Genomic DNA, 56,284 nt, shown 5'->3' with positions numbered 1-56,284 from the left:
GAAAGCTCCATGGCTCACAGTGCCGGGCCAGCAGATACCGCCCCGGCAGACGCGCCGCTATGCGGGCATTCTCAAATGATTCTTCGATAGCAGCTACGCGGGCATCTTTGATGAGTCAACGCGCAGGCTGGACTGGCCCCCGCCGGGCTCTATAATCGGATAGTTACCGGGTCGCGCGCATCGGGAGGAGGGACGATGCGCATTACTGAACGAGCCCGGAACCTTGAACTCCTCAACAATGTCCTCCCTGCCCGCTTCCCTGGAAGCGCCTCTCGCTCCTGATGCTGCGCCTGCCTCCGCTGCACCTGCCTCCGCTGCACCTGCCTCCGATGCGCTGGCTCCGCCCACCGGGCGGTTCGCCAGGCTCCCGCACCTCGCAGGCCGCAGCTTTATCCCCTTGGGCCTGTTCGCCCGGCTGCCCCTGGCCATGCTTACTGTTGGCGCCCTGACACTTGTTACGTCCGTGACAGGCTCCTACGCGCTCGGTGGCACTGCCGCTGGTGCTGTGGGGATCGGGTCGGCCCTCGGCGCCCCGGTTTTTGGTGCCCTCGCAGACCGCAGGGGACAGCGGCCCGTACTCCTGGTGGCGGCGGTGCTTAACACTTTGGCTGTCCTGGCTCTGATCGTGTCGGCCTGGGCTGCGCCCGAAACCGGGTCTTTTCCCGTGGCCGTGATCGCCGCCGCATTCCTTGCTGGGGCCAGCTGCCCGCAGGTAGGGCCGCTGGCCAGGGTGCGCTGGATGGCGCTCACCTCGCGGGGCAAGGGAGGGAAGGACTGCAGGGATCTGGACACGGCACTGTCGTACGAAGGCACGGCTGATGAGCTGACGTTCGTGCTGGGACCGGCTCTGGTGGGAATCCTTGCCAGCCTGGTGGCCCCTTGGCTGCCGTTGGCCTTGGCCGCAGCCATGACCATCACGCTGGTGCCCGCCTTTGCCGTGCACTCCACACACAAGGCGGTTCCCCTGAACCGGGGCTCCGCAGCTTCGCGCAAGGCTGCGAGGATTCCCGCCGTCGTCGCACTGCCCGTCCTGGCGATGGTGGCCATGGGCACTTTCTTCGGGTCAGCCCAGACGGCTTTGAGCTCCTTCTCCGCCAGTTTCGCCACCTCGGAAATCGCCGGACTGCTGTATGCCGTCATGGGACTGAGTTCGGCCGCCGCAGCCCTGTCCGTGGCGTACTGGCCCCAACGTTTCACTCCCGCCGCCCGGTGGCTGGTCAGCGCGGCACTCATGACGGTGCTCGCGTTGCTGCTGCTGGTGCCCGGATCGCTGGGCGGCATGATTGCGGTGCTTCTGGTCCTGGGATTGCCCGTGGGCCCCGTGATGGTCACAGTCTTCTCGATCGGAGGCCTGGTGGCGCCGGTGGAAAGGCTGGGCACTGTGATGACAGCTCTGGCAAGCGGGATCGTGGCGGGTACCGCACTGGGGGCCGCCGTTGGTGGCCAGCTGGCGCAGGCCCACGGCTACCACGCCGCCTTCATTGTCCCGGTGATTGCCGCCGGCGGCCTGCTGGTGCTTGGCGCCGCGGCCGCCGTTGGTCTCCGCAAACGCCACTGATCGACGCCGGACACTGGTCACGGCCAGGCGGCGTGTGCAACGGTCAGCCCAGCTGGGCCTCAATGCGCGCGGCGCCCGCCACCAGCGCAGCGGCGATTTCTTCCGGATTCTGGGCTGCCCGGATATAGACGACGGCCAGCGCGGCCGGTCGGCCGGCAGGGACCCTGACCGGAACAGCCACGGAGGAGACTCCGGCGATGACTTCATCGTGGCTGGCGGCATAGCCCAGCTGCCGCGCGGTTCCCGCCTCGGGCCGGTAGGGGATTCCCGGGACTGCCGCCTGCCACTCAGCTTCTGAATAGGCGGACTGGATCGCAATGCCAGGGGCACCCGCGCTGATGGGATGCCGGGAGCCAGGGTGCTGGACGATGGCGGCCCCGGTATACCGCGGGTCCACGGTGACCAGAGTGACGCAGTCATCGCGGTCCCAGACGGCTACAAAGGCACTCATGGCCAGGGAGTTCGCGAGTTGCGTCAGTTCCGGCAGCGCCGCCGTCTGCAGGTTGCGGGCAACCCCCCGCGCCAGGACAGCCAGCCCGGGCCCCGGCTGGACTCTTCCCGCGTCATCGCGCATCAGCAAGGAATGGTCCTCCAGTGTCCGCAGGATCCGGTAGGCCACGGAACGGTGAACCCCCATGGCGTCGGCAAGTTCCGCAATGGTCAAGGGAGTCTCCGCGGCCGCCAGGATTTCCAGCGCACGGATTCCGCGCGACAGGGTCTGGGACGGCGAAGCCTGGGCTGCTCCGGCGGGGACTGCGGTGGGCGTCATGGGTCCCATCCTAGGCGGCTGCGCGGGCGTTGCCCGGGTGCCGTGACGGCGCTTTCCTCACTCGGACTGTGGGCGGACTGCGAAAATCTATGTGCTGATTCCGAAAAGGAAGTTCAACTATGGAATTGATCCGCGTGGAGAATCAAGAAAAATAGTGCGTTTCGTCACATCTTCGCGTAACGTCATACTAACTGACCGTTCGATCAGTAAATCGGACGGCCTAAATCCACCGTCGGCAGCCGTTATCCCAACCAGGCTGCCCCAAGCCACGGAGTTCCAATGACCGAAACTTCACGCGTCGATTCCGAGGCGGGCCCGAGCAGCAAGCACGAGGAACGCAAGGTCCTCGCAGCAACTCTGGTCGGCACCACCATCGAGTGGTACGACTTCTTCATCTTCGCGCAACTGACGGGTACCCTGCTGTCCCCGCTGTTCCTGGCTCCGCTGAATGAATCCAATCCGGGCCTGGCCCAGATCCTGTCTTTCGCGCTGATCGGCATCAGCTTCCTGTTCCGCCCGCTGGGTGCGGTGGTTGCCGGCCACCTCGGTGACCGGCTCGGACGCAAGGCCATGCTGGTCTTCACCCTCCTGATGATGGGCGCAGCCACCTCCCTGATCGGCATGCTGCCGACCTACGCGCAGATCGGCGTCTGGGCCCCCATCCTGCTGATCATCCTCCGTATTGCCCAGGGTTTCTCCGCCGGCGGTGAATGGGGCGGCGCTGCCCTGATGGCAGTGGAGCACGCCCCCAGGAGCCGGCGCGGCGTGTTCGGCGCATACCCGCAGATCGGTGTCCCGGTCGGCATGATCCTGGCCACCGGCCTGCTCTTCATACTCAACTCGAACATGTCCAAGGAAGACTTTGCATCGTGGGGCTGGCGGGTTCCGTTCCTGCTGTCCATCGTGCTGATTGTGGTGGGATACCTGATCCGGCGGGCCGTGGCCGAGAGCCCCGTCTTCCAGGAGATGGCGGCCCGAAAGGCTGAAAGCAGGGCGCCGCTCAGCGAGCTCATTCGTAGCCACAAGAGGCCGGTCCTCTACTCGACCATGATCTTCATCGCCAACAATGCCGCTGGCTACCTGTTGATCGCTTTCTTCATCTCCTACGCCACCAGGATACTGAAGATGCCGGTACCGGAAATCCTGCTCGCCACCACCCTCGCGTCCTTCGGCTGGCTGATCTTCACGCTCGCCGGCGGCTGGCTCTCAGACAGGATCGGGCGGGTCAAGACGTTCCTGATCGGGTATGCGATCATCTTCGTCTGGATGATCCCGATGTTTGCCCTGATCGACACCAGGAACATCTGGCTTTACGGTGTGGCGCTCTTCGTCCTGACCATCGGACTCGGTCTCTCCTACGGCCCGATGTCGGCGATGTACGCCGAGATGTTCCCGGCCAATGTCCGCTACTCGGGCATCTCCATCGGGTACGCGTTCGGTGCGATCCTGGGTGGTGCTTTCGCCGCAACCATTGCCGAGACGCTGCTGCTGAGCACCAAATGGACCGGATCCATCGGCATTTACATCATGATCCTGTGCGTGATTTCGGCTGTCGGGGTTTTGCTTGCCAAGGAGACGAAGGGCAACCCGCTGGGCGTCAGCAGCCACCACTAAAGTTGTACGCATCGCGGAACGGCGGGTTCGGGCCATCTGGCCTGGACCCGCCGTTTGGCTTTCCGGGCCCGGTGTTGCCGTCGGGCCTACTGGTTCAGCAGGCTGATGGCGTCCTCATCGGCCAATTGTTCGAAGTGCTGGTAGAAGCTGCCCACGGCGCGGAATTTGCCCGGCAGATGCAGGCACAGCACGGCGTCGCACACCCGCGACACGGCCGTGTAGGCCTCCATCGAACCCACCGGCGCTGCGGCGACGACGCGTGCCGCACCACCGGAACGTGCTGCCTCGGCGGCAGCGAGCATGGTGGCTCCGGTGGCCAAGCCGTCGTCGAGCAGTAGAACTGTTTGACCGGTGATGTCGTTGCTGATCCCCGGGTAAGTCGCGGCCCGGCGGAGCAGCTCGGCCCTCTCGCGTTTCTCCACTTCGTCCAGCCACTCCTGGCGGACGCCGTGGTCCAGAATGCGGGTGACCAAGGGACGGTTGAGCAGGCGCACTATCCGGCCTCGCGACCAGGCCAGCGCACCGAACGCTGTTTCGTCGTGGCCCGGGATGCCGAGTTTCCGGACCAGAACGGCGCCGAGTGGCAGGTACAGGGCCTTGGCAGCCGCGGCGGCCACAGGGATGCCGCCGCGGGCCAGCCCCAGGACGATGGTGTCGGGGCGTTCCCGGAACTGCGTGAGCACCGCAGCCAGCCGTTCACCGGCATCCGTGCGGTCTTCAAAACGCGTGCTCATTGTTCCCTCTCCGGCTGTCTCCGCCACGCTTCCAGCCTACCTTCTGCTGCCGCGCCGGGAACCGGGGATACTTCCTCCCGCAGCTGCTCAGTTACTGGAGGGTGGCGGTAACAGCCTTGGTGATTTCCTGGATCACAATAGTCCGTTCGGGGATGTCGCCCAGGTCGGCACCCTTCGTGAAAACCACCAGCACGTAGCTGCCCGAGGACACGAGAGGACGGCGGCGGCGTGGAGTTCGTTATCGAGCAGCCCGTATTTTGTGGAAGACGGTGACGCCGTCCGGAACTGCGGCCGGAATGAGGTTTTCGTAGTTGGTGTCCTGCATGTGGGACAGGAGCTGCCTAGAGCATTGCCCGGACCTGGAACTCCGAGGTGAACGCGCCCAGCGGATCATCGAGGGACGCTGAACCCTCCTCCACGAGGTGGTAATAGGGCGCAGGCGGCAGCGATCAGGACCGCGGCGAGGAAACCGGCGGCAGCCACCAGGGCGGAACGGCGGCGTAGGGCGGCGACCGTGCGGCGGGGAAGGATCGTGCATCGAACGATCCAAGCAGCGGAACCTATGCGGGAGCTATGAAATCCGTGTCAGGGATCAGTCGAGCATTGATCAGTCGCGCACTGGTCAGACCCCCAGGAAAGCGATGGCGCCTTGTTTGAAAGCCCGGCTGGTGATGGCGTTGGTGTGGTTGCGGCCAGGCAGCGTCAGTTGTTCAGCCATGGACCCTGCCCGGATTCCGAGTGCGGCAAGCTGCGGCATGGTGGCCGCACGTTCATCCTGGTCCCCGGCCACAAGGAGCATCGGCATGTGGGGTACGGCTTCGGCAGGATCGAAAGGCTCGGCCTTGATGGCATCCACCAGGGACAGCAGCGCGAAGATGTTGTTGCTCGGCAGGAGCATGGCCATCTTGAGCAGGCCGGCCGTGGACTCGTCCGCGATCGGGGTTCCGTCTGCGAGGTAGTTCTGGGCGGCGACGAGGTCAAAGGCTGCCAGCGGATCGGCGATGTTCGGTCCGCCCAGGACCAGGCGGTGGACGATCTCGGGCTGGGTGGCGCCGAATTCCCAGGCGAGCCGTGCGCCCAGGGAATAGCCCACAACGTCCACCCCGCTGGTGGGGTCACCGTCGTGCAATGGCCGCACGCCGGCGTCGAACGCTATCTGCAGCAGGTCTGCGCGGATCCGGCTGGGGGAGTAGGAGTCCATGTCCTCGGGGGCGCCGCTGCGGCCGTGTCCTGGCAGGTCCACGGTGATGACGCGGCGGCCGGCCTCTTGCAGGGCCGCCACCCAGCCGGTGTCATGCCAGTTGAGTTTGCTGGAAGAGGAGAAGCCGTGCAGCAGCAGCACGGGGCGCAGTCCGGCGTCGTTCTGGGGGTCGTGCACCTCCACAAAAAGTTGGGGGTCAGTGCCCTCAACGGTGTGGGAATGCATCTCGCCGGTGTGCCTGCCGCTCATGGTGTCAGTCCTCATCAAGTACGGCGCTCAGGCGGACCCGGCGCGTCGGTGCCTCGTCCTTCGGGACCGTGCCCACGATTCCGGCGGTGTTATCCGGCACCTCGAACACGGTCAGGGGTTCGCCGACATTGATCCTGTCGCCTGCCCCATCGAAGATACGGACCACTTTACCTGCCTGCGGACTGGGCAGCTCAACAGCGGATTTGCTGGTTCCCACCTCCACCAGCGGCTGGTTGCGCTCCACCTGATTGCCGGGCGAAACGAGCCAGTCAAGCACGGTCGCCCCTCACCCAGCTGGGTACCAGCAGATGTCGTTATGACGGCTCATAGCGACACCTGCTGCTACTTACTTGGGCTGGCGCCCGCGGGTGGTGAGCCGGGCGCCGAGCCAGCACGCCGCCGCGAGACAGGCGACCAGAATGAACGTGCTCTGCAGCTGTCCGCGGCTGCTATCCGCGCTGAAGCCGACGGCAAAGATCAGGCCCAGGATGACCAGCCCGAAGATCGTCAGGCCCGGGAATCCCTTCATCCGCAGCGCAAGTTCGGCATCTTCCCGGTCCGCCCGGCGCCGGAGGACCAGCTGCGAAACAAGGGCCGTGCCCCAGACCACCAGGCATGTGGATCCGACCAGCTGGAACAGGGCCGGCAGGATCCGGTCCGGGAACAGCAGCTCCAGAACCGTGGCGAAGAAACCGAACGCCACGGACACGCCCACCGCCACCATGGGCACGCTGGCGCCGCTGAGCCTGGCCAGGAACCGTGGAGCCTCGCCGCGTTCGGCGAGCGAGTACACCATGCGGGACGCGCCGTAGAGGTTGGCGTTCAGTGCGGAGAGAAGTGCGACGACGGCAATCAGGGTGATCGCTGTGCCGGCGCCCGGGATTCGGGCAGCGTCGAGCACGCCGGCAAATGGCGAGGCAAGTCCTTCGGAGGAGGACGGCAGGACGGCCGCGATGACAAAGACCGACCCGATGTAGAAGACCAGGATGCGCCACAGCACCGTCCGGATCGCCTTGCCCACGCTGTGCTCCGGGTCCTCCGTTTCGGCGGCGGCCACGGCCACGATCTCGGTTCCGCCGAAGGCAAAGATCACCACGAACAATGCCGTGGCGATGCCGCCAAGCCCGGCGGGGGCAAAATCAGTGGTGATGTTAGCGAGTCCTGGCGAAGCTACATCGGGCAGGAGACCCAGCAGCAGGGCGGCCCCCACGGCCAGGAACGCCACAATGGCGGCAACCTTCAGGATGGCAAACCAGAATTCGAACTCGCCGAAGTTCTTGACGCCCGTCAGGTTGATGGCCGTAAACACCACCATAAAGATGAGTGCCAGGGCCCAGACGGGGATAACCGGCCAGACGGAGAACAGCAGGCCCGCTGCGCCCAAGGCTTCCGCGGCGATGACCACCACCAGCTGGAGCCACCACAGCCAGCCCACGGTGGCGCCGGCGGTTTTTCCGAGCGCCCGCTCGGCGTATACGGAGAATGCGCCGCTGGTGGGATTCGCAGCGGCCATCTCGCCGAGTGCCCACATCACCAGGATAATGAGTGTCCCGGCGACCAGGTACGAGATCAGCACGGCGGGCCCCGCGGCCTGGATGCCGGCCCCCGAACCCAGGAACAGGCCGGCGCCGATTGCGCTGCCTAATCCCATCATGGTGAGCTGCCGGGGTTTCATGGAGTGGCCGAGGTGGGATTTCGGCCGCACTGCCGTGGACTTCAATGTCATGCCTGTGAACCTTCTTGGGGTTGGGGTGGTGCCCCCGCGGGGACCACTTGAATTTACCGTCTAAGTCGCTGGCCCGCGGGCAGGGGTTGTGGAACGGTAGTGGCACTTTGAATCTGTCCGATTTTTTACCAACACTTCGGGGCTCGATGCTGGAGGCCTTGAGGGTCCTGGGCGTCGCCCGCGCCACCGTCCAATCCGTACCTGCAGCGTGTTCTGGATGCGATGGTCGCCACCAGGACCGTGCTCCGCGCATCGTCCGTGATTGTCCTCAACACCCACTTCCAGGGCAGGACACGGAACCTGCTCGAAGCCGCAGCCGCCAGTCAGCCGGAGTAGGGTCTCCGAGGACCCGTCCAAGGGGCCTTCGTCCAGTCGCGCGGGGTGGCGAAACATTTTGAATCAGAGGGAGGTGGCCTTAGAATCAGTTCTAGTCAATTTGACTATAACTAAGTGATGGCGAGCCCAGAAGCAGAGAGCGGGTGAGTGACCGTGTACAGCACCTCAGCGAATGTCTCCGAGCGGGCCACAGCCGCTCCCTCGCTCGCGATCTCCACCGTCATCTTCGCCCTGCGACCCAGCGAATCCTCTGGCCGGCCAACGCTCTGGCTTCCCTTGGTCCGGAGGATCCGAGAGCCGTACAAAGACCTTTGGGCCTTGCCCGGCGGACCGCTGACGCATGTTGAATCCCTGCCGGATGCAGCATCCCGGAACCTCCGCGAAACCACGGGACTCACACCGAGCTACCTGGAGCAGCTCTACGCGTTCGGCGGACTGCACCGCTCACCCACCCAGCGTGTCGTGTCGATCGTGTACTGGGCGCTGGTCCAGCCCACGGAGGCTGCCCTGGCCGACGAATCGGAGAACGTGAAGTGGTTCCGGGCAGACAAGGTGGGGGACCTGGCCTTCGATCACAACGCCATTGTTGAGTATGCACTCCGGCGTCTGCGGAACAAGCTGGCCTACGGCTCGGTGGCCTACCACTTTTTGGGGGAGTACTTCACGCTGGCCCAGGTCCGGGAGGTCTACGAAGCCGTCCTGGACACCCGGCTGGACCCGGCCAACTTCCGCCGCCAGCTCAAATCCACACCGGAGATCGAAGAGACCGGCGAATACCTCCAGGGCGGCAAGCACCGCCCGCCACGTCTTTACCGCTTCACCGGCCGTCCCGGCCTTGACCCCGATAACAGGAGCACACCATGAGCAGCGTCAACACAGCCATCCAGCTGATCACGCGCGAACAAGCCGAAAGCGCGGCCCGAACCGCGGCAGCAGGCAAAACAGCATCCACCTGCAGCCCGGCGCTCGCCAAGGGCCCGTGGGAATACGACCTTGCCGAAGCCCTCGCGGGTGCCCCTGCCTACGGACCCGGCGCCTCCAGCGCGGACGTTGCCCCGGCCGCCACGCCGCGCCAGGGCCAGCTGCCGGAGGAATACAAGCTCGCCAGCGATGCCGAGCTCGATGTCCGCATCCGGGCGGCCAAGAAAAAGCTCGGGGACCGGGCAGTGATCCTGGGCCACTTCTACCAGCGCGACGAAGTCATCCAGTACGCCGACTTTGTGGGCGACTCCTTCCAGCTTGCCAACGCCGCACTCACCCGGCCCGACGCTGAAGCCATCATCTTCTGCGGCGTGCACTTCATGGCCGAGACCGCGGACATCCTCTCCACCCCGGAACAGGCCGTCATCCTGCCCAACCTCGCCGCCGGCTGCTCCATGGCGGACATGGCGGACACAGACTCCGTGGAGGAGTGCTGGGAACAGCTCGAAGAGATTTTCGGTACCGAAGCCGACGCCGAGGGGCGGGTTCCGGTCATTCCGGTCACCTACATGAATTCCTCCGCCGCCCTGAAGGCTTTCTGCGGCCGCAACGGCGGCATCGTCTGCACCTCCTCCAACGCCAAGGTGGTCCTGGAATGGGCGTTCGAACGGGGCCAGCGCGTCCTGTTCTTCCCCGACCAGCACCTGGGCCGCAACACCGCCAAGGCCATGGGCGTGCCGCTGGAACAGATGCCCATGTGGAACCCGCGCAAGGAACTGGGCGGCAATGACGAACAGGTCCTGCTCGATTCCCGCGTGATCCTCTGGCACGGCTTCTGCTCGGTCCACAAGCGTTTCAACGTGGGCCAGATCGAAAAGGCCCGCGCCGAGTTCCCCGGCGTCAACGTGATCGTGCACCCCGAGTGCCCCATGGAGGTGGTGGACGCCGCCGATTCAGCCGGGTCCACCGACTTCATCAAGAAGGCCATCGCAGCCGCCACCGAACCGACCACGTTCGCGATCGGCACGGAGGTCAACATGGTGAACCGGCTCGCCGCCGAGTACCCGCAGCACACCATCTTCTGCCTGGACCCCGTGATCTGCCCCTGCTCCACGATGTACCGCATCCACCCCGGCTACCTCGCCTGGGTCCTGGAGGAACTCGTCGAAGGCCGCATCGTCAACCGCATCAGCGTGGACGCTTCCGTCCAGGACAACGCCAAGACCGCACTCGAGCGTATGCTCGCCGCGCGCCCGCTGTAGCCCGTCCGCTGCAGTCCACCTCCTGTAACCCCGGAAACCGAAACGAGCCCCACATGAGCGCAGAGAGCCCAGCCGGTGGTCCGGCACCCCGGCGGCTGATCGTCGTCGGGAGCGGCATCGCGGGACTGTACTCCGCGTTGCTTGCCGCCGATGCCGGCGCCGAAGTGGTGCTGCTGACCAAGGGCGCGCTCGCGGACAGCAACACGTACTACGCCCAGGGCGGCATCTCCGCCGTCCTCGACGAACCGGCGCCCGGGGACACTGTTGCCGCGCACATCGCAGACACACTGAAGGCCGGGGCCGGGCACTGCGACGAGGAGGCTGTCCGCGTGCTCTGCACGGAGGCCCGCCTGGATATCGCCGGCCTGGAACGCTTCGGCGTGCGTTTCGACCTGGATGGCGACGGCGACCCCTCGCTCGGGCTCGAAGCCGCCCATTCCGCGCCGCGGATCCTGCACGCCGGCGGCGATGCAACCGGTGCCGGCGTGGCCAGGGCGCTCATCAGGGCCGTCCTGGATGCGCAGGCCGCCGGCCGGATCCAGGTCGTCGGGCACGCCCAGGCCACGTCCCTGTCGCAGAGCGAAGGCCGCGTGGCAGGCGTGAATTTCCTCCACGACGGGCGGGAACTCGGAGTCCACGGCGATGCCGTGCTCCTGGCCACCGGGGGAGCGGGCCAGCTGTTCGCCCAGACCACCAACCCCGCCGTGGCAACTGCCGACGGGCTGGCGCTCGCCTGGCGCGCCGGAGCCGCCGTGGCGGACCTGGAGTTCTTCCAGTTCCACCCCACCTGCATGGTGCTGCCGGCCGATGCCCTTGAGGCAGCCGGCAACGGCACCGAACCCCTCCTGATTTCCGAAGCCGTCCGCGGCGAAGGCGCCATCCTGCTGGACGCCAACGGCGAACGTTTTATGCCCGCCTATCACGTCGACGCGGAGCTCGCCCCGCGCGACGTCGTCGCCCGCAGCATCGCCCTGCACCTCGCGACCCTTGGGGATCCCAACGGGCACGTTTTCCTTGACGCCATGGTGGTCGAAGCCCGGTACGGCAAAGGCTTCCTGGCCAAGCGGTTCCCCACCATTACCCAACGCACCCGCGAAGCCGGCGTCGACTGGACCCGCGAACCCGTCCCCGTCGCGCCGGCCGCGCACTACTGGATGGGCGGGGTCCTTACCGATCTTTACGGGCGGACTTCGGTGCCCGGGTTGTTGGCTGCTGGCGAGGTTGCTTGCACCGGCGTCCAGGGGGCTAACCGGCTTGCCAGCAACTCCCTTCTTGAAGGCTTGGTCTTTGGGCGGCGGGCTGTTGTTGCGTTTCTGGCCGGCAGTTCCACAGATCCCTCGGCGCCTGCGCTCTCGCCTCGCACCGGCGATCGCCTCGCAAGCTCGGCGGCCGGTCCGGCCGCTCACGCAACAACGGCGCTATCGGGACCTCCGGAACTGCCGGTGATGCTTAACGACGCGTCAGCGTCCATTTCCTGGCAGTTTGAAACTGTCCCCGCACCTGGGCCCATGGAAACATCCTTTGCTGATGCGGGGACGTTTTCCCGGGTGGGTCTTCGGCGGTTGATGACTGCCAACGCCGGGGTGCTTCGTGATGGCGGGTTGCTTAGGGAAGCGGAGGCTGCGCTTGGGGCGTGGGCCTCTGCTGACGATCCGGTCAACGTCCCCGACTCCCTCGATCCTCGGGAGCATGAGGATGCCAATCTTTTGTTGGCTGCGCAGCTGCTGGTGCATGCCGCGCGGGAGCGGCGCGAATCCCTGGGGGCGCATTACCGCAGCGACAGCTTGCCCGCGGATGCCGCCGTCGAACCTTTTGACAAGCGTTACACCATGAGCCGGAAAGCGAGCCTCGTAAATGACTAGCCTGACCCTCCCCGCAGCACCTGTCAGGGACATCCTGGAGCGGGCCTTTGCCGAGGACGCGCCCAGCGGCGACATTACCTCCCAGCTGCTGATCCCGGCCGACGCCCGCGCCACGGCAGTGCTCAACGCCCGCGTGCCCGGTATCTTCAGCGGTGGAACGGTGTTCCGCGACGCCATGAGGGTCATTGATCCGGAGACGGATGTGAAGTTGTTGCTTGCGGACGGTGAAGCGTTCGTCGCCGGAACTCATCTCGCGCGGGTGAGGGGCAACGCGCGCTCCGTGCTGCTCGCCGAACGTGTCGGGCTGAACCTGGTCCAGCGTATGAGCGCCATCGCCACCAAGACCGCGGAATTCGTAGAGCTTGTCGAAGGTACCAAGGCGCGCATCACCGATACCCGCAAGACCACCCCCGGCCTGCGCGTGCTGGAGCGCTACGCGGTGCGCTGCGGCGGGGGAGCGAACCACCGCTACAGCCTCTCCGACGCCGTGCTGGCCAAGGACAACCACCTGGCCGTTATGACCGGCGGCGACCCCGCCAAGCTCACCGCCCTGCTTGTCGCGGCCAAGGCCCAGCTGGGGCACACCACGCACTTCGAGGTGGAGGTGGACAGCGCCGAGCAGATCGAACCTGTTCTCGCCGCGGGCGTGGACACCATCATGCTGGACAACTTCACCCTCGAGGAGCTCCGCGCAGGCGTCAAGCAGGTGGCCGGGCGCGCCATCGTGGAAGCCAGTGGCAACGTCAACCTCGGCACCGTGGCGGACATCGCGGCCGCGGGCGTGGACGTCATATCCATCGGCGGCCTCACTCACAGCGTGGCTGCCCTGGACCTGGGGCTGGACGTCGAACTAAGGGCCGGCTGACACCGCCATGATCTTCCTCGACGCCGCCGCCACCACGCCTGTCCGCCGCGAAGTCCTCGAGGCCATGTGGCCCTATCTGAGCGGCGAGTTCGGCAACCCGTCCAGCCACCACACGCTGGGTGAGGCCGCTGCGGCCGCGCTCGCAGGCGCCCGCGCCGCCGTGGCCAAGGTGCTCGGCTGCCGCCCGGGCGAGGTCACCTTCACCTCCGGCGGAACGGAGGCGGACAACCTCGCGGTCAAGGGCATCGCCCTCGCCCGGCAGGCCGCGGACCCGAGGCTCAACCGCGTGGTGATCAGCGCCGTCGAACACCCCGCCGTGGAGGAGTCCGCACGGTATCTGGAACGGTTCCACGGGTTCACCGTGGATGTGGTTCCGGTGGACAGCGCCGGCCGGGTGACGCCTGAGGCGCTCGCGGCTGCGCTCCGGCCGGAAACCGCCCTGGTCAGCATCATGTACGCGAACAACGAGGTGGGCACCATGCAGCCGGTTGCGGAACTGGCTGCGGCGGCCACCGCGAGGGGCATCCCGTTCCATACCGACGCCGTCCAGGCCGCCGGCTGGCTGCCCCTGGATGTCAAAGCGCTGGGTGCGGATGCCCTGAGCATTTCCGGCCACAAGCTCGGCGCGCCCAAAGGCTGCGGCGTGCTGTACGTCCGCGGCCGGACCCGCATCGAACCCCTGGTGCACGGCGGCGGGCAGGAACGCGGCCGGCGGTCGGGGACCGAAAATGTGGCAGGAGCAGTCGCGCTGGCCACCGCCCTGACACTCGCCCACGCCGAGCGGCCGGAACTGGCCGCCCGAGTGGCGGGGCTCCGCGAAGACTTCATCGCCACCATCCTGGACACGGTCCCGGGAGCCGTGCTCACCGGGCACCGGACGGAGCGGCTGCCATCAGTAGCGTCGTTCTGCTTCCCCGGCACCAGCGGCGAATCCGTGCTCTTGGAGCTGGAGCGGCAGGGTGTGGTGTGCTCAAGCGGTTCGGCGTGTGCCGCCGGCTCGGACGCGCCGTCGCCTGTGCTGACCGCGCTGGGCTACAACGCCGAAGTGGCGCAGACGGCTGTGCGGTTCAGCTTCACTTCAGCCGTGACATCCGAGGAACTGGAGCAGGCGGCGGCAGCCGTGGGCACCGCCGTCGGGAGTGTCCGGAACCTCGGCCGCTAGATATGCCGGGCGCGGCGGAAGATCCAGTGCCGCAGCATCGTGAACCGCACGGCGGTGGCCGCGAAGCCCGACAGAGTGGTGGTCCACAGCTCATCGGAAACCGTGGCGTCCGGGTGCAGCCAGTGCAGCACGCCCAGGCTGCCGCCCGTAATGACCAGCGCCACGGCGATGACGATCATGCCGTTCAGGTGGTCGCGGGCCATCCGGCGCTGCCCGGAGATCTTGAACGTCAGCCTGCGGTTCAGTGCCGTGTTCATCAAAGACGTCAGCACGAGGGCGGCCGCGTTGGCCAGCTGCGGTCCCAGCCAGGGGCGCAGCAACGCATAGAGCGCCAGGGACGTTGCCGTGCAGATGATGCCCACGCCCGTGAAACGGAGGAGTTGCCGCACCAGCGGAAACCTGAAGATTCCGCGGTAGTGTTTGGTGGCCGGCGCGCCACGGGTGGGCTGCTGCGTCAGCTGGGCGGCGGGCGCAGCAAGGGATTCCATGGGTCAAGCCTGACACATGTCAGGCGGGGGTTTCCTCCCAGGACGCCGCCTCGACCGGGTTGCTGAGCTCGCCAATGCCCTCCACGCGGCACACGACTGTGTCCCCGGGGTGGATGCGGGCACACTCGGCCGGGAATCCGGTGAGGACCAGATCGCCGGGGTGCAGGGTCATAAAGGAGCTGAGGTACACCAGGATTTCGTCCACCTTCCAGCCGAGGTCGGCGCTGCTGGCGGCCTTCAGTTCGGCGCCGTTGTGGGCGATGTTGATGGACAGGTCCGAGTCGTCGAGATCCGTCACGATCCAGGGGCCCACGGGAGTGAAGGTGTCCTGGCTCTTGGCGCTGATCCACAGCTCGTCAGACTTCTGCAGGTCCCGGGCCGAGACATCGTTGCCGATGGTGAATCCAAGGATGGCGCTGCGGGCAGTCTCCAGCGTCAGGCCACGGACGGTGCGCCCGACGACGACGGTCAGTTCCGCTTCCGGGTCCACGTGGCCCACTGTGGAGGTCAGCTCGATGGCCTCGCCGGGGCCGATCACGCTCGATGCCGCCTTGTGGAAGGCCTGCGGGGGGAGGTCCCGGCCGGCCGGACCGGTGTTGTGCGCCATGCCGAAGACGTTGAGGGGGACCGACGGCGCCAGGAACGTGAACGAGTCCTGGTCCACTGCAGTGCCGGCTTCCCAGCCGGGCCGGGCCGGGTGGTTGGCGTTGGGACGGGACGCCCCAAAAGGCGATTCAACGACTGTCCAGGACCGGCCGGCGTCGGAGCCGAAGTCCGGGGCGTCATTGGCCACGAAGAAGTGCTCGTCGGCAACAGCCGGGGACAGGGGGCGGACACGGGCAAGGCGGCGGGGAGCGCTGGCAGTCATGATGACATCCTACGTCCTCCGGCAGCCGTCTCTGGCCGGTTCAGTAAAGCTCGCCCACCGGGATCTCCACGGCCAGGCGGTTGGACGGGCCGGGCAGCGGGCAGGCCCAGGCTTCGTTGTAGGCGCAGGACGGGTTGTAGGCAAAGTTGAAGTCCAGGACAAACTCCGCGCCCGCCCCCGAGCCACGGACCCCGTGGAACGCGCCCTTGATAGTGTCCAGGAGGTACCGGCCGGCGCCGTAGGTTCCACCGGGCTGGCCGGCGGTGGCATCCCGGAACGGAACGAAAATCCCGCCGCCGTAGCCGTGCAGTTTCCATACGCCAAGCTGGCCCAGCTCGGGAAGGTCAAACGTGCCCAGTCGGACAAACCGGACCACGCCGTCGGTGGCCGTTTCCACTGTCATCTCCCGGCCGGCACCCTCAAGGGTCAACGGCACATAGAAGCGGTAGATGGGATCGTAATCGGCCGTCTTCAGGCCGGAAAACTGGGATTTGTCCTTCGCGCTGAGGGCCGAGGCCGGATGCGTTGCGAACATCCGGTCGCGTTCATGCCGCCACAGCGAATGGGCCTCCGCGGGGTCTTCCGCGGCAACCCTGCGCACCGTGTCGTAGAGGGCAAACGTCCTCAGCCGCCAGTCCGCAATGTCGATGGCAGAGATGTCTGCCAGGCTCTCAAGGTCCGCGCCGTACTGCTCATCCGCCATGTGCACCAGCCTAGTCCCTTGCGTGTGGGGAATGTCCGACGGCGACACGAGCCTCCCGCCCGTGGCCGCCGTCGTCCGCCGCTAGGCTGGCTGCATGACACAGAAGGCGACAATGTGGGGAGTCCGGACTGCAACGTTACTGATGGCCTGCGGCCTGGCGGCCGGATGCAGCGCGCCTGGTAACAGCGATTCGGCATGGACGGCGCAGCCGGAGACATCGGCCAGCTCGGGCGCCAGCACGGGCTCAACCGCCGGCGCTACCGGGTCCCCGTCGTCGGATCCTTCTGCCACGGCAGGTGCCTCGGGTTCCGCATCACCCTCAGCGGCCGCGACGGCGGCTGCCTGGAAGACCTTTACCGATCCGGCGAAGACCGTCAGCTTCGACCTGCCGGAGGAATGGATCGCCCAGTCCGTCACGCCCGCGGACGGGACTTTGCCGGGTGCCCTGAAGATCGAGGTGAAGAAACCGGACGGCACGGTGGTGGCCACGCTGCGGACAGGACTGCCGCCGTCGTCGTCCGAGTGCCCCGAGACTGCCCGGAAACCGTACGTTGTGATCAGCAGTGTGCCGGTCGATCTTCCCGGCCTGACGGGGGAAGGTACCATCGCCCCGCACGTGGTGTTCCGCGTCATCCAGGGCTACCGCTACTTCGGGTCCTACGGCATCACCAACATTGTGGGCGGCGCTGACGGCCAGGCCTGCGAACTGCGGAATGTGGTCCGTGGCCCGGCAGGAAAAGGGGACTACTCGTTCGGTGACCTCGGAGTCCTGAAGGCCTTCGCCCCGGATGAGAGAGTGGCCCCCGCGAAGGCGTTTGACACCCTGGGCCAGGCCGAAAAGTACGTGGACGAGAGCTCGGAATTCGCGAACGTCCAACGGATGCTAATGTCTCTGGAGATCAAAAACTAGTCCTGTCCTTGCCCCTCAACCCCGGGCCAGCGCGGGAAGTTCTGCCACTACCTCACACCCCGGAGATACATGGAACGCACCGTTTCAGCACGCATGGTTTTCAGGACCATCGCCGACACGAAGGCAGCCCTGGCCATCGCCGTAGCCAGGAATCCCGGCTACACTTCGTTTGATGAATCCCTGACTGCCACGGCCGACGGTCAGCCGGTTCCGTTGCAGGAACTCGCGGACCATCATGGCGGCCGCCTGCACTACATGGAGCTCACTGAACCCGCCGAGGTCACCGTTGAGTACTCAGCGACGGTGGCCGGGCAGGCCGTCCCGGAAAAAGCTACCCTGGCTGAGCTCATCCGCTACGTGCGGCCAAGCCGCTACGCGGAGTCGGACCGGCTCCTGCCCACGGCATATGCCGAATTCGGCGGCCTGCACGGTGCCGAACTGCTCCAGGCCGTGCGGAGCTGGGTCTTCGGGGAATTGCGGTACATCAGCGGGTCCTCCAGGGGAACTGACGGCGCCGTGGAAACCCTTCTGCACCGCAGGGGAGTGTGCCGGGACTTCGCGCACCTGGCCATCGCCCTGCTGCGTTCCAAGGACGTCCCCGCCCGGCTTGCCGCCGTGTACGCACCGGGGCTGAGCCCCATGGATTTTCACGCCGTAGCCGAGGCCCATGTCAATGGCGCCTGGCACGTCATCGACCCCACGGGGCTGGCCCCGCGGGAGTCGATGCTGCGGATCACCGCCGGCCGGGACTCGTCCGACACCGCGTTCCTGTCCACCGTAGGCGGGCGCCTGACACTGAACGAGCTGCGCGTCAGCGCCGTCGTCAACGGCCAGTTGCCGCCGGAAGATCCGGCCAAGCTGGTCATGCTGGGCTGAGATTCCGCACGGCCCGGGTACTGGCGGGCAGTTACTTCCCGGCCAGATATTTCCCAGGCAGTTCCTTTGCCGGCCGCGCTCCCACGGAATGCCGAAGTTTCTCGGTCAGTCGCTGGAGTTCCCTCTGCTCGGCAGCCGTCAGGGCCGGCCCCACCAGGCTGGAGATGTCCCGCACGTGCTCCCGGCCGATCTCCTTCTGCAGGGCAGACCCCTCCTCGGTGAGCTTCAGCAGCACGCCGCGTCCGTCGTCGGGGGCCGCCATTCGGACCACAAGCCCGCGCTTTTCCAGCCTCTCAACCAGCCTGCTGAGGCTCGACTGGCTCAGCAGGACATGGTCATTGAGTTCATTGAGCCGGAGCCAGCCGGACGGACACCGGGACAGCGTGAACAGCACGTCGTACTCGTTGATGGCCACCTTCCGGAAGGCAGGACCGGCCTGCAACCTGCGCATGACCGCAACCTGCGCCCGGAACAGGGATTCCCAGGTTTCCGCCGCCAGGCGGATGGGTGATTCGTTTCCGTCGGAAGCCATCACGCCTCCGAAGGGGCAGTCTCAGGCGCCGGTGAAGCCATCAGGGCGGCAACGCGGCCGGCATGCGTGGGCGGATCCGGCACGTGGGAGGGCTTGAGGGCAGCGTATTCCTTGCGGAGGACCGGGAGGACTTCCTCGCCGAAGAGGTCAAGCTGTTCCAGCACCGTCTTCAGGGGCAGGCCTGCGTGGTCGATCAGGAACAACTGGCGCTGGTAGTCGCCGAAGTACTCGCGGAACGTCAGGGTCTTTTCGATGACTTCCTGCGGGCTGCCCACGGTGAGCGGTGTCTGGGAGGTGAAGTCCTCCAGCGACGGGCCGTGGCCGTAGACGGGCGCGTTGTCGAAGTAGGGCCGGAATTCCTTCACGGCATCCTGGGAGTTCTTCCGCATAAAGAACTGGCCGCCGAGGCCCACGATGGCCTGGTCCGCCTTGCCGTGGCCGTAGTGCTCGTAGCGCTCACGGTACATGCCGATCAACTGCTGGTAGTGCTCCTTCGGCCAGAAGATGTTGTTCGCGAAGAAGCCGTCGCCGTAGTAGGCGGCCACTTCGGCGATCTGCGGGGTGCGGATGGAGCCGTGCCACACAAAGGGGGCCACGCCGTCGAGCGGGCGCGGGGTGGAGGTAAAGTTCTGCAGCGGGGTCCGGAACTTGCCGGACCAGTTCACTGTGTCCTCGTCCCACAGCCGGCGCAGCAGGCTGTAGTTCTCAATGGCGAGTTCCACGCCGTCCTGGATGTTCTTGCCGAACCACGGGTACACCGGAGCGGTGTTGCCGCGGCCCAGGACCAGATCCACACGGCCGTCGGCCAGGTGCTGCAGCATGGCGAAGTCTTCGGCGATCTTGACCGGATCGTTCGTGGTGATCAGCGTGGTGGCAGTGGAGAGGGTGATCCGCTCGGTCTGCGCTGCGATGTACGCGAGCGTGGTGGTGGGCGACGATGAGAAGAACGGGCGGTTGTGGTGCTCGCCGAGGGCGAAGACATCCATGCCGATTTCTTCGACTTTTTTGGCGATCGCCACGGCCGCCTTGATGCGTTCGTTCTCCGTGGGGGTCCGGCCGGTGGTGGGGTCAGTGGTGATGTCACTGACGCTGAATACGCCGATCTGCATGGTGTGCCTTCCGTTTCCTGGACTACTCTGGGCTTGCTTCCACTATACCCGATTTTCATGCGTTTGCATGTATCGACGGATATAACGCCTCCCCGGCGAGAATATTCCACGTGTTACAGGGGGTCGCCCGGAGCGGCACGGCGGCCACTGACGCGGGGCACCATGCCGGTGGTCCAGTCGCGGAACTCGGCATCGACGTCGTCGGCTGCCGCGAACTCCGGGCGCTGCTGCATGGCACGGAGCAGTGCTTTTGTCTCCCGCCGTCCCTCCACGAGGCGGTACAGCACGGGAACCAGCACCAGGGTCAGTGCCGTGGAAGAAACCAGGCCGCCGATCACCACCACGGCCAGCGGCTGGGAAATGAAGCCGCCGCCCCCGGTCAAGCCAAGCGCCATGGGTGTCAGGGCGAAAACGGTGGCCAGCGCGGTCATCAGGATGGGGCGGAGCCGCTGCCTGGCGCCATGGGTGATTGCGTCCGCCACGCCCATCCCGCCGCGGCCGTCCCGTGGCTGCCTGTACTGGTTGATGAGGTCGATGAGCACAATGGCGTTGGTGACCACAATGCCCACCAACATCAGCATGCCGATCAGCGACGGCAGGCCCAGCGGAACGCCCGTGGCCAGCAGCAGGGCCACGGCGCCGGTGGCGGCAAACGGAACGGACACCAACAGGATCAGGGGCTGGATCAGCGACTTGAAGGTGGCCACCATAATGACGTAGACAATCGCGATCGCCGCGAGGAGCGCCAGGCCCAGCTGCTGGAAGGACTCGGCCTGCTGGGTAGTGGCGCCGCCGAGGGTGGCCGTGACACCGGCAGGGAGGCTGACGTCCGTGAGGCGTTTCTGCACTTCCGCGTTCACCGCGCCAAGGTTGGAGCCCGACGGCGTGACTGACACTTTGGCGGTCCGCTGGCCGTTGCTGGCGGTAATGGAGACAGGCACGTCCACCTGTTCCACGGACGCAATGCTGCCCAGCGTGACGGGGGCGCCGGATGCAGGGAGCGCGATGTTGCGCACCGCGTCGATGCTGGTGAACCGGGTGCCCTGGCCGATCTGGACCGGAAAATCGTTGGTGTCGATCCGGACCGTACCGGCGGGGATGGGGCTGATCGTGGCAGCCAGGACGCCGGCTACCTGTTCCTCGTTCAGTCCGGCTGCCGCGGTCTTGGCCCGGTCAACCTTGACCTGGACCACCGGCTGGCTGGCCGCGAGGTTGGTTGCCACCTCGCTGGTCTCCGGCACGCCGGTCATTGCTTCCACCATGGCCTCGCTGGCTGTCCGGAGGTCCTCGGACGTTGCCGCCTTGATGGTGATGTCAACCGTGGAGGATGCCCCGAAGCCACCCTGCTGCGTGCCGACGGTAATCTTCCCGGAACCGGCCACCCTGCCCGCTTCGGTCCGGACGGTTTCCTGGAGCTTCGCCTGATTGGCCTTTTCATCCGTCACCACCGTAAACGTGGAGTTGGCGGCTCCGGAGGACGTCAGGGCGGCAAAACCCGCCTGCGCGTTGCCGGACGTGACCTGGACATTCTTGACACCCTCGATGCCGCGGAGGACGTCCTCGACCTTGGTAGCGGCGGCACTGGTGTCGGCCAGGCTTGTGCCAGCAGGCATCAGTTGGCGGACAGTCAGGCTGTTCTGGCCGGAATCGCCGAGGAGGTTGGTGGACAGCAGCGGCGTCATGGCGGCCGTGGCGCCCAGCACCAGAACGGCGGCGACGAGGGTCAGCACCGGGTGCTTCTGGGTCTTGCTGAGGACGGGCAGGTAGGCACGCTGCAGCCGGCTTTTCTGTTCGGACTCCTGGGCCTGGGCACGGGCGGCGGCAGCAAGCCGGGCGGCAGCTTCGCGGGAAGCGGGCGGACCAGCGGAGGCGGAACCGGCGGGGCTCTTGAGGAACCAGTAGGCCAGGACCGGAACGATGGTCAGCGAGACCAGCAGGGATGCCAGCAGCGCCATGGTGACTGTCAGGGCGAAGGGCCGGAAGAGTTCGCCGGCTAGCTCGCCCACGAAGGCAATGGGCAGGAAGACCGCAACGGTGGTCAAGGTGGACGCGGTGATGGCGCCGGCCACCTCCCGGATTGAGGTGAGGATCGCGGGAACTTTCTCCTCCCCGTAGCTGAGGTGGCGTTTGATGTTTTCGATCACCACAATCGAGTCGTCCACCACCCGGCCGATCGCAATGGTCAGCGCGCCCAGCGTCAGGATGTTCAGGGAATAGCCGGTCGCGGACAGGCCAATGAACGTAATCAGCAGCGACAGCGGAATGGAGACCGCGGTAACAAGGGTGGAGCGGGCCGACATCAGGAAAACAAGGATGACGGCGACAGCGAAGCCCAGCCCGAGCAGGCCCTCGGTGGTGAGGTCCTTGATGGACTTCTCGATGAACGGGGCCTGGTCGAACACCGCCGTGAACTTTGCGTTGGAGCCCAGCTCGGCCTCAAGAGCCGCCAACGAGTCGTTCACGGCGTGGGAGATTCCCACGGTGTCGCCCTCGGGCTTCTTGGTCACGGACACCGCCAGCGTTTCCTGGCCGTTGGTCCGGGTGATGGAGGTCCGTTCGTCATCCTGCAGGCTCACGTCGGCCACCGTGCCGATGGTCGCGGCATCCCTGGCTCCGCCCAGCGGGAGTGCCTTGATGGCGTCCAGGGAATCCACCGGGCTGCCGATCTGGAGCGATAGCGTCTTGCCCTGCTCCTGGATGGTCCCGGCCGGGATCAGCGCCCCGTTGTTGGAGAGGGCGTTCCGGATGGACTCGATCGTGGTGCCCTTGGCGGCCATCGCCTCGGGCCGGGGGGAGATCTCGATGTGCTGGGTGGCGCCGCCGGTCACGTCGGCTCCCCGGACGCCGTCGATCTTCTGGAGCCGGGGAACGGAGAGGCGTGCCAGGTCGGCGTTCAGTTCGCTGAGCGGCTTGTCCGAGGACACTGCCAGGAACACGATGGGGAAGTCGCTGATGCTGCCCGCGATGGCCTGCGGCTGCACGTCCTCCGGCAGGGAGCGCTTGGCGTTGGAGATGGCGCGGTCGATCTGGTTCCGGGCGCGGTCGAGGTTTGTCCCGTAGGTGAACACCATGGAGATCTGCGAGACGCCGTTGCGTGACGTCGAGGAGGTGGACTCCAGGCCTTCGACGCCTTTCAGGGCGGTTTCCAGCGGTGCGCTGACCTGCTTGTCCACCACGTCGGGCGACGCGCCGGGCATGGCGGAGAGGACGGTGATCTGAGGGAACTCAATGGAGGGGATGAGTTCCTGTTTCAGCGATGACATGGTGATCACGCCGAACACCGTCGCGAAGACGGTGATCAGCGCGATCAGCGCCCGGTTTGCCAATGAAAGTTGTGCCAGCCGGAACATCGCGGGTCTCTCCTGTGGGGTTGACGGACTCCTGCGGACCGGGCCGTCCCGTCCAGCCGGGCCTGCCGGCCGGAATTCCGGGCGTCAGTGGTTGGCGGAAATGCTCTCCAGCTGCAGTGCCTTGGCCGTTGCCGTCTCGAGCTCGGCAGCCAGTTCCGGATTCTCATCCAGCTTCACGCCGTAGCCCGGCATCATGGCCTTGAGCTTGCCCTGCCACCCCTTGAAGTTCTTCGGGAAGGACTTCTGCAGCAGCTCAATCATGATTGGCACCGCTGTGGATGCACCAGGCGACGCACCCAAAAGCGCACCGATGGTGCCGTCGCGGCCGGCAATGACTTCCGTGCCGAACTGCAGCACACCGCCGCGCTTCGGGTCCTTTTTGATGATCTGGACACGCTGGCCTGCAGTGATGAGTTCCCAGTCGCCGTCCTTGGCCTCGGGGTAGTACTCCCGCAGTGCTTCGACCTTGTCGCCGTGGCGCTTGGCTACCTCTTTCACGAGGTAGGCCGTCAGGTCCATGTTGTCCTTGGCGACTGCAAGCATCGGGATGATGTTGCTGGGCCGGATGGACAACGGCAGGTCAAGGTACGAGCCGTTCTTCAGGAAATTGGTGGAGAAGCCGGCATAAGGGCCGAACAGGAGCGAACGCTTCCCGTCGACGTAGCGTGTGTCCAGGTGCGGCACGGACATGGGCGGGGCGCCCACGGAGGCCTGGCCGTAGACCTTGGCGCTGTGCTGGGCTGCGAGCTTCTCGTCGGTGCAGCGGAAGAACTGGCCCGACACGGGGAATCCGCCGAAACCCTTGCTTTCCGGAATGCCTGAGGCCTGCAGCAGGTGCAGGGCGCCGCCGCCGGCACCCACAAACACAAACTTTGCGTGGATCCTGCTGTGCTCCCCGGAAGCCGGGTATTTGAGCGAAAGGTCCCAGCCGCCGTCGGACGCCCTGGAAATCCCGGTGACGTCGTGGCCGTAGTTGATGTCGGCGCCGTTGTTCCCGAGGTACGTGGTCAGCTCGCGGGTGAGTGCACCAAAGTCGACGTCGGTGCCCTCCGCTGCCCGGGTGGCGGCGATGCGCTGCTTCGGATTGCGGCCCTTGACGATCAATGGCGCCCACTTGGCGATCTGGGCGTGGTCCTCGGAGTACTCCATGCTGCGGAACAGCGGGTGCGGCTTGAGAGCTTCGTAGCGGGTCTTGAGGAATTTGGTGTTGTCCTCGCCGATGACAAAGCTCATGTGCGGGACGGTGTTGATGAAGCCCTTCGGCGAGCCGATCAGGGATTCTTCCACAAGATGGGACCAGAACTGGCGGGACAGCTGGAACTGTTCATTGATAAGCAGAGCTTTGGTGGGGTCCACCGAGCCGTCTTTGGCTGCGGGCGAGTAGTTGAGCTCGCAGAGTGCGGCATGGCCCGTTCCTGCGTTGTTCCAGGGGTCGGAGCTTTCCAGCCCGGGCTGGTCCAGTCGTTCGAACAGGGAGATGGTCCAGTTCGGTTCAAGCTGCTTGATGAATGCCCCGAGCGTGGCGCTCATGATGCCGCCGCCAATCAGTACGACGTCGGCATGTTGGGTCTTGGATATGAAGGTCACAATCAGTCTCCGATAGCAGCGGCTCTGGCTGTCAAAGAATATCCCCGGGCGGCCCGCATACTGAAATTGGGCCGGGCCGTCAAGGCTTTAGCTGTACCTTTGTGAAAACTTCGCTCAGTACCGGGGACGCCGGGTAGCTGCTGACGCGGTCCGAGAGTGCGAGTGCCGAGATGGGGAAGGCGATGGGAACCGCCGGCACAGTGGCCGCGATCTGGGCGTTGATGGTGTGGTACTGCTCGTCGCGTTCCTTGCCGGCAGGGAGGCCGCGGGCGCGGTTGATCTTGGAAAAGACCTGGGGGTCCTGGTAGCCGAATTCGCCGTTCTTTTCGCCGAACAGCGGGCCCACAAAGTTATCGGCATCGGCATACGCGCCGTTCCAGCCGAGCAGGTGTAGCCCGTGGTCCCCGGGTGACTGCACTTTCTGGAGATAGCCTTCGGACCAGTCCACCGGGACAGGTTTGATGTTAAAGCCGACGGCGGTCAGTTGCCTGCTGATTTCGGCGTAGATTTTCTCGGGCGTGGGCAGATACGGGCGGGTGACGTTGAGCGGATAGTAGAACCTGAGCTCTTCCCCGGTGTAGCCGGCCTCGGTCAGATAGGCCTTTGCCTTGACCGGGTCGTAGCCCAGCGCGGGAGCGTCATTATTGAAACCGCTGATCTTCGGAGGAACGAACTGTGAGGCCTTGGCGGTGTTGTCGATGAAGAACTTGCGGATCAGCGTTTCCTTATCGACGGCCAGCTCAATGGCCTGCCGGACCTTGTCGTTCTGCAGCACCGGAATTTCCTGGTTGATGCCCAGGTACATCACCGAGAACGGATCCCGCTGGACGATCTGCATGCCCCGCTTGACCAGCTGGTCGAAATTGCCGACCGTGACGGCGTCGTAGCCGTCGATCTTGCCGTCCAGGAGGGCCTGAAGCCTCGTCTGGGGGTGGTCGTACGTGACGAAGTTGATGGTGGAGATCTGCCCGCGGTCACCCCAGTAATTCTTGTGGCTGACCAGCCGGACGCTGGCCTCTTCCCAGGCGGCCAGGCTGAACGGCCCGGTTCCCACTGGGTTGGTGGCGAACCGGGAGACCGGGTTTCCGCCACGGGTCTGGTCCAGGACCTCCGCCGTGCCCGCGGCCAGGGCGGCCGGGGACGCGATAGCGAACGCCGGCAAGGTGAGCGCCTGGAGGAAAGCAGTGAAGCGCTGGGTCAGGTCGATCCGGACAGTGTCAGCGGAAAGGGCCGTGCAGCTCTTGAAAATGGAGAGCGCAGCGTCGTCGGAATGTGCCTTGAACACGCTCTTGAACGAGCTTCCCGGCGCCTGCCGCCGCAGTTCCGCAGGGAAGGCGAACCAGCGGTTGAAGTTGGCACACACGGCGTCGGCGTTGAAGGGCGTGCCGTCCTGGAACGAGACGCCGCTGCGGAGTTTGAACGTGTATGAGCGGCCTTCGTTTTCCTCGGACCATTCCGTTGCCAGCAGCGGCGTGGGTTTGCCGGTGGTCTGGTCCACACCCACCAGGCCTTCGAGGATCTGCCGGGTGATCCGGTAGCTTTCCACATCGCTCGAGAGCGCGGGGTCCAGGCCGAGGGGCTGGGACGCGGTGCCGAACGTGAACGTTTCGGTGGGTTCAGCGCCGGCGGGCGCCGTCGAAGGAGACGTTGCCGAGGGCGAAGGCGAAGGGATGCCGGTACAGGATGTCAGGCCTAACGCCATAAGAACGGCGCCGGTCTTGATGACCGTTCGCCGCGAAGTACTGCTGGGCACTCGTCTATCACCTCTGGCTGCTTCTGGCCGGCGCCGCCGACTGCGGGCCAAGGACACAGTCTAGTTGACAGACCTCCGTGCTCCCTGGGCACACGCCAGAGGCCTGTTCCGGTTGCGGAACAGGCCTCTGGGCTTGAATGCCGGACTACTTGGGCATCAGCACCGAGTCGATCAGGTAAACGGTGGCGTTCTTGGTCTGGACGCCGCCGCAGATCACGCTGGCGCCATCAACCATGAGTGCATCCTTGCTGCCGGTCACGGTGACTGAACCGCCCTGGACCGTGGCGTGAGTGCCGGCAATCTTGTCCGGGGTGATCTGGCCGGGGACCACGTGGTAGGTCAGGATCTTGCTCAGCAAGGCGTCGTCCGTCTTGAGCGTCTCAATGGTGGCGGCATCGATCTTGGCGAAGGCGTCATCCACCGGAGCGAAGACCGTGAACTCACCGCCGTTAAGGGTGTCAACCAGGTCAACCTTCGGGTTCAGCTTGCCGGAGACAGCTGCCGTGAGGGTGGTCAGGATGGGGTTGTTGGATGCCGCGACCGCTACCGGGTCAAGGGCCATCCCGGCAACCGAACCTGCCCCGGTGGGGACCTTCTCTGCGTAGCCCGCGCAGCCTGCGCCAACGAGGTTTGCGGCCGGATCCATGGCAGCAGCACTGGCGGACGGTGACGGTGCCATCTTCGTTGCTGACGGTGCGGCGGCCGGAGCGGAGGAGCTCGGGGTTGTGGTTGCTGTTCCACCGCAGGCGGTAAGACTCAGCAGGGCTGCAGCTGCAACGCCTGCGACGGTGAAGGATGTGCGCTTGAATGACTGCATTTCGGTTCTCCTTGTTTGTGCCGATTTCTTGCCTGCTGCAGACGTTGTGACTGCTGCGTGGGCCTTTTCCGACTGTTGGGCACCTGCCCTTGGCTGGTGTCTCAATGGGTATTCGGCCGGAGCACGGAAGCGGATGGGTGGATCGCCAAAAGTTTTTAATTTCGCGCCAAACCGGGGGAGAATACCGTGGCTGGGGCAGTTAAATGACAGAGATCCCGGGGCCTGTGGGCCCGGGATCTCTGTGTAAGTGTGCGCAAGGGGGGACTTGAACCCCCACGCCCGAAGGCACAGGAACCTAAATCCTGCGTGTCTGCCAATTTCACCACTCGCGCTTGGCAGATGCTGCCGTTGTCTTCAACCTCGGCCAGATGGCCTACGGATAAAAACGTACGACGGCGGATGCCAGTTTCCATTGTAGCCTCGGGCCGGCGGGGTTCCGGTCAGCCGGTTTCTGCCGCCGGTATCAGCGCCACTTCCCGCGTAATGCGTTACGCGTCCACTTTGAGGTCTCGCCGGAGTTTTGCCACGTGGCCGGTGGCCCGGACGTTGTATTGGGCAAGCGCCACCTTTCCGGCAGCATCAATCACCACGGTACTGCGGATCAGTCCCTCATAGGTCCGTCCGTAATTCTTCTTTTCGCCCCAGGCACCATAGGCTTCGGCCACGGCATGGTCCTCGTCCGAAAGCAACGGAAAGCTAAGGTCCTCGTTGGCGGCAAAGGCAGCAAGTTTGGCCACGGAATCGGGGGAGACGCCCAGGACCCGATAACCGGCCGACGTGAAGGATGCAAGGCTGTCGCGGAAATCGCAGGCCTGTTTCGTGCAGCCGGGGGTGGCGGCGGCTGGGTAGAAATACACGATGGTGCTGCCGCCGTGGCCGGAAGCCAGGTTGATGTCCTTACCTGACGAATCCTTCAGGGTGAAGTCGGGCGCTACGTCGCCGGTCAAGAGTCTGTCAGCCACTGTTAATCTCCTTGTTGCAGGCGGAACACACCAGTTTAGTAAGCATCCACGACCGGTGCTAACCAGCCTTGGCTATACTTGCTGGTATGCCTGACATGGATCGCTGGCCCACTGGGCGCCTATTGTCCACTGCGGCACGCCTTGTAGAACACTCCTGGAACGAAAAGCTAAGCGCCATCGGACTGACGCACGCAGGCGTGATCGCTATCGAAGTCCTCTCAGCGCAGGGGCCGATGACACAGGCCCAACTCGCCCAATATGTGCGCGTTCAGGCCCAGACCATGGGTAAAACCCTGAGCCGGTTGGAGTCCCACGGCCATATTGCCCGCGTGCGCAGCACCTCGGACCGCCGCAGCCAGGTGGTGTCCCTCACGGACAGCGGACGGGAAGCCGCCGCCGCAGCCGTTGAGATGGAACGCTCGGTGCTTGCCGCGGCAACTATTGACCCTGACGCCCTGCGGCAGGAGCTCCAGGCTGTGGTCAGGGAGCTGGCCAGCCAGTTCGCCTCGCCGTCAACCCGCGCCCTGGTGGACGGTGCCCCGCTCAGCTAGCAATCCCGGGAATCCGGTAAAATCTGACTGGCACCATTACTGCAAGATTCCGCAGTGGTGGTGCTTTTTTGGTGGTACCTGAAACGTCCAGAAGTGGCGTCTTTGCAGTATGATTTTGCGGCGGTTCAGGGCGCACTTTCAGGAGGTGCATGGATGGTCGCATTAGAGAGTGAACTCTTCATCATCACCAGCGGCATCTGGCCGTAGGTCTCGCCGCGCGGTGCCCTTATCATCTGACGTATGCGTAAACACTTGGTCGCCGTTGGGGTTGTGGCAATCCTCCTGGCTGGCTGCTCGGCCCCTTCAACTCAACCGGCAGTAACTTCGACGGCGCCGGTCGCCACATCAGCATCAGCCACGCCGACGCCCACTACGCCAACGACGACGGGCTCGGCCGCGACAGATCTGAACTGGGGTACGCCGACCGCTGGCGACGAGTTCAACTATACCGGCGCACCGGACGCCGCGAAGTGGTCCGTGTACAAGAGTGCCGGGCACGACGGGAATGGCATTCGAAGTCCCCAGCAGGTCACGGTAGACGGTTCCCAAATGGTCATGACCGGAACACCGGACGGCACCACCGCTGGAATGAGCGCGAAGTTTGGGCGCCAGAAGTACGGCCGGTGGGAGGTCCGCGCGGCGGGTTCGGGTGACAACGAGTACCACATGGTGTCGCTCCTGTGGCCGGATAGTGGGAATTGGCCGTGTGACGGTGAAGTTAACTACGCGGAGACGATGGGTGACTGGAACGTCATCAAGTTCTTCCTCCACCATGGATGTTGGAACGTGATAACGTCGGCGGCCAAGGCTCTGGACGTTAGTCAGTTCCACAACTACGCGGTTGACTGGTCTCCGAATGGGATGGTCGGCTACGTCGATGGGGTGAAGTGGTTTGAGGACAACAACTCCGCGCACCAGCCTCCCGGCTCGATGCACCAGACGCTACAACTGGACTGGTTCCCAGACAGCACTGCTAACGGCGCTGGCGAGATGCGAGTGGATTGGGTTCGCGTCTATGCGGCTGGCGATCCAACTCCCGCTGCCCTGCCGCCGCCATCCGATGAGTCGTTTGAATTCGCCGCCGCCGGGGACATAAACCCTCCGGGTAACACGTCGGCCACGTCGCACAGTGGTAAGAACGCGGCTAGTATCATCGCCGGTCTCAACGACGGTTCGCTGGACAACTTCCTTGCGCTGGGCGATTTCCAGTATGACAACGGCACCTGTACCGCGCTCGAGGCCTACAACCAGTTATGGGGTCCGGCTAAGGCCAAGACGTACTGGACCGCTGGCCCGAATCATGATGTTGAACCCGGCGAGAATGACGACGTTGACCGGTACATGGATGGGCAGTGCGTGTCCACGGTGAAGAGCGCGACCAGCTCCGATGTTGTACGGTTCCAAGACGCTCTTGATTGGTATTCGTTCGACAAGGGCAACTGGCACATTCTTGTAGCGCCTACGGCCACATGGCGGTATAACGCTGCGCGGGCGCAAGCGATGACCTCGGAGATGGATGCCAACCTGAAAGCGGCGAAGGCCGCTGGAAAGCATCTGGCGGTTATCTATCATGATCCGTATTTCACCAGCAACACATCGAGCCATACCCGCTTCCTTAAGGCGAAGCCGTGGATTGACGTGTTCTGGGCGAACCGCGTTCGTGTGTTGCTGTCCGGCTCACAGCACAATTATGAGCGGACCTGCCCGATAAACAACGAGGACCAGTGCGTTGCGGACGGGATGCAGCAATTTCAGGTGTCCACTGGTGGAATCGGCCTCCGGGCGTTCACCAGCAGCCCCTCTTATGTGCAGCGGAAGTTTAGCGACACCTGGGGTCACCTGCGGATGAGCCTCAAGGCCGACGGCTCATATACGTGGGAATTCCGTCCTGTGTCTGGCCGAATGCAGACTGACAGCGGGTCTCGAAGCCCTGGCTGATACTTGGTTCCGATCACGGCAAATGCCCTACAGCGATCGAGGGACAAAAGGAAGCCCCGCCTTCACGGCTTGTGGCCAGTGAGGACGGGGCTTCTTTGGTGCACCCCCCGGGACTTGAACCCGGAACCCATTGATTAAGAGTCAATTGCTCTGCCAATTGAGCTAGAGGTGCATCTCTTATGTGGTGACCTTCCGGGCTTTTTCTTTCCCGGTTGATCTCCGCAACGACATGAAACTCTACACGAACTTCCGACCCATGTGAAATCGAGGCCCGGATGCTCCCCGTGCTCAGCCGGGAGGGGCAAGAACCAGCACAAAATCAGGGTTTTTGTTGTTGGTCAGCAGCCAGAAGCCGCCGCCGGGAGTCCGGATGACGTCCCGGATCCTGCCGTATTCGCGTGTGAAATAGGCCACAGGAGCGCCTGCCTCCTCACCGGACAGGGACACCGTCCAGAGGCGTTGCCCGCGCAGGGCGCCGAGGTAGGCGGTCGACCCGGCAATTTCCAGGCCGCTGGGTGAGGAATCCGCCGTCGAAGGCCACACCACCTTCGCGTCGCGGTACCCGTCCCGGTGCGGTGCGCCGGTTACTGCGGGCCAGCCGTAATTGGCTCCCGGCTCGATGAGGTTGAGCTCGTCGTTGACGTCCGGGCCGAACTCGCTGGACCAGAGCCGGCCGGCGCTGTCCCACGCCAGTCCTTGGACGTTTCGGTGCCCCAGGCTGTACACGGCATTGCCGAAAGGGTTGCCAGGCGCGGGGTCACCCTCCGGAGTCAGCCGCAGGATCTTCCCGCCCAGAGCGTTGCGGTCCTGTGGCTGTTCGCGGCGCTGGGAGTCGCCTGTGCCCACGTACAGGAACCCGTCCGGGCCGAAGCGGATCCGGCCGCCATTGTGGGTTGATGCCTTCGGGATTCCGGAAAAGACCACCTCGGGGGCGCCGAGGTCCAGGGATCCGTCAGGCTGTTCCGTCAGCTTCAGCCGGGCGATGCGGTTGTCCTGTGCCGAGGTGAAGTACAGGTAAAGGTAGTTGTCGGACGGAAAGCCGGGGGAGAGGGCTAGTCCCAGCAATCCTCCCTCACCGCCAGGAGCCACGCCGGGGACCTGGCCGATGGTGGTCGCCCTGCCATCACGGACAGCTTTCAGCAGTGCAGAGTCACGCTCGGAAACGACGGCGGTTCCGTTCGGCAGGAATACCGCGGCCCAGGGAATGTCGAGCTGGAGATCGAGCCGTGCCACAACCTCCGGTGGCATCGCGTTACCCGGGCCGGGCCCGATCCCGGCTCCTGTGATGTTGCCGGTGGGGGCATCCTTGGCGTCCCCCGTGCAGCCCGACAGCAGCACGGCCAGGCACACTGCGAAGGCGCCCGCAATGGGCTTGGCCGCCGCGGAGGCCCGAAAGGGTGCTTGTGTCCGGTCAGATACGCGTCCGCCGGGGGGCCCGGAAGCCGGCGGCTTCCGCATGGGCCGCCGACTCAAACCAGACGTCGGCTTTCGTCTGCTCATAGTCCGGATGCCCCTCCTCGTAATAGACCATCGCTCCTGCGTCGGCCTTGACCTCGAAATCCGCAGGGCCGCTTCCATCCGGGCCGGGCGACGCAGAACCGGCGCCGTAGGGCTGGTCCGCGGCCAGATGCCCGGTCGGTTCCGGTGTATCAGCGGCTTCGGCTTCCGCAGCGGCCGTTTCTGCGCCGGGCAGCGTGGGTGCATGGGGCTCCGTGTATTCCGGGTGATGCACAAATCCGGCGCCCTGGGCCGGTGGTGCTGCAGACATTGGGGTGTCGGCAATTACGGTGGACGCTTCGCCTGCCGGCCGGTGGCTGGCGGCGGGTTGGGCTGGTGCGCTTGCCTCTGACCACTGGGTTTCCCACTCGGCTTCGTCGGCCTGCCGGCTCACACTCTCCTTGCTGCCAGGTTCCTGGGCTGCCAGCGACTCCGGGCGAGTTGGCTCCTCGTGCCCAGCGGGCTGCTCAGGTCGGCCGGGTTCCGCAGAGCCGGCCGACCCAGGGGATGGCAGTTCTTCGGCGGACAGGCGTTCCGGTACATCGGCTGCTGCGGTATATGTGGCACCAGTAGTGTCTGTCGCAGCAGCGGCACCAGCAGCAGCGGAACCGGCAACATCGGGTTCAGCAACGACGTTCTGTCCGGCGCTGGTGCCTTCTTCAGTGCTGGCTTGTTCACCGCCGGCCTTGTGCCCACCGCCGGCTTCTTGGGATTCTGCCGTGCTGGACCGCTCGGGCGCCTCGTCCGCCGTCGTCGGTGGTGTCGGCTCAGAGGCGGCGAAGCCCGCAGCGCCGGGGATGCCAGCCGTGCCTGCGGCTTCGGCCGAGGCGGCTGTGCTTCCGCCGGCGAGGCCGCCGTCCGTCCGGATCGGCGTGGAGTCGCCGGTGCTCGAGGAGCTGCTGCGGTTCAGCAGCCACCACACAACGCCCACGATCAGCACGATGAGGATAATCCAGAAGACAAAATCCATAGCAGGGCCCTTCAGTCCGGATGGCATGGTTGCCGTTCCCTGACGGTACGTCGGCGCGAACGGGACTGTCTAGGTTCCGGCGGACCGGCAAGGGCCCGTCTCAGAATTTGAGACGAGAGTCCACCATTTGATCGAAATATTCCTGAAAATGGGCCAAACGGGCTGTCCGGGTCGTTGGCGTCCCGATCGGAGTCATAGACTTTGACCCATGAGTGAGGACACCCAAACAGCAACCGAGAACAAGATCGACATCAAACCCCGCAGCCGGGTCGTCACCGACGGGATCCATGCTGCCCCCGCGCGCGGCATGTTTCGCGCCGTCGGCATGGGCGACGACGACTTCGCGAAGCCCCAGATCGGCGTTGCGAGTTCCTGGAATGAAATCACTCCCTGCAACCTCTCCCTGAACCGGCTGGCCCAAGGCGCCAAGGAAGGTGTCCACGCAGGCGGCGGTTTCCCCATGCAGTTCGGCACCATCTCCGTCTCCGACGGCATCTCCATGGGCCACGAAGGCATGCACTTCTCCCTCGTTTCCCGCGAGGTCATCGCCGACTCTGTCGAAACCGTCATGCAGGCCGAGCGCATCGACGGCTCGGTCCTCCTGGCCGGCTGCGACAAGTCCCTCCCCGGCATGCTGATGGCTGCCGCCCGTCTGGACCTGGCCAGTGTGTTCCTGTACGCCGGATCCATCATGCCGGGCTGGGTCAAGCTTGAGGACGGCTCCGAGAAGGAAGTCACCCTGATTGACGCCTTCGAAGCCGTCGGGGCCTGTGCCGCCGGCAAGATGAGCCTCGAAGACCTGACCCGCATCGAAAAGGCCATCTGCCCCGGCGAAGGCGCCTGCGGCGGTATGTACACCGCCAACACCATGGCCTGCATCGGCGAGGCGCTGGGCATGTCCCTGCCCGGCTCGGCCGCCCCGCCCTCGGCAGACCGCCGTCGAGATGAATTTGCCCGCAAGTCCGGCGAGGCAGTGGTGAACCTGCTCCGCCTCGGCATCACCGCCCGGGACATCATGACCAAGAAGGCGTTCGAAAACGCCATCGCCGTCACCATGGCCTTCGGTGGCTCCACCAACGCCGTCCTGCACCTGCTGGCCATCGCCCGCGAAGCAGAGGTCGAGCTGAACCTGGAGGACTTCAACCGCATCGGCGACAAGATCCCGCACCTGGGTGACCTGAAGCCGTTCGGCCGCTACGTCATGACGGACGTTGACAAGATCGGCGGCGTGCCGGTCATCATGCGCGCACTGCTCGACGCCGGCCTGCTGCACGGCGACTGCCTCACCGTCACCGGCAAGACCGTGGCCGAGAACCTCGCCGCGATCAACCCGCCGGACCTGGACGGCAAGATCCTCCGTGCCATGGACAACCCGATCCACAAGACCGGCGGCATCACCATCCTGCACGGCTCCATGGCGCCTGAAGGTGCCGTGGTGAAGAGTGCCGGCTTCGACGCCGACGTGTTTGAAGGCACCGCCCGCGTGTTCGAGCGTGAACAGGGCGCCTTGGCCGCACTGGACCAGGGCCTGATCAAGGCCGGGGACGTTGTGGTCATCCGCTACGAGGGCCCCAAGGGCGGGCCGGGCATGCGCGAAATGCTCGCCATCACCGGCGCCATCAAGGGTGCGGGCCTCGGCAAGGATGTCCTGCTGCTGACCGACGGGAGGTTCTCCGGCGGAACCACCGGCCTCTGCATCGGCCACGTGGCACCGGAAGCCGTCGACGGCGGCCCCATCGCCTTCGTCCAGGACGGCGACCGGATCCGCGTGGACATCGCCGCCCGCAGCTTCGACCTGCTGGTTGACGAGGCCGAGCTCGAATCCCGCAAGATTGGCTGGGAGCCCCTCCCCGCCAAGTTCACCAAGGGTGTGCTCGCCAAGTACGCCAAGCTGGTCCACAGCGCCTCCACGGGCGCATACTGCGGATAGCACGGTTTCGTTCCTCAACCTCCGGCCGCTGGTTGAGCCCAACTAGGTAGCAGTACCTGTCGTTATGAGCGCTCATAACGACAGGTACTGCGACCCAGTTGGGGAACGTGGCCAACCAGTGGACAATGGTGTCCACACTGTGAGATGCGCACAGTCCTCGTTGACATGTATCTCACACAGAGGGAAAACTGAACGCATGATCGCATTCGTTACCAGCTGCGCCGCTGCAGATGCAGCCGTCGTCCTTACCAAGCGCGTGGCTCACTAGCCCGACTGGTAACGAACCGTCACGCGCAACCCCTCGAAAAGCCGCCAGGCTGAGGGGTTTTTTTATTTCCGCATTTCCGAGTACACAGATGATCCACAAGGAAGAGTCCGATGAGCAAAGGATCGCCGATCAGCCCCTCGCTGATGGCTACTAAGTCCGCTGGAGCCCCCAAGGCTCCGGAACGCGCCGACCGAACGGCTGACCAGGCCGCCGTCGTCGCTGATCTTGCCGCTGTCTCTCCTGTCCTCGGGCCGAACAACGTTGTACCCCCAACGGTGATGACCGGCTCGCAAGCTATTGTCCGATCGCTCGAAGAACTCGGCGTCGACGATATTTTTGGTTTGCCTGGTGGCGCGATCCTGCCTACCTATGACCCCTTGATGGCCTCCAGCATGAATCACGTACTGGTCCGTCACGAACAGGGAGCCGGCCACGCCGCGCAAGGCTATGCCATGGTTACCGGGCGGGTGGGCGTCTGCATCGCCACCTCGGGACCCGGTGCCACCAACCTCGTCACCGCCATCATGGATGCCCACATGGATTCCGTGCCGATGGTGGCCATTACAGGCCAGGTATCCAGCGGTGTGATCGGCACCGATGCGTTCCAGGAAGCCGACATTGTTGGCATCACCATGCCGATCACCAAGCATTCGTTCCTGGTGACCGACCCCAACGACATCCCGCACGTTATGGCGGAGGCCTTCCACCTGGCCTCCTCCGGACGTCCCGGCCCGGTCCTCGTGGATGTCGCAAAGGATGCCCAGCAGGGTCAGATGACCTTCGCGTGGCCGCCGAAGATCGACCTCCCCGGGTACCGCCCGGTGACGCGCGGCCATAACAAGCAGGTCCGCGAAGCCGCCAAGCTGATCGCTGCTGCCACCAAGCCGGTGCTGTACGTGGGCGGCGGCGTGGTGAAGGCGCACGCCTCCGCCGAACTCCGCGAACTCGCGGAACTGACCGGCGCGCCCGTTGTCACTACCCTGATGGCACGCGGCGTGTTCCCCGATTCCCACCCGCAGCACGTGGGCATGCCGGGTATGCACGGCACCGTTTCTGCCGTCACGGCGCTGCAGCAGTCCGACCTGCTCATCACGCTCGGAGCACGCTTCGATGACCGGGTGACCGGCATCCTGAAGTCCTTCGCCCCGAACGCCAAGGTGATCCACGCGGATATTGATCCCGCTGAAATCTCCAAGAACCGTACCGCCGACGTGCCGATCGTGGGATCCGTCAAGGAAATCATCCCCGAGCTCACCGAGGCTGTGCGCTCACAGTTCGAATCCGCCGGCACGCCGGACCTCACCACCTGGTGGGCGTTCCTTAACAACCTTAAGGAAACCTACCCGCTGGGCTGGACCGAGCCGGAGGACGGACTGAGTGCCCCGCAACGCGTCATCGAACGGATCGGCGCGCTGACCGGCCCCGAGGGCATCTACGTTGCCGGGGTCGGCCAGCACCAGATGTGGGCGGCGCAGTTCATCAAGTACGAGCGCCCGCACGCTTGGCTGAACTCAGGCGGCGCCGGCACCATGGGCTATGCCGTGCCGGCTGCCATGGGCGCCAAGGTGGGGGAGCCGGACCGCGTGGTCTGGGCCATCGACGGCGACGGCTGCTTCCAGATGACCAACCAGGAACTGGCCACCTGCGCCATCAATAAGATCCCCATCAAGGTTGCCATCATCAACAACTCCTCGCTTGGCATGGTCCGCCAGTGGCAGACCCTCTTCTACGAGGGCCGCTACTCCAACACGGACCTCAACACCGGCCACAAGACCGTCCGCATCCCTGACTTCGTCAAGCTGGGGGAGGCCTACGGCTGCGCTTCCTTCCGCTGCGAGCGGGACGAGGATATTGATGCCACCATCCAGAAGGCCCTCGAAATCAATGACCGCCCCGTGGTTATCGACTTCGTCGTGAGCCCTGACTCCATGGTGTGGCCGATGGTGCCCGCCGGCGTGAGCAACGACCAGATCCAGGTTGCCCGCAACATGACCCCGGAATGGGAAGAGGAGGACTGAACATGACCCGCCACACATTGTCCGTTCTGGTTGAAGACAAGCCCGGTGTACTGACCCGCGTCGCGAGCCTGTTCGCCCGACGCGCCTTTAACATCAATTCCCTGGCCGTGGGCCCGACGGAAGTTCCGGGCATGTCCCGGATGACCGTCGTTGTCGACGCCGACGGTGACCTGATTGAACAGGTCACCAAGCAGCTCAACAAGCTGATCAACGTGATCAAGATTGTTGAGCTCACCTCCGAATCTTCCGTACAGCGAGACCACATCCTGGTCAAGGTACGTGCGGATGCCGCGACTCGTCTGCAGGTGACCCAGGCTGCAGACCTGTTCCGTGCTTCAGTGGTTGACGTTTCCACAGACTCCGTCGTCATTGAAGCAACAGGCCACCCCGAAAAGCTCACAGCGCTGCTCTCAGTGCTTGAGCCCTTCGGCATCCGCGAAATTGTGCAGTCCGGCACCCTGGCCGTTGGACGGGGATCCCGCTCCATGAGTGACAGGGCTTTGCGCAGCGCTTAATAAAGGCGGGGCCCGGCCCCGCCTGCGGCGCAATGCCCGTGCAGTACCGCAACACCCCAGACTAATTACCCAGTGAATCACTCAAGAGGAGTTACCCAAGTGACTGAAATGTTCTACGACGACGACGCCGACCTGTCGATCATCCAGGGTCGCAAGGTCGCCATTGTTGGCTATGGCTCCCAGGGCCACGCCCACGCGCTGAACCTGCGCGACTCCGGCGTCGAGGTTGTCATCGCCCTCAAGGAAGGCTCGAAGTCGATCGCCAAGGCCGAAGAAGCCGGCTTCAAGGCCCTGACCGTTGCCGACGCCGCCGAATGGGCCGACGTCATCATGATCCTGGCACCGGACCAGCACCAGCGCTCGATCTACAACGAGTCCATCAAGGACAAGCTGACCCCCGGCAAGGCACTTGCCTTCGCCCACGGATTCAACATCCGCTTCGGCTACATCGAGGCGCCGGAGGGCGTTGACGTCATCCTGATCGCTCCGAAGGCTCCGGGCCACACCGTGCGCCGCGAATTCGAAGCCGGCCGAGGCATCCCGGACATCATCGCCGTGGAGCAGGACGCCTCCGGCGCAGCCTGGGACCTGGCCAAGTCCTACGCCAAGGCCATCGGCGGCACCCGCGCCGGCGTCATCAAGACCACCTTCACCGAAGAGACCGAAACCGACCTCTTCGGCGAGCAGGCTGTCCTGTGCGGCGGCGTTTCCCAGCTGGTCCAGTACGGCTTCGAGACCCTGACTGAGGCCGGCTACCAGCCGGAGATCGCCTACTTCGAGGTGCTTCACGAGCTCAAGCTCATCGTTGACCTCATGTGGGAAGGCGGCATCGCCAAGCAGCGCTGGAGCGTTTCCGACACCGCAGAGTACGGCGACTACGTCTCCGGCCCGCGCGTCATCACCCCCGCGGTGAAGGAAAACATGCAAGCTGTCCTCGCCGACATCCAGAGCGGCGCGTTCGCCAAGCGCTTCATCGACGACCAGGACAACGGCGGCGAAGAGTTCAAGGCCCTGCGTGCCAAGGCTGAGCAGCACCCGATCGAGGCCGTTGGCCGCGAGTTGCGCTCCCTGTTCGCCTGGCAGCAGACGGACGAGGACTACGTAGAGGGCTCCGCAGCCCGCTAAGTCTGCTGTGCGGGTGCCCCTCGTGGTGCCATCATGAGGCCGGGTTCACTTAACAATGTGAGCCCGGCCTTTCCGTCCGCCTAGACTTGTCCCATCCCAAGGACTGCAACGCAGAGGATCACTCGTGTCAAAACCCGTAGTACTGCTCGCCGAAGAACTTTCGCCCGCCACCATCGAGGCCCTCGGCCCGGACTTCGAGATACGCCAGACTGACGGCTCCGACCGGTCCCAGCTGCTCGCCGCCATCGCGGACGTGGACGCCATCCTGGTCCGCTCCGCCACCCACCTGGACGCCGAAGCCATCGCCGCCGCGAAGAACCTCAAGGTCATCGCCCGCGCCGGCGTTGGCCTGGACAACGTTGACATCAAAGCCGCCACACAGGCCGGCGTGATGGTGGTCAACGCCCCGACGTCGAACATCATTTCGGCAGCGGAACTGACGGTGGGCCACATCCTGAGCCTCGCACGCCATATCCCGCAGGCCAGCTCCGCGCTGAAGAACGGCGAATGGAAGCGCTCCAAGTACACCGGCATCGAACTCTTCGAGAAGAAGATCGGCATCATCGGCCTGGGCCGCATCGGCGCCCTCGTCGCTGCCCGCCTCCAGGGCTTCGACACCGAAATCCTCGCCTACGATCCGTACATCACCTCGGCCCGCGCCGCGCAGCTCGGCGTCAAACTCGTCACCCTCGATGAACTGCTGAGCCAGTCGGACTTCGTTACCATCCACATGCCCAAGACGCCGGAAACCGTGGGCATGCTCGGCGCTGACGCGTTCACCAAGATGAAGTCCACCGCATACGTGGTCAACGTGGCCCGTGGCGGCCTCGTGGACGAAGAGGCTCTCTACGCAGCCCTGCAGGACCGCCAGATCGCCGGCGCAGCCGTGGACGTCTTCGTCAAGGAACCCAGCACGGACCTGCCGTTCTTCGCCCTGGACAACGTGGTGGTCACCCCGCACCTGGGTGCATCCACCGATGAAGCCCAGGAGAAGGCAGGCGTCTCGGTTGCCAAGTCCGTGCGTTTGGCGCTGGCCGGCGAACTGGTACCGGATGCCGTGAACGTGGCCGGCGGCGTGATCGCCTCTGATGTCCGTCCGGGCATCCCGCTGATCGAAAAGCTGGGCCGGATCTTCACCGCGCTGACCCACGCCTCCCTGACCCAGATCGACGTCGAGGTGGCAGGCGAGATCGCGGCGCTGGACGTCAAGGTCCTGGAACTGGCTGCGCTCAAGGGCATCTTCGCCGATGTGGTGACGGAACAGGTCTCCTACGTCAACGCCCCGGTCATCGCCGAACAGCGCGGCATCAACGTCCGCCTCATCACGACGGCGGAAGCGGAGGACTACCGCAACGTCCTCACCATCCGGGGTGCCTTGAGCGACGGTAGCCAGATCTCCGTGGCAGGTACGCTCACGGGTCCCAAGCAGATCCAGAAGCTCGTTGGCGTCAACGGCTACGACGTTGAGATCCCCATCAGCGAGCACCTCGTGGTGGTTGCCTACGCCGACCGGCCTGGTGTGATCGGAACCATCGGGCACATCCTGGGCATGAACAACATCAACATTGCCGGCATGCAGGTGGCTCGGCAGGCGGAAGGCGGCCAGGTTCTGGCACTGCTGACCATCGACAGTTCCGTTCCGCAGCAGGTTCTTGACGCCATCAAGGCAGGCATCGGCGCCGAAATGGTCCGCGAAGTGGACCTCGAGGACTAAGAACCGCACCGCCATCAACTACGCGTGACCGAACCTTAACGTCGGCCACGTATGATTGGCCGGTCTGCTTACAATGGCTAGGTCCTGATTCAGGACCACGCCGGCAGACCGGCCAATACTTTTTGCACACCAGGCAGGAAAATCCTATATATCCGCCGCCTGCGGATCCCGGTGTGCGCACGCAATCCAGGTTTCAGGGAGCCCAATGAACGCCGTCCAGAGGTTCATCAGAAGCAAAGTGCTGCTGCTGACCGCGGCCATCTTGATCGCAGCCATGTGCTTGTCGGTCCTCGTCCAAGGCCAGTCGCAGGCCGCACTCAACCGAACGGTGGATGAGAACTCGCGGGGTCTCTACGACGTCCTGGTCCAGGCCAAGGCAGGCTCCGGGGCGCTGATGCAGCCGGAGATCGCCAACGGTGGCGGCGGCATCGGCTTTGACCAGCTCGAGAACATCCGGAAGCTTTCGGGAACGTCCGTGGCGGCACCCATCAGCCTGGTGTCCCGCGTGACGCAGAACCTGGAAGCGCCACGGCTCGACGCCATGGACTACCTTGGCTACAACTCCGGGCTGGCAGGCACAGCCACCACGGACCAGGCCGCCGGCGCCACAGATCCCGGCAAATGGCCCGCCGCTGAGTCCGTCCTGAGCGACACCGCCAAAAAGTACCGCCTGACCGCCAGCGCCGTCAGCTCCGACGGTGTCTCCGAGCAGACCCTGTTCAAGTCCACTGCCGAGGGCAGCCTGGGCAAGGCCAAACTCGTCGAGGAGAAGGCTGCCGGCGGCAGCAGCATCCGGATTGCCCCTCCCGCGGGCGAGACGGGCATCAAATTCCCCGCACCAGCCGGCGGCTCCGAACATAACCTGTTCAACCTTTCGGTGTCACTGCCGCTGTCTCCCGAAGTGACCGAGTCCGTGGTCGCCGTCGACCCCGTCTCCGAGCGGGCACTGCTCGGCTCAGCCGGCGACTTCCTCGCCCCGCTGGAGAAGGCCCCGCCCGCTGACGCGCGGAACGCCGGAGCCATCGGCCGGCACTTCGAAAGCCTCTTCACCAACGGCATCAGCCAGGAAGAGCTCAAAGAGGGCCCCGACTTCCTCGGCGTCAAGCTCAAGTACTGGGCACCGTTGATGACCCAGTACCAGCAGGCGAAGCGCAGCGGACAGCTGACCGCGGATTCGCAGGCCATTCCCCTGGTTGTCCGTTCCGGCACATCCCTGGACCTTAAGTACAACGTGAAGATCGAGGAGATCGACGCCGCAGGCAAGGTTGTCAAGGACGTCGGCACCGCCACGCGTTCCCTCGGTAAGGACTACCTGCCGTTTGTGTCCAAGGACCCGTTCGCGCTGTCCTGGCCCGGCTCCACCGACCACTCCGGCCTCCTCGGCAGCGCCGGCAACTTCAACCAGGGCCTCTACACCCCGGCCACGTGGAGCACCGACTTCGCTGCCGCGCCGAAGTATACCGACGGCGAGGCTGCGGCCAATGGTGCCGTCCAGAAGACCGCCGTTCCCCGCGACTGGGTCACCGTAAACCGCCTGCCGGAGAAGGGTGCCAACGGCGCCCCGGTGGACCAGACGCAGCGTGAACCCGTGGATGAACGGTCCTACCGGGAAGACCTGGCAACAGGGGAGAAGCTCGCGGCTCCGCTGGCCATGGTCTACGGCACCTTCGACCCCTCGGCTGTGGAGAAGGCCGCCGGCGACGTCAACCGCCTTCCACTGGGTGGCTACGACCCCACTCCGCTGACCCTCACCAAGGACGCCGAAGGCAAGACGGTCACCGGTACCGAACTCACGCCTTCACTCAGTGCCACCGGACTGGCCAGCCAGTCGGCCGGTGCCATCACCGACTTCTACGGCCTGGCCGCAGCACGCGGCTACAAGGACAACGCCGCCGTGATCGATGCCGTACGTGTCCGGGCCAAGGCCCCCGGAAGCTGGAAGGAAGCCCAGCCCGACGTCGAAAAGCTCGCCAGCGAGATCCGCGAAATGGGTCTTGAGGCTACTGTTGTGGCCGGTTCCGCCCGTGAGGACGCCAGCATTTTTGTCCCCGGATACTCCAAGGACGACGCCGGCAAGGAGTCAGCGCTGGGCACTGTCCAGCAGTCCTGGGTCCGGCAGAATGCAGCGGACGCAGTCTCCGGCTCCCTTACAGGGACCAACGTGACACTGCTCTTCCTGACGCTGTGCGGAGCCGCGCTGTTGACCGGCGCCTCCACCGTCAGCTACATCCGCAAACGCAAACGTGAAGCCGGGACCCTCCGCGCCATGGGCTGGACCCAGGTGCGCATCAGGAACTGGGTGCTTGAGGAATTCGGTGTCGGCGCTGCGCTGCTCGCGGTAGCCGGGATCATCCTGAGCCTGGTGAGCTGGAGCATGACCACAGCCATCGTCTCAGCCTCCGTCCTGGTCCTGTATGCGGCAGCGGCCTTCTTCGCCGCCCAACAGCTGCGCCACCGTGATGAGGTGGACCAGGAACCGCAGCACGACGAGCGGCTGATCCCGGTGGACTCCCCGCTGACCTTTGCCAACCGGCAGCTCAGCACGAACAAGTTCAACACCCTGTCCCTGGCCGTCGCAGTCGGCGTGTTCGGAGCCGCGGTGGGCGGGCTGGTTGCCTTGCTCATCGACATCCCCCGTGCTGCCGGAGCGAGCGCCCTCAGCGGCCTGGCCGCAGCAAGCGTGGCGATGCCCAGCATGCTCCTGGCACTCGCCGGCGTCGCCGTGGGGCTGGTCCTGACCCTGGTCACCGGCCGGTTTGAGCTGAACGCCAAACGCCAGTACCTGGGCATCCTTGAGGCCATGGGCTGGAACCCGGACATGCTCCGCCAGGTCCGTCTTTTCGAAAACGCGCTGGTGGGCACGGTGGCCTTGCCGCTGGGCGTCCTGGGCGCGCTGGGCATCGGGCTCCTCCTTGCCCCGTATGCCGCGCTATGGGCCGGCGTCGCCGGCCTCGTGGCTGTACTTTGCTGGATACCGATTGCAACGAAAGTGGTCCAATGACAAACGAGACGAACGTTTACCGGAGCCGGAGGTCCGGCTCGGCTGAGTCGCCCCTGCAGACCCGTGCCAACACCATCGTCAAGGCCGCGGACCACGGGACCCCGCTGGAACTGAGCGACATCACCATCCGCTATGGCGGCGGTAAAAGCGGTGCCGAAGCCGTCAGTGTTGTGGAGAACTTCGACCTCACACTGCACGCCGGCGAGATGCACTGCGTCGCCGGCCGAAGCGGATCCGGCAAGACCAGCATCCTGACGGTGGGCGCGGGACTGACCCTGCCGACGTCGGGCCGTGTCTTCTGGGAAGGTGATTCCCTCGAAAGCATGGGCGACGACGAAATCGCCGACCGCCGTCGGGCCCTGATCGGTTACGTTGACCAGGGCGGCGCCCTTATCGACGGCATGAGCGCCCTCGAGAACGTCCTCCTGCCGGCCGTGCCCGACGGCGAGGTGGACCAGCGCCGCGACATGGCCAAGGACCTCCTGGACCTGGTGGGCCTGGGCCGCCGGATGCGGCACCGTCCGGCCCAGCTGTCCGGTGGTGAGCGCCAGCGTGTGGCGATCGCCCGCGCCCTGATCCTGGGTACGCGCGTCCTGGTGGTCGACGAGCCCACGGCCAGCCTGGACAGGGCCTCCGCCAACCGCATCATCAGCATCCTCAAGGACACCACCTCGGACGGCATCGCAGTACTGGTCGCTTCACACGACCACGAACTGGTCCGCCTGAGCGATACGCTGACTGAACTGATCTAGCCCTGCCCCTTCGCACCAAAGGTAACGTCCGCACGTGAGCGCAACAGCCAAAACCCCGTTCTACATCACCACGGCCATCACCTACCCGAACGGTGTTCCGCACATCGGGCATGCCTACGAGTACATCGCCACCGACGCCATGGCGCGTTTCAAGCGGCTTGACGGCTTTGACGTGATGTTCCTGACGGGCACGGATGAGCACGGCATGAAGATTGCGCAGGCGGCGGAGAAGGAAGGCCTCACGCCCAAGGAGCTGGTGGACCGCAACGCGGAAATCTACAAGTCTGCCCACGCCGCCCTGGGGATCACGTACGACCGCTTCATCCGGACCACGGACGCTGACCACTATGCGGCGTCGCAGGCCATCTGGAAGAAGATGGAAGCCAACGGCGATATCTACCTGTCCAAGTACGAGGGCTGGTACTCCGTCCGGGACGAGGCCTTCTACGTGGAGGACGACACCCTGGTCAAGGACGACGGCGTGCGGTACTCCAAGGAGACGGACACCGAGGTGACGTGGACGGCTGAGGAGAGCTACTTCTTCCGGCTGTCCTCCTACCAGGACCGCCTGCTGGCGCTGTACGAGGCCCAGCCGGAGTTCGGGGCACCGCAGTCCCGCTTCAACGAGGTCATCAGCTTCGTCAAGCGGGGCCTCGAAGACCTGTCGATCAGCCGCACCACGTTCGACTGGGGTGTCCCCGTCCCCGGCAACGACAAGCATGTGATGTACGTCTGGGTGGACGCGCTCACCAATTACCTGACCGGCGTCGGCTACCCGGACGTCGATTCGGAGTCCTTCAAAAAGTACTGGCCCGCCGATGTGCATGTGATCGGCAAGGACATCTCACGGTTCCACGCCATCTACTGGCCGGCGTTCCTGATGAGCGCCGGCCTTGAGCTGCCCAAGCGCGTCATGATCCACGGCTTCCTGCACAACAACGGTGTGAAGATGTCCAAGTCGCTCGGCAACGTGGTGGCACCGGCAGACTTCGTGGCGCAGTACGGGCTGGACCAGGTACGGTTCTTCTTCCTCCGAGAGGTCCCGTTCGGCGCCGACGGCAGCTACAACCATGAGGCCATCGTGGGCCGCATGAACTCGGACCTGGCCAACAACTTCGGCAACCTGGCGCAGCGTTCGCTGTCCATGGTGGCGAAGAACTGCGAGGGCCGGGTTCCGGTTCCGGGTGCCTTCTCGGCGGAAGACACCGCGATCCTGGCACAGGCCAACGGGCTTCTGGAGACGGCCCGGGCTGCCTTCGAAAAGCAGGAATTCAGCCGCGCACTCGAGGCCATCTGGGGCGTCCTGGGGGACACCAACGCCTACTTTGCCGAGCAGGCTCCCTGGGTACTGCGGAAGACCGACGTCGAACGCATGAACACCGTGCTGTACGTGACGCTGGAAGTGCTGCGCATCGTGGCCATCCTGGCCCAGCCAGTGATGCCCACCGCCACGGCCGCGCTGTTGGACTCCCTGGGACAGCCCGACGGCGGATCCCGCCAGTTCTCCGCGCTCACCACACCTATTGTCGCCGGAACTCCGCTGCCGGCTCCGGCGCCCGTCTTCCCCAAGTATGAGGAACCGGCCGAAGCCTAGGTATGTCCCTGCTGGCTACTTGCCGGTACGCGGACTGAGTACGGTTCCGGGGCCGGTCAGTAGGGCCCGCCTTCCAAGGCGGGTACTGAGTACTGGAGACATCATAGTGTTCGTCTGTCTAGCCTTATCTGGTTAGCAAACTGATGATTCGCATCTGGGAGAACCGTCGCCCCCGATGCTGTCCGTTTGCCTTTAGCCCTCCGTGTCGGGGTTGGCGCCGTTCTTCCACCTGTCTGATCAGTTTGGACCAGACAATGGATGGAGACGGAAATGAAACGGATCCTTGCCGCTTTTGGTGTCGCGGGTCTTGTGCTATTAGGTGCCACAGCGCCGGCCACCGCGACGCCTTCTGAGGACGAGAAAAAGATCACCATTTGCCACGCCACCGGCTCGGGAAGCAATTCCTACAGCTCGGTGACCATCAGCCTCAACGCGCTCAACGCCCACGTGGGCCACCAGCACCATGAGGACATCATTCCGGCCAACGACGGGAAAGTCCTACCCGGAGGCCAGAACCTTGACAAGGCCAGCATCTGGAATGCAGGCTGCGCCGCACCAGGCGAGGGTAACGGTAACGGTAACGGCAACGGCGATCACAAGATCAGCATCTGCCACGCCACGGGCTCGGAAAAGAAGCCGTACCACCCGATTACGATCGCCCTGCAGGGGCTCAACGGCCACGCCAATGCCAACCACCAGCACACTGAGGACATCATCCCGCCGAACAACGGCAAGGTGCTGCCTGCAGGCCAGAACTGGACGGCTAACGGGCAGGCAACCTATTACAACGGCTGCGTTCCCACAACGGCGCCGCCAGTAGTGCCGCCTGTTGTTCCTCCGGTAGTCCCGCCTGCTGTTACTCCGGTGACGCCGGGCGAAACTCCCAGAGGTGCTGTTGTGGGTGCGCCGGCGGGTCAAGGTGCCGTAGCCGCCAACAACCCTGGCTTCAATGTCCAGACTGCAGTGGCAGGTTCGACTGACGTTTCCATCGCCCCCTGGGCCGCTGGCATCGTCGTGATGATGCTCGCTGCAGCGGGAGTGGCTGCCCGCAGGACCCTGGCAGCCAGCGGTACCGTATCCCGGCCCCGGAAGGAATGACGCCGGCTACTGGCGCCCGCAGGGGCGCTGTTTGAATCACCGGCAGGCGCCGTGGCCGCAAGGGCACGGCGCCTGCCGGCAAACCAGGCAAATCCGACTCACAAGCGGGGTAACCATGGACAGCGATCGAAGGCTCTTCACCACCAAAAGCATCGTCTTCGTGGTGCTTTGCGGCGTGCTGGCCTACCTGGCGTTCGCGTTTCTCCCCTTCTTGGCCGGGCCGGGGGCTTCGCCGACCGTGACCGTGGTTGCTGTGCAGCCGACCACCCAGGCCCCGGCGCCGTCCACCCCCACGCCCTCCACGGACACCGGCGCCCCGGTCCCGGCGGGTCCGGCAGCGTCGCCGCCGCAGCGGCTGGTGTACCCGGCCGCAGACATCGATGTGGTGGTCCATCCGCTCGAACCCACGGGCGAGGACCAAGCCACCCAGACCATCGTGCCGCCCCCCACCATGGACGGCTACTGGCTGTCGCCTTACGGTGCCCCCGGCGCGGGCTCGGTCAATACCACGTACATCGCCGGGCACAGCTGGACGGACCGGGATGCGCCGTTCAACCGGCTGAGTACCAAGGCGGCGGCAGGTGACAGGCTGACCGTGGCCACGGCCACGGGCGAAGTGGCCTACCTGGTGGACTCGGTGACTACCTACGTCAAGTCCGGCCTTAAAGACAGCCCCATCTGGCAGGTGGCACCCAACAGGCTGGTCCTGATTTCCTGCTACACAGGTGATGCCTGGGGCACCAACGTGGTGGTGGTGGCCTCACCGGAGGACCCAGCCCTTCGTCTCAGCAAATGAGACTGATTGTCCGGCATGCGGATCATCTTAATATTCTTGGAGCATGAGCGCATCCACGATCAATCTCGCTGTCATTCCCGGTGACGGCATTGGCCCAGAGGTCATTGCCGAGGCACTGAAAGTCCTCGAGAAGGCTGTCGCCGCTGAAGGCGTTGTCCTCGAGCAGACCCACTACCAGCTCGGTGCCGAGCACTGGCTGGCCACCGGCGAGACCCTTCCGGATGAGGTCCTCGCCGACCTGCGTACACGGGACGCGATCCTCTTCGGTGCTGTCGGTGCCGCCCCCGGCGACACCCGGATTCCGTCCGGCATCATCGAGCGGGAGATGCTGCTCAAGCTCCGCTTCAGCCTGGACCACTACGTCAACCTGCGGCCGTCACGGCTGTACGGAACAGTCGGGAGCCCGCTGGCCAATCCCGGCACCATCGATTTTATCGTCGTCCGTGAGGGAACCGAGGGTCCATATGTGGGCAACGGCGGCTCGCTTCGCACCGGCACCCCCCACGAGGTGGCCACCGAGGTCTCACTGAACACGGCGTATGGCGTGGAGCGCGTTGTCCGCGATGCCTTCCGCCGCGCCAGCGCCCGGGAACGCAAGCATGTGACCCTGGTGCATAAGCACAACGTCCTGGTCTACGCCGGCCATCTGTGGAAGCGCACGGTCGAGGCGGTGGCCCAGGAATTCCCCGAGGTCACCCACGATTACCTGCACGTTGATGCGGCCACCATCTTTATGGTCACCGACCCCTCACGCTTCGATGTCATTGTCACCGACAACCTCTTCGGCGACATCCTCACTGACCTCGCTGCAGCCATCACCGGCGGCATCGGGCTGGCGGCGTCGGGCAACATCAACATGGACCGCACGGCCCCGTCCATGTTTGAACCGGTCCATGGTTCGGCCCCGGACATCGCCGGACAGCAGAAGGCAGATCCCACCGCGGCCATCCTGTCGGCGGTGCTCCTGCTGGACCACCTCGGCTACGCCGCCGCGGCCCGCAGGATCGAAGCTGCGGTGATCGCCGACGTCGAAACCCGCGACGGCGGCGCCCGCAGTACCAGCGCCGTCGGGGACGCCATTGCCGCAGCGCTGTAGGCCCTGCTCTTGAGACTCGGTTAAGCGGCGTAAGCTAGTTTCGAATCACCAAATGCTGCCCTGCGGTTCAGTGCTGAACCACATTCAGAAGGCAGCCGATCGTGGAGGAACCATGACTCAGACCGCCCATGGCGTCGAATTTAACCAGCAGCTCTCGGCAACCCCGAAGTCAGCTGAAGAGCGTGCAGCCATCCTGGCGAACCCGGGATTTGGCAACTACTTCACCGACCACACCGCCGTCGTCGACTACAGCGTGGACGAGCAAGGCGAGGGTGGCTGGCACAACCCGCGCGTTGAGGCCTACGGACCCATCTCCCTGGACCCGTCTGCCGCGGTGCTGCACTACGGCCAGGAGATCTTCGAAGGCCTCAAGGCATACCGCCACGCTGACGGCTCAATCTGGACCTTCCGTCCGGAGGCGAATGCGGCCCGCCTGAACAAGTCGGCACGACGTCTTGCGCTTCCGGAACTGCCCGAGGAGTACTTCCTGGGCGCCATCCGGGAACTGGTGCAGGCGGACAAGGAATGGGTTCCCGCCGGTGACGGCGAGGCCCTGTACCTGCGCCCGTTCATGATCGCCACCGAGGCGTTCCTGGGTGTCCGGGCAGCGCGGGAAGTGTCCTTCCGGGTGATCGCATCGCCCGCCGGCAACTACTTCGGCGGCGAACTCAAGCCCGTGTCCATCTGGATCTCGCGGGAGTATGCCCGCGCCGGGCGCGGTGGCACAGGCGACGCCAAGTGCGGGGGCAACTACGCAGCCTCCCTCATCGCCCAGCAGGAGGCTGAGGCCAACGGCTGCAAGCAGGTCCTCTTCCTGGACCAGTTCAACGACAACGCCGTCGAAGAGCTCGGCGGCATGAACGTGTTCTTTGTGATGAAGGACGGATCTCTCGTGACTCCTGCACTCACCGGAACCATCCTGGAAGGAATCACCAGGATGTCAGTTATCCAGGTTGCCAAGGACATGGGCCGTAAGGTGACGGAGCGCAAGATCACCCTTGATGAATGGCGCGACGGCGTGGCCTCCGGTGAGATCGCCGAGGTCTTCGCCTGCGGCACCGCTGCGGTGATCACCCCGATCGGTGTCCTGAAGGACACCACCGAATTCATCGGCTCCGAGGACGCGAAGGCGGGAGAGACCACCATGGCCATCCGCGAACAGCTCCTGGGCATCCAGACCGGAACCGTGCCGGACACCCACGGCTGGCTGACCCGCCTGGCCTAAGCCTCCGCAACACTGGCCACCGCAACGCGGGGTCACTTATCGCCCGATATCTCCATCGGAATGGGCGTTAAGTGACCCCGCGTTGCTGTTGCAAGGCACCCTCAGCGGCGGGCGGCCTTCCGGGCCGCGTTCTTCAGGGCCTTGCGCGAGACCGGCTTCAGGGCCTTCCGCGCCGCTTCGTCGGCCAGGGCGCGGTTGCGGCGGGCATCGATGATGTCGTTCCAGAGTGCAGTGGCGAAGGCACCGCCGTCCGGGGCGTAAACGTCATAGGGATAGTCAGCAAAGATGGTCTGTTTGGTGCCTCCGGTGGGCAGGTCCTTCCCTGTTGCCTCGGCGACGGCGTCGGCAATAGCCCAGGTCCGCGTCAGGTGGTGCGTGAGATTGTCCTGGACAAAAACGTTCGCGTCGCCGGAGGCAGCAGCGCGCTCCAGGAGTATGGCCAGATCTTCAGCCAGGAAAGTGGCCGCCCATTCGTCGATGTCTTCGATATGTGACCGGAAATCCTCGGCGACACCGTCCACCGCCTCGCGCCAGTCGTTGGTCTCACGGAACTTCGGCCACGTGGGAAACCAGACGATGGCCCCGGTCGCGTGGTTGTGGATGTGCTGCAGGCCGCTGTTCTTCTCCGTCAGTGCATGGTCGTGTCCCGCGGCGTCCGCGCCGGACAACAGTTCGGACAATGAGATGGTGGGTGAAGTGCTCATGGTGGTGCCTGGCTGCTCTCTCTGGGCGGTGGGTTCACCAGCCATAACCCGCCCCGGGGGTGCGGTTATTCCGTGCCGGCCTGATGCGAAGATGGTGCAGTGAACTCCACCTTGAGCGGCCTTCCAGTCGCTGCCAGCCCACTGACGGCTTTCTTCCTGGCACCCAACCCCGGGCCGATGAGCCTGGACGGCACCAATTCGTACGTCGTCTCCGCCCCTGGCGCCAGTACATCCATGGTGGTGGATCCGGGTCCGGCGGACGAGGGCCACCTTCGCCGCCTCGCGGATCTGGGTTCCGTGGAACTCATTCTCGTGACGCACCGGCACGCCGACCACACGGCAGGCTCCCAGCGGCTCCATGAGCTCACCGGCGCCCCGGTCCGCGCCGCAGATCCCCGGCACTGCCACGGCGGCGGCGAGCCACTGCAGGACGGTGAAACCATCCAGGCGGCAGGAGTGGCGGTCCAGGTCCTAGCTACGCCGGGCCACACGTCGGATTCCGTCTGCTTCCACCTTCCCGACGACGGCCCGCACGGCTCAGTGCTGACCGGCGACACCATCCTGGGCCGCGGGACCACCATGCTGGACTACCCGGACGGCAGGCTGGGGGACTACCTCGAGTCACTGGACCGGCTCGAAGCCCTTGGCCAGGCCACCGTCCTGCCGGCGCACGGCCCGGTGCTGCCCTCCCTGGAGGCCATCACCCGCGCCTACCGCGAGCACCGGCACGAGCGGCTGGCGCAGATCCGCGGGGCGCTGCTCCGGCTCGGCGGGGACGCGACGGTGGCGGACGTGGCAGACGCCGTGTATGCCGACGTCGAACCAGCCGTCCGGCGGGCAGCCGAAATGTCGGTGGCCGCGCAGCTTGACTACCTCCGTGGGCTCGCCGGCGTCTGACAATATGGCGTGACGCAGGGCAGGTGCCGCCGCTCAAGACGGTAGGCTAGCCACCATGCGTATTGCCAGATTTGTAGTCGATTCTGATCCCCTCTACGGCGTTGTTGAAGGTGAGCCCGGCAGTGAGGAAGTCACTGTCATTAACGGTGACCCCTTCTTCAACGGGGTGGAGCGCACCCACGTCAAGCACAAGCTTGAAGACGTCCGGCTCCTGGCCCCGATCATTCCCCGCAGCAAGGTGATCGGCGTGGGCCGCAACTTCGCCGAGCACGCCGCCGAGCTGGGTAATGAGGTCCCGCAGCAGCCGCTCCTGTTCCTGAAGCCGAACACCTCTGTCATCGGCCCCGGCGACCCCATTGTGCTGCCGGAATTCTCAGACGAGGTTTCGTTCGAGGCCGAACTGTGTGTGGTCATAGGCCGTATCTGCAAGGACGTCCCGGAAGACCGCGTCGACGACGTCATCTTCGGCTACACCTGCGGCAACGACCTCACCGCCCGCGATGTCCAGAAAACGGACCTGCAGTGGGCCAGGGCCAAGGGATTCGACACGTCGGCACCGCTCGGACCGTGGATCGAGACCGAGCTGGATACCGAAGACCTGGCCATCAAGGGCTGGCTCAACGGCGAACTGCGTCAGGACGGCAGCACGAGCCAGATGATCCGCGGCGTCCGGGAAATCGTCTCCATCGTGTCCCAGGCCTTCACCCTGCTCCCCGGGGACGTCATCATGACCGGCACTCCGGCCGGCGTCGACCTCGTCACCGCGGGGGACCGCTACGACGTGGAGATCGAGGGCATCGGCCGCCTGTCCAACCCGGTGGTCCGCCGCTGACGGGTAAAGTTGGAACCACTATGACTACTGCCTCCGCGCTGAACCCTGCCGCCATCCCGTCCGTCACTGCCGAAACCCCGGTCCGGGTGCGGTTCTGCCCCTCACCCACGGGCACCCCGCACGTGGGCCTGATCCGGACGGCGCTGTTTAACTGGGCCTATGCGCGGCACACCAAGGGAACCCTGGTCTTCCGCATCGAGGACACGGACTCGGCGCGGGACAGCGAGGAAAGCTACCACCAGCTGCTGGATGCGCTGAAGTGGCTGGGCATCACCTGGGACGAAGGTGTCGAGGTGGGCGGACCGCACGAGCCGTACCGCCAGTCCCAGCGCAGCGACGTCTACCAGGATGTCATCACCCGGCTGAAGGCCGGCGGCCACATTTACGAGTCCTACTCCACACCGGCTGAAATCGAAGCCCGGCACCGTGCGGCTTCCCGCGACCCCAAGCTGGGTTATGACGGGTTTGACCGTCACATCACCGAGGAACAGCTGGCCCAGTACAAGGCAGAAGGCCGCCAGGCCGTGCTGCGCCTGCGGATGCCGGACGAGGACCTCACCTTCAAGGACCTCGTCCGCGGCGAGATCACGTTCAAGGCCGGATCCGTGCCGGACTTCGCGGTGGTCCGTGCCAACGGGGCGCCGTTGTACACGCTGGTCAACCCGGTGGATGACGCACTGATGGGAATCACCCACGTGCTGCGCGGCGAAGACCTGCTCAGCTCCACGCCCCGCCAGATCGCCCTGTACCGTGCCCTCTACGCCATCGGCGTGGCCGAGTACATGCCGGAGTTCGGCCACCTTCCCTACGTCATGGGCCAGGGCAACAAGAAGCTCTCCAAGCGCGACCCAGAAGCCAGCCTTTTCCTGCACCGCGAACGCGGCTTCATTCCCGAAGGCCTGCTGAACTACCTGTCCCTCCTGGGCTGGTCCCTGAGCGCCGACGAGGACATCTTCACTGTCAAGCAGCTCGTGGAGCACTTCGACATCCACGATGTGCTGGCCAACCCGGCACGCTTTGACCTGAAGAAGGCAGAAGCGATCAACGGCACGCACGTCCGGATGCTTGAGACGGCTGATTTCCGTGCGCGCCTGGTGCCGTACCTCAGGGCCGCGGACCTGGTCGGGGAGATCCTCACGGACCGGGAGGAAGAGATCCTCACCGAGGCCGCACCCCTCGTCCAGGAGCGGATCACCCTGCTGGGGGAGGCCCCGGAAATGCTCGCCTTCCTGTTCAAGGCCGACGACGCGATCGACATCGCAGACGACGCCCGCAAGGGACTGCCCACCAACCTGACCGAAGTCCTCGACGCCGCCCTCGGTGCGCTGGATGCTGTTCAGGACTGGAACGCTGAAGAGATCCAGACCGCGCTGAAGCAGGCGCTCGTGGAGGACCTTGGGCTGAAGCCGCGGCTGGCCTTCGGCCCTGTCCGTACGGCCATCTCCGGGCGCCGGATCTCGCCGCCGCTCTTCGAATCCATGGTGATCCTGGGCAAGGAATCGTCCCTGAGCCGGCTCCGCACCTTCCGCGGCTGATGTCCACCACCGGCACCGCGGCTGAGGGAGTCCTGAGCAAACGCTTCGGGTCCATCCGAGGCGTCCTCTTCGACATCGACGACACCCTGGTGGACCTCGAATACGCCATGACCACCGCCCTGCGTGAGGTCAGCGAGCACCTCCTCCCCGGTCTGGACCAGACCGGGTGGGAGCGTTTCGGCAGGATCTTCACGCACGAGACCACGCACTACTACGACCGGTACCTGGCGGGGGAGCTGACCTTCAACGACCAGCGCCTCCTGCGGGGACGCGCGGCCCTGGGGCACTTCGGAGTGCATCTTGCCGACGGCGAAGAAGCGCACGGGTGGCTCGCTGCCTACAGCCACCTGCAGCCCAGTTATGTGCGGGCCTTCGCGGACGTGCTGCCGCTCCTGGACGTCCTGGACGCGGCAGGGATTCCCTATGGTGCCGTGAGCAACAATGTGCACGACTACCAGCGGGCCAAGCTCGACGGCGCTGGTCTTGCACGCGTCACGCGCCTGGTTGGCACGGACACGGTAGGCGTTGCCAAGCCTGAGCCGGCCATCTACCTCGAAGGCGTCCGCCTGTTGGGGACCGCACCGGAGGAGACCCTCTATGTGGGGGACAACAGAATGCTGGATGCAGACGGTTCGACGGCGGCGGGCCTGATAGGCGTCTGGCTCAACAGGGTGGGGGAGCCTGCGCCGGATTTCACCGGTCACCAGATCACCTCGCTGTCACAGCTGCTGGGCTAACGGCCGCCTACTCCGCAGGCTGCAGCCTTCGCCTGTTCCACAGCACCAGGTAGATGCCCACGGATCCGAGCACCAGCACAGCAACCAGGCAGAGGGCGACGGCGGTATCCGACTTCCCCACCATACTGGTGGGCGAGATGGCCGCTGCGCTGCTATACAGGGTGTCCGTGCCATCCGCAATCCGGGCATTGCCATCAGCAAGTTTCTCGGCACCGGTCGCCAGCTCTGTCGATCCCGAGGCCAGCTTGGTGTTGCCCGTGGCCAGCTCCGAAGCGCCCGCAGCCAGTGCCTGGGAGCCGTGGAGCAGGCCGGGGTTTGACGGATCGGCCGGATCGCCCTTGATCCCGGCATTCAACGCCACCGTGCCATCCGCCAGCCGTGAGCTGCCCTCCGTGATCTTGGCGACGGCTTTGATCAGGCCCGGACGGTCGGCATTGCCAGGCACGCCGTCCATGCCGGTGCGGATCTGGGCAGTTCCGGCGGCCAGCAGTTCGGTACCCAGCACAACGCCAGGGTTGTTGGGATCACGGCTGTTGAGCTTTTCACCCAGCGTGGCGAAGCCGGCGGTGAGGCGCCCTGTTCCCGTGTGCAACTGTGCCGCTCCTTCATTGAGCTTCCCCGCGCCAGCCTGCAGTTGCTGCGCCCCGGCGTCGAGCCTATGGGCTCCAGCGGTGATCTTGGCGATCTTGTCCTTGACCACGGACAGCGGCACCAGCCCCTGAAGCGGGTCCGCCGCCGCCGCCTCCAGCAGCTCAAGGGCCTGCGCCAATGCTGCCGTGCCGGTGCCTGCCTCGGGGGAGTTGTTCGCTCCCCGGTAGCCCTTCAGCTGGGCCGTTCCGGCGGCCAGCTCGCCGGTTCCGGAGGCCAGGCGGGCCGCACCCGCATCCAGCGCAGTCGCGCCGTCCGCCAGGTTGTCCTGGGCCTTACCGGCGGCCGAAGGCGTCAGTGCCGCGGCCAGCTGGGTGGCTCCTGCGGCGAGCTTTCGGGCGCCGTCGTCCACTTTGTACACGCCCGGCGCGAGCTTGTTGTTGACGTCATTTTCGATCTTGACAGCGCCGGCGGCGAGCTGGGTTGCACCGGACTGCAGTTTTTCAGCGCCCGGGGCCAGCTTCCCGCTGACACCCTGGGAGACTTTGTCGGCGCCGGAGGAGAGCTTGCCGGCGCCGGTGTCGGCCAGGCCCGCGCCGGCCGCCAGCTGACCGGCGCCGTCCTTGAGCTGCTCAGCGCCGGCCGAGGCCTGGCCCGCACCGTCCATCAGCTTGGCTGATCCATCAGTG

Annotated in this window: 47 protein-coding genes and 2 tRNA genes (1 of these 49 only partly in view); 28 read left to right on the top strand and 21 right to left on the bottom strand. The window is 65.1% G+C overall.

What is annotated here, in order from left to right; all coding sequences use genetic code 11:
* Positions 1–238: 238 nt before the first annotated feature.
* A complete protein-coding gene (locus NFC73_RS17260) occupies positions 239–1,558 on the top strand; it encodes an MFS transporter (protein WP_372494686.1) in 1,320 nt (439 codons plus the stop codon).
* A gap of 43 nt (positions 1,559–1,601) precedes the next feature.
* On the opposite strand, the gene NFC73_RS17255 is transcribed toward NFC73_RS17260, so the two are convergent.
* The gene (locus tag NFC73_RS17255; RefSeq protein WP_254752154.1) at positions 1,602–2,327 is read right to left on the bottom strand and encodes an IclR family transcriptional regulator; all 726 of its coding nucleotides are present in this window, start codon (positions 2,325–2,327) and stop codon (positions 1,602–1,604) included.
* 279 nt (positions 2,328–2,606) lie between these two features.
* Between NFC73_RS17255 and NFC73_RS17250 the strand changes: the two genes are divergently transcribed.
* Positions 2,607–3,941, top strand: coding sequence for an MFS transporter (locus tag NFC73_RS17250; RefSeq protein ID WP_254752152.1), 1,335 nt, complete (start codon positions 2,607–2,609; stop codon positions 3,939–3,941).
* Positions 3,942–4,027: 86 nt separating this feature from the next.
* On the opposite strand, the gene NFC73_RS17245 is transcribed toward NFC73_RS17250, so the two are convergent.
* The 4 genes from NFC73_RS17245 to NFC73_RS17230 all read right to left on the bottom strand — a co-directional run bounded on the left by NFC73_RS17245 (position 4,028) and on the right by NFC73_RS17230 (position 7,851).
* The gene (locus NFC73_RS17245; RefSeq protein ID WP_254752150.1) at positions 4,028–4,675 is read right to left on the bottom strand and encodes a phosphoribosyltransferase; all 648 of its coding nucleotides are present in this window, start codon (positions 4,673–4,675) and stop codon (positions 4,028–4,030) included.
* Between the two features lie 622 nt (positions 4,676–5,297).
* The gene (locus tag NFC73_RS17240) at positions 5,298–6,125 is read right to left on the bottom strand and encodes an alpha/beta fold hydrolase (RefSeq protein ID WP_254752148.1); all 828 of its coding nucleotides are present in this window, start codon (positions 6,123–6,125) and stop codon (positions 5,298–5,300) included.
* A 4-nt stretch (positions 6,126–6,129) separates the two neighbouring features.
* A complete protein-coding gene (locus NFC73_RS17235) occupies positions 6,130–6,402 on the bottom strand; it encodes a biotin/lipoyl-containing protein (RefSeq protein WP_254752146.1) in 273 nt (90 codons plus the stop codon).
* A gap of 69 nt (positions 6,403–6,471) precedes the next feature.
* Complete coding sequence (locus tag NFC73_RS17230; RefSeq protein WP_254752144.1) at positions 6,472–7,851, bottom strand: amino acid permease; 1,380 nt, start codon at positions 7,849–7,851, stop codon at positions 6,472–6,474.
* Positions 7,852–8,340: 489 nt separating this feature from the next.
* Here NFC73_RS17230 and NFC73_RS17220 point away from each other — a divergent pair, with 489 nt between their 5' ends.
* From NFC73_RS17220 to NFC73_RS17200, 5 genes are read left to right on the top strand one after another with little or no spacing between them, the layout of a single operon-like run.
* Positions 8,341–9,051, top strand: coding sequence for an NUDIX hydrolase (locus NFC73_RS17220; protein ID WP_254752142.1), 711 nt, complete (start codon positions 8,341–8,343; stop codon positions 9,049–9,051).
* A complete protein-coding gene (gene nadA / locus NFC73_RS17215) occupies positions 9,048–10,370 on the top strand; it encodes a quinolinate synthase NadA (RefSeq protein ID WP_254752140.1) in 1,323 nt (440 codons plus the stop codon). The genes NFC73_RS17220 and nadA overlap by 4 nt, the downstream gene beginning before the upstream one ends.
* Before the next feature lie 53 nt (positions 10,371–10,423).
* The gene (locus tag NFC73_RS17210; protein ID WP_254752138.1) at positions 10,424–12,232 is read left to right on the top strand and encodes an L-aspartate oxidase; all 1,809 of its coding nucleotides are present in this window, start codon (positions 10,424–10,426) and stop codon (positions 12,230–12,232) included.
* Positions 12,225–13,097, top strand: a complete 873-nt coding sequence (gene nadC, locus NFC73_RS17205) for a carboxylating nicotinate-nucleotide diphosphorylase (protein WP_254752136.1) — start codon at positions 12,225–12,227, stop codon at positions 13,095–13,097. The genes NFC73_RS17210 and nadC overlap by 8 nt, the downstream gene beginning before the upstream one ends.
* Before the next feature lie 7 nt (positions 13,098–13,104).
* The gene (locus tag NFC73_RS17200) at positions 13,105–14,259 is read left to right on the top strand and encodes a cysteine desulfurase family protein (protein ID WP_254752134.1); all 1,155 of its coding nucleotides are present in this window, start codon (positions 13,105–13,107) and stop codon (positions 14,257–14,259) included.
* Here NFC73_RS17200 and NFC73_RS17195 read toward each other — a convergent pair.
* The 3 genes from NFC73_RS17195 to NFC73_RS17185 are packed head-to-tail and all read right to left on the bottom strand — an operon-like array spanning position 14,256 to position 16,318.
* Positions 14,256–14,747 (bottom strand): GtrA family protein, encoded by a 492-nt coding sequence (locus tag NFC73_RS17195; protein ID WP_254752132.1) that lies wholly within the window; start codon positions 14,745–14,747, stop codon positions 14,256–14,258. The two genes, NFC73_RS17200 and NFC73_RS17195, sit on opposite strands and share 4 nt — an antisense overlap.
* A gap of 19 nt (positions 14,748–14,766) precedes the next feature.
* Positions 14,767–15,615 carry a fumarylacetoacetate hydrolase family protein gene (locus NFC73_RS17190; RefSeq protein ID WP_254752130.1) on the bottom strand — a complete coding sequence of 283 codons (849 nt, stop codon included), beginning with the start codon at positions 15,613–15,615 and terminating at the stop codon, positions 14,767–14,769.
* A gap of 40 nt (positions 15,616–15,655) precedes the next feature.
* Positions 15,656–16,318 (bottom strand): DUF1684 domain-containing protein, encoded by a 663-nt coding sequence (locus NFC73_RS17185; RefSeq protein WP_254752128.1) that lies wholly within the window; start codon positions 16,316–16,318, stop codon positions 15,656–15,658.
* A gap of 94 nt (positions 16,319–16,412) precedes the next feature.
* On the opposite strand from NFC73_RS17185, the gene NFC73_RS17180 reads away from it, so the two are divergent.
* Complete coding sequence (locus NFC73_RS17180) at positions 16,413–17,228, top strand: hypothetical protein (RefSeq protein WP_254752126.1); 816 nt, start codon at positions 16,413–16,415, stop codon at positions 17,226–17,228.
* A gap of 69 nt (positions 17,229–17,297) precedes the next feature.
* Positions 17,298–18,104, top strand: coding sequence for a transglutaminase-like domain-containing protein (locus NFC73_RS17175; protein WP_254752124.1), 807 nt, complete (start codon positions 17,298–17,300; stop codon positions 18,102–18,104).
* Positions 18,105–18,135: 31 nt separating this feature from the next.
* Here NFC73_RS17175 and NFC73_RS17170 read toward each other — a convergent pair whose 3' ends face one another.
* The 8 genes from NFC73_RS17170 to bcp form a co-directional block, all read right to left on the bottom strand.
* Positions 18,136–18,636 carry a MarR family winged helix-turn-helix transcriptional regulator gene (locus NFC73_RS17170; RefSeq protein WP_254752122.1) on the bottom strand — a complete coding sequence of 167 codons (501 nt, stop codon included), beginning with the start codon at positions 18,634–18,636 and terminating at the stop codon, positions 18,136–18,138.
* Entirely contained in the window at positions 18,636–19,745 is a 1,110-nt protein-coding gene (locus NFC73_RS17165; RefSeq protein WP_254752120.1) for an LLM class flavin-dependent oxidoreductase, read from the bottom strand. Before NFC73_RS17165 ends, NFC73_RS17170 begins: the two co-directional genes overlap by 1 nt.
* Before the next feature lie 113 nt (positions 19,746–19,858).
* The gene (locus tag NFC73_RS17160) at positions 19,859–23,095 is read right to left on the bottom strand and encodes an efflux RND transporter permease subunit (RefSeq protein WP_254752118.1); all 3,237 of its coding nucleotides are present in this window, start codon (positions 23,093–23,095) and stop codon (positions 19,859–19,861) included.
* Positions 23,096–23,179: 84 nt separating this feature from the next.
* A complete protein-coding gene (locus tag NFC73_RS17155) occupies positions 23,180–24,682 on the bottom strand; it encodes a malate:quinone oxidoreductase (RefSeq protein WP_254752116.1) in 1,503 nt (500 codons plus the stop codon).
* Positions 24,683–24,761: 79 nt separating this feature from the next.
* On the bottom strand, positions 24,762–26,435 hold the full coding sequence (locus tag NFC73_RS17150) for an ABC transporter substrate-binding protein (protein WP_254752114.1): 1,674 nt from the start codon (positions 26,433–26,435) through the stop codon (positions 24,762–24,764).
* Positions 26,436–26,580: 145 nt separating this feature from the next.
* Entirely contained in the window at positions 26,581–27,252 is a 672-nt protein-coding gene (locus NFC73_RS17145) for a fasciclin domain-containing protein (protein ID WP_141140923.1), read from the bottom strand.
* 250 nt (positions 27,253–27,502) lie between these two features.
* A tRNA-Leu gene (locus NFC73_RS17140) sits at positions 27,503–27,584 on the bottom strand.
* 156 nt (positions 27,585–27,740) lie between these two features.
* Positions 27,741–28,214, bottom strand: a complete 474-nt coding sequence (gene bcp / locus NFC73_RS17135) for a thioredoxin-dependent thiol peroxidase (protein ID WP_254752112.1) — start codon at positions 28,212–28,214, stop codon at positions 27,741–27,743.
* 95 nt (positions 28,215–28,309) lie between these two features.
* On the opposite strand from bcp, the gene NFC73_RS17130 reads away from it, so the two are divergent.
* The 3 genes from NFC73_RS17130 to NFC73_RS17120 are packed head-to-tail and all read left to right on the top strand — an operon-like array spanning position 28,310 to position 30,703.
* Positions 28,310–28,765, top strand: a complete 456-nt coding sequence (locus NFC73_RS17130; RefSeq protein ID WP_058932071.1) for a MarR family winged helix-turn-helix transcriptional regulator — start codon at positions 28,310–28,312, stop codon at positions 28,763–28,765.
* 54 nt (positions 28,766–28,819) lie between these two features.
* On the top strand, positions 28,820–28,972 hold the full coding sequence (locus NFC73_RS17125) for a hypothetical protein (protein WP_254752110.1): 153 nt from the start codon (positions 28,820–28,822) through the stop codon (positions 28,970–28,972).
* A 33-nt stretch (positions 28,973–29,005) separates the two neighbouring features.
* Entirely contained in the window at positions 29,006–30,703 is a 1,698-nt protein-coding gene (locus tag NFC73_RS17120) for a family 16 glycosylhydrolase (RefSeq protein WP_254752108.1), read from the top strand.
* 96 nt (positions 30,704–30,799) lie between these two features.
* Here the strand turns inward: NFC73_RS17120 and NFC73_RS17115 are convergent.
* The 3 genes from NFC73_RS17115 to NFC73_RS17105 all read right to left on the bottom strand — a co-directional run bounded on the left by NFC73_RS17115 (position 30,800) and on the right by NFC73_RS17105 (position 33,170).
* Positions 30,800–30,875: transfer RNA gene (locus NFC73_RS17115), tRNA-Lys, on the bottom strand.
* Between the two features lie 116 nt (positions 30,876–30,991).
* A complete protein-coding gene (locus NFC73_RS17110; protein ID WP_372494685.1) occupies positions 30,992–32,161 on the bottom strand; it encodes a PQQ-dependent sugar dehydrogenase in 1,170 nt (389 codons plus the stop codon).
* Positions 32,115–33,170 (bottom strand): sunset domain-containing protein, encoded by a 1,056-nt coding sequence (locus tag NFC73_RS17105; protein WP_254752106.1) that lies wholly within the window; start codon positions 33,168–33,170, stop codon positions 32,115–32,117. Before NFC73_RS17105 ends, NFC73_RS17110 begins: the two co-directional genes overlap by 47 nt.
* A gap of 208 nt (positions 33,171–33,378) precedes the next feature.
* On the opposite strand from NFC73_RS17105, the gene ilvD reads away from it, so the two are divergent.
* From ilvD to NFC73_RS17045, 12 genes are all read left to right on the top strand, one after another.
* Complete coding sequence (gene ilvD / locus NFC73_RS17100; protein WP_254752104.1) at positions 33,379–35,100, top strand: dihydroxy-acid dehydratase; 1,722 nt, start codon at positions 33,379–33,381, stop codon at positions 35,098–35,100.
* Between the two features lie 378 nt (positions 35,101–35,478).
* On the top strand, positions 35,479–37,386 hold the full coding sequence (locus NFC73_RS17095; RefSeq protein WP_254752102.1) for an acetolactate synthase large subunit: 1,908 nt from the start codon (positions 35,479–35,481) through the stop codon (positions 37,384–37,386).
* A 2-nt stretch (positions 37,387–37,388) separates the two neighbouring features.
* A complete protein-coding gene (gene ilvN / locus NFC73_RS17090) occupies positions 37,389–37,901 on the top strand; it encodes an acetolactate synthase small subunit (protein WP_011692379.1) in 513 nt (170 codons plus the stop codon).
* Between the two features lie 99 nt (positions 37,902–38,000).
* The gene (ilvC, locus tag NFC73_RS17085; protein ID WP_254752100.1) at positions 38,001–39,026 is read left to right on the top strand and encodes a ketol-acid reductoisomerase; all 1,026 of its coding nucleotides are present in this window, start codon (positions 38,001–38,003) and stop codon (positions 39,024–39,026) included.
* A 124-nt stretch (positions 39,027–39,150) separates the two neighbouring features.
* Positions 39,151–40,740 carry a phosphoglycerate dehydrogenase gene (gene serA / locus NFC73_RS17080; RefSeq protein WP_056349234.1) on the top strand — a complete coding sequence of 530 codons (1,590 nt, stop codon included), beginning with the start codon at positions 39,151–39,153 and terminating at the stop codon, positions 40,738–40,740.
* Between the two features lie 205 nt (positions 40,741–40,945).
* On the top strand, positions 40,946–43,741 hold the full coding sequence (locus NFC73_RS17075) for an ABC transporter permease (RefSeq protein WP_254752098.1): 2,796 nt from the start codon (positions 40,946–40,948) through the stop codon (positions 43,739–43,741).
* Positions 43,738–44,493, top strand: a complete 756-nt coding sequence (locus NFC73_RS17070; RefSeq protein ID WP_056349225.1) for an ABC transporter ATP-binding protein — start codon at positions 43,738–43,740, stop codon at positions 44,491–44,493. Before NFC73_RS17075 ends, NFC73_RS17070 begins: the two co-directional genes overlap by 4 nt.
* 34 nt (positions 44,494–44,527) lie before the next feature.
* Complete coding sequence (gene metG / locus NFC73_RS17065) at positions 44,528–46,087, top strand: methionine--tRNA ligase (RefSeq protein WP_254752096.1); 1,560 nt, start codon at positions 44,528–44,530, stop codon at positions 46,085–46,087.
* Positions 46,088–46,357: 270 nt separating this feature from the next.
* On the top strand, positions 46,358–47,185 hold the full coding sequence (locus tag NFC73_RS17060) for a hypothetical protein (protein WP_254752094.1): 828 nt from the start codon (positions 46,358–46,360) through the stop codon (positions 47,183–47,185).
* Positions 47,186–47,300: 115 nt separating this feature from the next.
* Entirely contained in the window at positions 47,301–47,981 is a 681-nt protein-coding gene (locus NFC73_RS17055; RefSeq protein WP_254752092.1) for a class F sortase, read from the top strand.
* A 43-nt stretch (positions 47,982–48,024) separates the two neighbouring features.
* Positions 48,025–49,077 (top strand): 3-isopropylmalate dehydrogenase, encoded by a 1,053-nt coding sequence (locus tag NFC73_RS17050; RefSeq protein WP_254752090.1) that lies wholly within the window; start codon positions 48,025–48,027, stop codon positions 49,075–49,077.
* A gap of 112 nt (positions 49,078–49,189) precedes the next feature.
* The gene (locus NFC73_RS17045; RefSeq protein ID WP_254752088.1) at positions 49,190–50,302 is read left to right on the top strand and encodes a branched-chain amino acid aminotransferase; all 1,113 of its coding nucleotides are present in this window, start codon (positions 49,190–49,192) and stop codon (positions 50,300–50,302) included.
* A 101-nt stretch (positions 50,303–50,403) separates the two neighbouring features.
* Here the strand turns inward: NFC73_RS17045 and NFC73_RS17040 are convergent, their stop codons facing one another.
* On the bottom strand, positions 50,404–51,006 hold the full coding sequence (locus tag NFC73_RS17040) for a hypothetical protein (protein ID WP_254752086.1): 603 nt from the start codon (positions 51,004–51,006) through the stop codon (positions 50,404–50,406).
* A gap of 99 nt (positions 51,007–51,105) precedes the next feature.
* Here NFC73_RS17040 and NFC73_RS17035 point away from each other — a divergent pair, with 99 nt between their 5' ends.
* From NFC73_RS17035 to NFC73_RS17020, 4 genes are read left to right on the top strand one after another with little or no spacing between them, the layout of a single operon-like run.
* Positions 51,106–51,903, top strand: coding sequence for an MBL fold metallo-hydrolase (locus tag NFC73_RS17035; RefSeq protein WP_254752084.1), 798 nt, complete (start codon positions 51,106–51,108; stop codon positions 51,901–51,903).
* 55 nt (positions 51,904–51,958) lie between these two features.
* Positions 51,959–52,735, top strand: coding sequence for a fumarylacetoacetate hydrolase family protein (locus NFC73_RS17030; protein ID WP_254752082.1), 777 nt, complete (start codon positions 51,959–51,961; stop codon positions 52,733–52,735).
* 20 nt (positions 52,736–52,755) lie between these two features.
* Positions 52,756–54,270: a glutamate--tRNA ligase gene (gene gltX / locus NFC73_RS17025; RefSeq protein ID WP_254752081.1), complete on the top strand. Its 1,515-nt coding sequence runs from the start codon at positions 52,756–52,758 to the stop codon at positions 54,268–54,270.
* On the top strand, positions 54,270–55,007 hold the full coding sequence (locus NFC73_RS17020) for an HAD family hydrolase (protein ID WP_254752079.1): 738 nt from the start codon (positions 54,270–54,272) through the stop codon (positions 55,005–55,007). Before gltX ends, NFC73_RS17020 begins: the two co-directional genes overlap by 1 nt.
* A gap of 7 nt (positions 55,008–55,014) precedes the next feature.
* On the opposite strand, the gene NFC73_RS17015 is transcribed toward NFC73_RS17020, so the two are convergent.
* Positions 55,015–56,284, bottom strand: the 3' portion of a protein-coding gene (locus NFC73_RS17015; RefSeq protein ID WP_254752077.1) for a hypothetical protein. Its footprint extends 125 nt past the window's final position; the window shows 1,270 of its 1,395 coding nt (coding positions 126–1,395); its start codon lies off the right edge, out of view; its stop codon occupies positions 55,015–55,017.

Origin of the sequence: Pseudarthrobacter humi (assembly GCF_024294965.1) — a bacterium.
Taxonomy (GTDB): Bacteria; Actinomycetota; Actinomycetes; order Actinomycetales; family Micrococcaceae; genus Arthrobacter; species Arthrobacter humi.
This window is presented reverse-complemented; position numbering and strand designations above follow the sequence as displayed.

Excerpts from the sequence above, each read along its gene's own strand:
- NFC73_RS17060 (WP_254752094.1), top strand. The coding sequence starts at position 46,358 with ATGAAACGGATCCTTGCCGCTTTTGGTGTCGCGGGTCTTGTGCTATTA.
- NFC73_RS17020 (WP_254752079.1), top strand. The coding sequence starts at position 54,270 with ATGTCCACCACCGGCACCGCGGCTGAGGGAGTCCTGAGCAAACGCTTC.
- NFC73_RS17095 (WP_254752102.1), top strand. The coding sequence starts at position 35,479 with ATGAGCAAAGGATCGCCGATCAGCCCCTCGCTGATGGCTACTAAGTCC.
- NFC73_RS17185 (WP_254752128.1), bottom strand. The coding sequence starts at position 16,318 with ATGGCGGATGAGCAGTACGGCGCGGACCTTGAGAGCCTGGCAGACATC.
- NFC73_RS17255 (WP_254752154.1), bottom strand. The coding sequence starts at position 2,327 with ATGACGCCCACCGCAGTCCCCGCCGGAGCAGCCCAGGCTTCGCCGTCC.
- NFC73_RS17200 (WP_254752134.1), top strand. The coding sequence starts at position 13,105 with ATGATCTTCCTCGACGCCGCCGCCACCACGCCTGTCCGCCGCGAAGTC.
- NFC73_RS17075 (WP_254752098.1), top strand. The coding sequence starts at position 40,946 with ATGAACGCCGTCCAGAGGTTCATCAGAAGCAAAGTGCTGCTGCTGACC.
- nadC (WP_254752136.1), top strand. The coding sequence starts at position 12,225 with ATGACTAGCCTGACCCTCCCCGCAGCACCTGTCAGGGACATCCTGGAG.
- NFC73_RS17195 (WP_254752132.1), bottom strand. The coding sequence starts at position 14,747 with ATGGAATCCCTTGCTGCGCCCGCCGCCCAGCTGACGCAGCAGCCCACC.
- NFC73_RS17045 (WP_254752088.1), top strand. The coding sequence starts at position 49,190 with ATGACTCAGACCGCCCATGGCGTCGAATTTAACCAGCAGCTCTCGGCA.
- NFC73_RS17120 (WP_254752108.1), top strand. The coding sequence starts at position 29,006 with ATGCGTAAACACTTGGTCGCCGTTGGGGTTGTGGCAATCCTCCTGGCT.
- NFC73_RS17170 (WP_254752122.1), bottom strand. The coding sequence starts at position 18,636 with ATGGCTTCCGACGGAAACGAATCACCCATCCGCCTGGCGGCGGAAACC.
- NFC73_RS17105 (WP_254752106.1), bottom strand. The coding sequence starts at position 33,170 with ATGGATTTTGTCTTCTGGATTATCCTCATCGTGCTGATCGTGGGCGTT.
- NFC73_RS17165 (WP_254752120.1), bottom strand. The coding sequence starts at position 19,745 with ATGCAGATCGGCGTATTCAGCGTCAGTGACATCACCACTGACCCCACC.
- NFC73_RS17040 (WP_254752086.1), bottom strand. The coding sequence starts at position 51,006 with ATGAGCACTTCACCCACCATCTCATTGTCCGAACTGTTGTCCGGCGCG.
- gltX (WP_254752081.1), top strand. The coding sequence starts at position 52,756 with ATGACTACTGCCTCCGCGCTGAACCCTGCCGCCATCCCGTCCGTCACT.
- NFC73_RS17250 (WP_254752152.1), top strand. The coding sequence starts at position 2,607 with ATGACCGAAACTTCACGCGTCGATTCCGAGGCGGGCCCGAGCAGCAAG.
- NFC73_RS17145 (WP_141140923.1), bottom strand. The coding sequence starts at position 27,252 with ATGCAGTCATTCAAGCGCACATCCTTCACCGTCGCAGGCGTTGCAGCT.
- NFC73_RS17055 (WP_254752092.1), top strand. The coding sequence starts at position 47,301 with ATGGACAGCGATCGAAGGCTCTTCACCACCAAAAGCATCGTCTTCGTG.
- NFC73_RS17130 (WP_058932071.1), top strand. The coding sequence starts at position 28,310 with ATGGATCGCTGGCCCACTGGGCGCCTATTGTCCACTGCGGCACGCCTT.
- ilvD (WP_254752104.1), top strand. The coding sequence starts at position 33,379 with ATGAGTGAGGACACCCAAACAGCAACCGAGAACAAGATCGACATCAAA.
- NFC73_RS17210 (WP_254752138.1), top strand. The coding sequence starts at position 10,424 with ATGAGCGCAGAGAGCCCAGCCGGTGGTCCGGCACCCCGGCGGCTGATC.
- NFC73_RS17070 (WP_056349225.1), top strand. The coding sequence starts at position 43,738 with ATGACAAACGAGACGAACGTTTACCGGAGCCGGAGGTCCGGCTCGGCT.
- NFC73_RS17230 (WP_254752144.1), bottom strand. The coding sequence starts at position 7,851 with ATGACATTGAAGTCCACGGCAGTGCGGCCGAAATCCCACCTCGGCCAC.
- NFC73_RS17050 (WP_254752090.1), top strand. The coding sequence starts at position 48,025 with ATGAGCGCATCCACGATCAATCTCGCTGTCATTCCCGGTGACGGCATT.
- NFC73_RS17030 (WP_254752082.1), top strand. The coding sequence starts at position 51,959 with ATGCGTATTGCCAGATTTGTAGTCGATTCTGATCCCCTCTACGGCGTT.
- ilvN (WP_011692379.1), top strand. The coding sequence starts at position 37,389 with ATGACCCGCCACACATTGTCCGTTCTGGTTGAAGACAAGCCCGGTGTA.
- NFC73_RS17190 (WP_254752130.1), bottom strand. The coding sequence starts at position 15,615 with ATGACTGCCAGCGCTCCCCGCCGCCTTGCCCGTGTCCGCCCCCTGTCC.
- NFC73_RS17240 (WP_254752148.1), bottom strand. The coding sequence starts at position 6,125 with ATGAGCGGCAGGCACACCGGCGAGATGCATTCCCACACCGTTGAGGGC.
- NFC73_RS17110 (WP_372494685.1), bottom strand. The coding sequence starts at position 32,161 with ATGCGGAAGCCGCCGGCTTCCGGGCCCCCCGGCGGACGCGTATCTGAC.
- NFC73_RS17245 (WP_254752150.1), bottom strand. The coding sequence starts at position 4,675 with ATGAGCACGCGTTTTGAAGACCGCACGGATGCCGGTGAACGGCTGGCT.
- NFC73_RS17260 (WP_372494686.1), top strand. The coding sequence starts at position 239 with ATGTCCTCCCTGCCCGCTTCCCTGGAAGCGCCTCTCGCTCCTGATGCT.
- NFC73_RS17175 (WP_254752124.1), top strand. The coding sequence starts at position 17,298 with ATGGAACGCACCGTTTCAGCACGCATGGTTTTCAGGACCATCGCCGAC.
- NFC73_RS17160 (WP_254752118.1), bottom strand. The coding sequence starts at position 23,095 with ATGTTCCGGCTGGCACAACTTTCATTGGCAAACCGGGCGCTGATCGCG.
- nadA (WP_254752140.1), top strand. The coding sequence starts at position 9,048 with ATGAGCAGCGTCAACACAGCCATCCAGCTGATCACGCGCGAACAAGCC.
- NFC73_RS17180 (WP_254752126.1), top strand. The coding sequence starts at position 16,413 with ATGACACAGAAGGCGACAATGTGGGGAGTCCGGACTGCAACGTTACTG.